The organism is Streptomyces sp. NPDC048352 (assembly GCF_040651895.1).
Lineage (GTDB): Bacteria > Actinomycetota > Actinomycetes > Streptomycetales > Streptomycetaceae > Streptomyces.
Window position 1 is genome coordinate 1 of sequence record NZ_JBEZKZ010000032.1, and the last position, 57671, is coordinate 57671.

Annotated in this window: 43 protein-coding genes, 1 tRNA gene and 1 pseudogene (1 of these 45 running past the window's edge); 36 read left to right on the top strand and 9 right to left on the bottom strand. The window is 73.2% G+C overall.

The window, feature by feature from the left end:
* Positions 1–123 precede the first annotated feature (123 nt).
* Positions 124–2079 carry an acetate--CoA ligase gene (acs, locus tag AB0D45_RS18310; RefSeq protein WP_362460043.1) on the bottom strand — a complete coding sequence of 652 codons (1956 nt, stop codon included), beginning with the start codon at positions 2077–2079 and terminating at the stop codon, positions 124–126.
* Between the two features lie 253 nt (positions 2080–2332).
* Positions 2333–4750, bottom strand: coding sequence for a SulP family inorganic anion transporter (locus AB0D45_RS18315; RefSeq protein WP_362460046.1), 2418 nt, complete (start codon positions 4748–4750; stop codon positions 2333–2335).
* Positions 4751–4984: 234 nt separating this feature from the next.
* On the opposite strand from AB0D45_RS18315, the gene AB0D45_RS18320 reads away from it, so the two are divergent.
* Positions 4985–6298 carry a hypothetical protein gene (locus tag AB0D45_RS18320; protein WP_362460049.1) on the top strand — a complete coding sequence of 438 codons (1314 nt, stop codon included), beginning with the start codon at positions 4985–4987 and terminating at the stop codon, positions 6296–6298.
* Here AB0D45_RS18320 and AB0D45_RS18325 read toward each other — a convergent pair.
* Positions 6255–7268, bottom strand: coding sequence for an ATP-binding protein (locus AB0D45_RS18325; protein ID WP_362460052.1), 1014 nt, complete (start codon positions 7266–7268; stop codon positions 6255–6257). The genes AB0D45_RS18320 and AB0D45_RS18325 overlap by 44 nt on opposite strands.
* A gap of 109 nt (positions 7269–7377) precedes the next feature.
* On the opposite strand from AB0D45_RS18325, the gene AB0D45_RS18330 reads away from it, so the two are divergent.
* On the top strand, positions 7378–8220 hold the full coding sequence (locus tag AB0D45_RS18330; protein ID WP_362460055.1) for an oxidoreductase: 843 nt from the start codon (positions 7378–7380) through the stop codon (positions 8218–8220).
* 513 nt (positions 8221–8733) lie between these two features.
* On the opposite strand, the gene AB0D45_RS18335 is transcribed toward AB0D45_RS18330, so the two are convergent.
* Positions 8734–9597 carry an HAD-IB family hydrolase gene (locus AB0D45_RS18335; protein WP_362460058.1) on the bottom strand — a complete coding sequence of 288 codons (864 nt, stop codon included), beginning with the start codon at positions 9595–9597 and terminating at the stop codon, positions 8734–8736.
* A gap of 508 nt (positions 9598–10105) precedes the next feature.
* Between AB0D45_RS18335 and ssd the strand changes: the two genes are divergently transcribed.
* The 7 genes from ssd (at position 10106) to AB0D45_RS18370 (ending at position 15234) form a co-directional block, all read left to right on the top strand.
* Complete coding sequence (gene ssd, locus AB0D45_RS18340; protein ID WP_362460169.1) at positions 10106–11251, top strand: septum site-determining protein Ssd; 1146 nt, start codon at positions 10106–10108, stop codon at positions 11249–11251.
* Positions 11248–12396, top strand: coding sequence for a TadA family conjugal transfer-associated ATPase (locus AB0D45_RS18345; RefSeq protein ID WP_361602328.1), 1149 nt, complete (start codon positions 11248–11250; stop codon positions 12394–12396). The genes ssd and AB0D45_RS18345 overlap by 4 nt, the downstream gene beginning before the upstream one ends.
* Positions 12393–13277 carry a hypothetical protein gene (locus AB0D45_RS18350; protein WP_362460061.1) on the top strand — a complete coding sequence of 295 codons (885 nt, stop codon included), beginning with the start codon at positions 12393–12395 and terminating at the stop codon, positions 13275–13277. The genes AB0D45_RS18345 and AB0D45_RS18350 overlap by 4 nt, the downstream gene beginning before the upstream one ends.
* Complete coding sequence (locus AB0D45_RS18355; protein ID WP_362460064.1) at positions 13277–14053, top strand: type II secretion system F family protein; 777 nt, start codon at positions 13277–13279, stop codon at positions 14051–14053. Before AB0D45_RS18350 ends, AB0D45_RS18355 begins: the two co-directional genes overlap by 1 nt.
* Positions 14054–14133: 80 nt before the next feature.
* On the top strand, positions 14134–14331 hold the full coding sequence (locus AB0D45_RS18360) for a DUF4244 domain-containing protein (RefSeq protein WP_361602319.1): 198 nt from the start codon (positions 14134–14136) through the stop codon (positions 14329–14331).
* Positions 14318–14707, top strand: coding sequence for a TadE family type IV pilus minor pilin (locus AB0D45_RS18365; RefSeq protein ID WP_362460067.1), 390 nt, complete (start codon positions 14318–14320; stop codon positions 14705–14707). The genes AB0D45_RS18360 and AB0D45_RS18365 overlap by 14 nt, the downstream gene beginning before the upstream one ends.
* Positions 14704–15234, top strand: coding sequence for an Rv3654c family TadE-like protein (locus tag AB0D45_RS18370; RefSeq protein ID WP_362460070.1), 531 nt, complete (start codon positions 14704–14706; stop codon positions 15232–15234). The genes AB0D45_RS18365 and AB0D45_RS18370 overlap by 4 nt, the downstream gene beginning before the upstream one ends.
* On the opposite strand, the pseudogene AB0D45_RS18375 reads toward AB0D45_RS18370, so the two are convergent.
* Positions 15206–17654 (bottom strand): annotated as a pseudogene (locus AB0D45_RS18375) (DEAD/DEAH box helicase). The gene AB0D45_RS18370 and the pseudogene AB0D45_RS18375 overlap by 29 nt on opposite strands.
* Positions 17655–17736: 82 nt before the next feature.
* On the opposite strand from AB0D45_RS18375, the gene bldG reads away from it, so the two are divergent.
* The 18 genes from bldG to AB0D45_RS18465 all read left to right on the top strand — a co-directional run bounded on the left by bldG (position 17737) and on the right by AB0D45_RS18465 (position 42150).
* Complete coding sequence (bldG, locus tag AB0D45_RS18380; protein ID WP_361602310.1) at positions 17737–18078, top strand: anti-sigma factor antagonist BldG; 342 nt, start codon at positions 17737–17739, stop codon at positions 18076–18078.
* A gap of 103 nt (positions 18079–18181) precedes the next feature.
* Positions 18182–18622 (top strand): ATP-binding protein, encoded by a 441-nt coding sequence (locus AB0D45_RS18385; RefSeq protein WP_361602307.1) that lies wholly within the window; start codon positions 18182–18184, stop codon positions 18620–18622.
* A gap of 298 nt (positions 18623–18920) precedes the next feature.
* On the top strand, positions 18921–21323 hold the full coding sequence (locus AB0D45_RS18390; protein WP_362460074.1) for a sodium-translocating pyrophosphatase: 2403 nt from the start codon (positions 18921–18923) through the stop codon (positions 21321–21323).
* A 173-nt stretch (positions 21324–21496) separates the two neighbouring features.
* Positions 21497–22057, top strand: a complete 561-nt coding sequence (locus tag AB0D45_RS18395; RefSeq protein ID WP_361602301.1) for a small secreted protein — start codon at positions 21497–21499, stop codon at positions 22055–22057.
* 225 nt (positions 22058–22282) lie between these two features.
* Positions 22283–23797: a methyltransferase gene (locus AB0D45_RS18400; RefSeq protein WP_362460077.1), complete on the top strand. Its 1515-nt coding sequence runs from the start codon at positions 22283–22285 to the stop codon at positions 23795–23797.
* A 126-nt stretch (positions 23798–23923) separates the two neighbouring features.
* Positions 23924–24121 (top strand): hypothetical protein, encoded by a 198-nt coding sequence (locus AB0D45_RS18405; RefSeq protein ID WP_362460080.1) that lies wholly within the window; start codon positions 23924–23926, stop codon positions 24119–24121.
* Between the two features lie 266 nt (positions 24122–24387).
* Entirely contained in the window at positions 24388–27246 is a 2859-nt protein-coding gene (gene topA / locus AB0D45_RS18410) for a type I DNA topoisomerase (RefSeq protein WP_362460083.1), read from the top strand.
* Positions 27247–27516: 270 nt separating this feature from the next.
* Positions 27517–30690 carry a dTMP kinase gene (gene tmk / locus AB0D45_RS18415; protein WP_362460085.1) on the top strand — a complete coding sequence of 1058 codons (3174 nt, stop codon included), beginning with the start codon at positions 27517–27519 and terminating at the stop codon, positions 30688–30690.
* A 115-nt stretch (positions 30691–30805) separates the two neighbouring features.
* Positions 30806–32017 carry a DNA polymerase III subunit delta' gene (locus AB0D45_RS18420; protein ID WP_362460088.1) on the top strand — a complete coding sequence of 404 codons (1212 nt, stop codon included), beginning with the start codon at positions 30806–30808 and terminating at the stop codon, positions 32015–32017.
* Between the two features lie 282 nt (positions 32018–32299).
* Positions 32300–33832, top strand: a complete 1533-nt coding sequence (locus AB0D45_RS18425) for an alpha/beta hydrolase (RefSeq protein WP_362460091.1) — start codon at positions 32300–32302, stop codon at positions 33830–33832.
* A gap of 102 nt (positions 33833–33934) precedes the next feature.
* Positions 33935–34008: transfer RNA gene (locus tag AB0D45_RS18430), tRNA-Thr, on the top strand.
* A gap of 231 nt (positions 34009–34239) precedes the next feature.
* Positions 34240–36393 carry an MMPL family transporter gene (locus tag AB0D45_RS18435; RefSeq protein ID WP_362460094.1) on the top strand — a complete coding sequence of 718 codons (2154 nt, stop codon included), beginning with the start codon at positions 34240–34242 and terminating at the stop codon, positions 36391–36393.
* Positions 36394–36397: 4 nt separating this feature from the next.
* Positions 36398–37591: a sensor histidine kinase gene (locus AB0D45_RS18440; RefSeq protein WP_362460097.1), complete on the top strand. Its 1194-nt coding sequence runs from the start codon at positions 36398–36400 to the stop codon at positions 37589–37591.
* Positions 37581–38234: a response regulator transcription factor gene (locus AB0D45_RS18445; RefSeq protein WP_362460100.1), complete on the top strand. Its 654-nt coding sequence runs from the start codon at positions 37581–37583 to the stop codon at positions 38232–38234. Before AB0D45_RS18440 ends, AB0D45_RS18445 begins: the two co-directional genes overlap by 11 nt.
* Positions 38235–38362: 128 nt before the next feature.
* On the top strand, positions 38363–39592 hold the full coding sequence (locus AB0D45_RS18450) for a serine hydrolase domain-containing protein (protein WP_362460103.1): 1230 nt from the start codon (positions 38363–38365) through the stop codon (positions 39590–39592).
* Positions 39593–39692: 100 nt separating this feature from the next.
* Positions 39693–40217, top strand: coding sequence for a GNAT family N-acetyltransferase (locus AB0D45_RS18455; protein WP_362460106.1), 525 nt, complete (start codon positions 39693–39695; stop codon positions 40215–40217).
* A gap of 92 nt (positions 40218–40309) precedes the next feature.
* Entirely contained in the window at positions 40310–40831 is a 522-nt protein-coding gene (locus AB0D45_RS18460) for a SigE family RNA polymerase sigma factor (protein WP_361600777.1), read from the top strand.
* Positions 40832–40902: 71 nt separating this feature from the next.
* Positions 40903–42150 carry a hypothetical protein gene (locus tag AB0D45_RS18465; protein ID WP_362460109.1) on the top strand — a complete coding sequence of 416 codons (1248 nt, stop codon included), beginning with the start codon at positions 40903–40905 and terminating at the stop codon, positions 42148–42150.
* Between the two features lie 15 nt (positions 42151–42165).
* On the opposite strand, the gene AB0D45_RS18470 is transcribed toward AB0D45_RS18465, so the two are convergent.
* The gene (locus AB0D45_RS18470; RefSeq protein WP_362460112.1) at positions 42166–43881 is read right to left on the bottom strand and encodes a bifunctional 3'-5' exonuclease/DNA polymerase; all 1716 of its coding nucleotides are present in this window, start codon (positions 43879–43881) and stop codon (positions 42166–42168) included.
* A 930-nt stretch (positions 43882–44811) separates the two neighbouring features.
* On the opposite strand from AB0D45_RS18470, the gene AB0D45_RS18475 reads away from it, so the two are divergent.
* The 3 genes from AB0D45_RS18475 to AB0D45_RS18485 all read left to right on the top strand — a co-directional run bounded on the left by AB0D45_RS18475 (position 44812) and on the right by AB0D45_RS18485 (position 49112).
* Complete coding sequence (locus AB0D45_RS18475; RefSeq protein ID WP_362460115.1) at positions 44812–45990, top strand: DUF2786 domain-containing protein; 1179 nt, start codon at positions 44812–44814, stop codon at positions 45988–45990.
* Positions 45991–46701: 711 nt separating this feature from the next.
* Positions 46702–48738 (top strand): FUSC family protein, encoded by a 2037-nt coding sequence (locus tag AB0D45_RS18480; protein WP_362460118.1) that lies wholly within the window; start codon positions 46702–46704, stop codon positions 48736–48738.
* Between the two features lie 128 nt (positions 48739–48866).
* Positions 48867–49112 carry a DUF397 domain-containing protein gene (locus AB0D45_RS18485; RefSeq protein WP_361600792.1) on the top strand — a complete coding sequence of 82 codons (246 nt, stop codon included), beginning with the start codon at positions 48867–48869 and terminating at the stop codon, positions 49110–49112.
* A gap of 184 nt (positions 49113–49296) precedes the next feature.
* Here the strand turns inward: AB0D45_RS18485 and AB0D45_RS18490 are convergent, their stop codons facing one another.
* Positions 49297–49785 carry an ATP-binding protein gene (locus tag AB0D45_RS18490; RefSeq protein ID WP_362460121.1) on the bottom strand — a complete coding sequence of 163 codons (489 nt, stop codon included), beginning with the start codon at positions 49783–49785 and terminating at the stop codon, positions 49297–49299.
* 362 nt (positions 49786–50147) lie between these two features.
* On the opposite strand from AB0D45_RS18490, the gene AB0D45_RS18495 reads away from it, so the two are divergent.
* From AB0D45_RS18495 to AB0D45_RS18515, 5 genes are all read left to right on the top strand, one after another.
* The gene (locus AB0D45_RS18495; protein ID WP_361600797.1) at positions 50148–51026 is read left to right on the top strand and encodes a helix-turn-helix transcriptional regulator; all 879 of its coding nucleotides are present in this window, start codon (positions 50148–50150) and stop codon (positions 51024–51026) included.
* Between the two features lie 92 nt (positions 51027–51118).
* Entirely contained in the window at positions 51119–52576 is a 1458-nt protein-coding gene (locus tag AB0D45_RS18500) for an aldehyde dehydrogenase family protein (RefSeq protein ID WP_362460123.1), read from the top strand.
* A gap of 131 nt (positions 52577–52707) precedes the next feature.
* A complete protein-coding gene (locus AB0D45_RS18505) occupies positions 52708–53220 on the top strand; it encodes a DinB family protein (RefSeq protein ID WP_362460125.1) in 513 nt (170 codons plus the stop codon).
* Between the two features lie 97 nt (positions 53221–53317).
* Entirely contained in the window at positions 53318–54076 is a 759-nt protein-coding gene (locus tag AB0D45_RS18510) for a MerR family transcriptional regulator (RefSeq protein ID WP_362460127.1), read from the top strand.
* Positions 54077–54209: 133 nt separating this feature from the next.
* Entirely contained in the window at positions 54210–54932 is a 723-nt protein-coding gene (locus AB0D45_RS18515) for a VTT domain-containing protein (RefSeq protein WP_361600809.1), read from the top strand.
* 78 nt (positions 54933–55010) lie between these two features.
* On the opposite strand, the gene AB0D45_RS18520 is transcribed toward AB0D45_RS18515, so the two are convergent.
* Both AB0D45_RS18520 and AB0D45_RS18525 read right to left on the bottom strand, forming a co-directional pair.
* Positions 55011–56654 (bottom strand): threonine/serine exporter family protein, encoded by a 1644-nt coding sequence (locus AB0D45_RS18520; RefSeq protein ID WP_362460130.1) that lies wholly within the window; start codon positions 56652–56654, stop codon positions 55011–55013.
* 189 nt (positions 56655–56843) lie between these two features.
* Positions 56844–57338 carry an inorganic diphosphatase gene (locus AB0D45_RS18525; protein WP_361600844.1) on the bottom strand — a complete coding sequence of 165 codons (495 nt, stop codon included), beginning with the start codon at positions 57336–57338 and terminating at the stop codon, positions 56844–56846.
* A 165-nt stretch (positions 57339–57503) separates the two neighbouring features.
* Between AB0D45_RS18525 and dacB the strand changes: the two genes are divergently transcribed.
* On the top strand, positions 57504–57671 hold the 5' end (the start) of the coding sequence (dacB, locus tag AB0D45_RS18530; protein WP_362460132.1) for a D-alanyl-D-alanine carboxypeptidase/D-alanyl-D-alanine-endopeptidase. Its footprint extends 1284 nt past the window's final position; the window shows 168 of its 1452 coding nt (coding positions 1–168); the start codon lies at positions 57504–57506; its stop codon lies beyond the right edge, outside the window.

Sequence of the window (57671 nt, forward strand, 5' to 3'; positions counted from 1 at the left end):
TTTATTTTATTTGTGGCGGGGGGCGGCGCCGTGTCGTGCGTCTATCTCTTCCACTCCGGGGGGGGGGGGCGCGCGGGGGCCCCCGGCCCCCCCCCCCCCCCCTCAGGCCGGGGCCTGCCGGTCTCAGTCCTCGTCGGAGCTGGCGGGCAGCTTCGTCTGGATCAGGTCCATGACCGAGGAATCGGCCAGCGTGGTGACGTCACCCACCGCACGGTTCTCCGCCACGTCGCGCAGCAGACGGCGCATGATCTTGCCCGAGCGGGTCTTCGGCAGCTCCGCCACCGGCAGGATCCGCTTGGGCTTCGCGATCGGGCCGAGTGTGGCCCCCACGTGGTTGCGCAGCTCCGCGACCAGGCCCTCCGTCTCCGACGCGCTGCCGCGCAGGATCACGAAGGCGACGATCGCCTGGCCCGTGGTCTCGTCGGCCGCGCCGACCACGGCCGCCTCCGCGACGGAGGGGTGCGAGACGAGGGCCGACTCGACCTCGGTCGTGGAGATGTTGTGGCCGGAGACCAGCATGACGTCGTCGACCCGGCCGAGCAGCCAGATGTCACCGTCGTCGTCCTTCTTGGCGCCGTCGCCGGCGAAGTACTTGCCCTCGAAGCGCGACCAGTAGGTGTCGATGAACCGCTGGTCGTCACCCCAGATGGTGCGCAGCATCGACGGCCACGGCTCGGTGAGGACCAGGTAGCCGCCCCCGCCGTTCGGAACCTCGTTCGCCTCGTCGTCGACGACGGTGGCCGAGATGCCGGGCAGCGCGCGCTGCGCCGAGCCGGGCTTGGTCGCGGTGACACCCGGCAGCGGGGAGATCATCATGGCGCCGGTTTCGGTCTGCCACCAGGTGTCCACGATCGGGCAGCGGTCGCCGCCGATGTGCTTGCGGTACCAGATCCAGGCCTCGGGGTTGATCGGCTCGCCGACCGAGCCCAGCACGCGCAGGCTCGACAGGTCGAACTTCGCGGGGATGTCGTCGCCCCACTTCATGAACGTACGGATCGCCGTGGGCGCGGTGTAGAGGATGGTGACGCCGTACTTCTGCACGACCTCCCAGAACCGGCCCTGGTGCGGGGTGTCCGGCGTGCCCTCGTACATCACCTGGGTGGCGCCGTTGGCGAGCGGCCCGTAGACGATGTAGGAGTGCCCGGTCACCCAGCCGATGTCGGCGGTGCACCAGTAGACGTCGGTCTCCGGCTTCAGGTCGAAGACGGCGTGGTGCGTGTACGCGGCCTGCGTGAGGTAGCCGCCCGAGGTGTGCAGGATGCCCTTCGGCTTACCCGTGGTGCCCGAGGTGTAGAGGATGAAGAGCGGGTGCTCGGCGTCGAAGGCCTGCGGGGTGTGCTCCGTGGACTGGCGGCCGACCAGCTCGTGCCACCAGACGTCCCGGCCCTCGGTGAAGGCGGTGTCCTGGCCGGTGCGGCGCACCACGAGGACGTGCTCGACCTGCGGGCACTTGGCGACGGCCTCGTCGATGGCCGGCTTGAGCGCGCTCGGCTTGCCGCGGCGGTAGCCGCCGTCGGCGGTGATCACCAGCTTGGCGTCCGCGTCCTGGATGCGGGAGGCCACGGCGTCGGCGGAGAAGCCGCCGAAGACCACCGAGTGCGCGGCGCCGACACGGGCGCACGCGAGCATCGCGACGACCGCCTCGGGGATCATCGGCAGGTAGACGGCGACCCGGTCGCCCGCCCGCACACCGAGCTCGGTGAGGGCGTTGGCGGCCTGGGAGACCTCGTCCTTGAGCTGGGCGTAGGTGATCGAGCGGCTGTCGCCGGGCTCGCCCTCGAAGTGGAGGGCGACGCGGTCGCCGTTGCCCGCCTCCACGTGCCGGTCCACGCAGTTGTACGCGACGTTCAGCTTGCCGTCGGCGAACCACTTCGCGAAGGGCGGGTTGCTCCAGTCGAGCGTCTGGGTGGGCTCGGTGTCCCAGCTCAGCCGGCGTGCCTGCTCGGCCCAGAAGCCCAGCCGGTCCGCGTCGGCCCGTGCGTACGCCGCCTCGGTCACGTTGGCGGCGGCCGCCAGATCGGCGGGCGGTGCGAACCGCCGCTCCTCCTTGAGCAGATTGGCCAGGCTCTCAGTGCTCACGACATCTCCCTTTCCCAGAGTTTGCGTTGTCCCCGGGCATAGCTGTGTCTCCGGGCATAGCTCATCAGCCGGATGCCCAGGTGACAAGGGGTAGCCGGAAATTGGTTTAGACCTATATCACGACTGGGGGGACACGGCGTACAGCCACGGCGTACGGCCACGGCGTACGAAGGCCCCTTCCCGCCGCAGCGTGCGGGAAGGGGCCAACAGCTTGCACGGATACGGGAGGGTATCGGTTCGAGCGGGTTGTGGATCAAGCACTCTGGCCGACGCTGTCGAAAACCCGACAGTCGAAGAAGTCCTCTCCCTCGGACAGCAGGTAGGCCTGCGCCTCACCCACGTGGAAGTACATCCCGTGCAGTTCCAGCGTGCCCGCGGCGAGCCGCCGGGCCACCGACTCGTGGGCCCTCAGGTGCTCCAGCTGCTGCACCACATTGGTCAGGCAGAGCTGTTCCACGGCGTCCGCGGGCAGCCGCCCGGCGATCCGGGCCCAGGCGTGGTGCCGGCTGCTCATCCGCTCCAGGCTGGGCAGGCCGTGCCGCAGCCAGCGCGTCAGCGGGGTCACCGGCGCCTCGGGGTGCGAGTTCAGGAGGGCCTGCATGGCCCCGCAGCCCGAGTGCCCGCACACCGTGATGCTGTCGACCTGGAGCACGTCCACGGCGTACTCGATGGCCGCTGCGACCGAGTCGTCGGTGGCCTCGGCGCCGGGGAGCGGGACGAGGTTGCCCACGTTGCGGACGGTGAACAGGTCGCCCGGGCCACTGGCCGTGATCATGCTGGTGACGAGGCGGGAGTCCGCGCAGGTCAGGAAGAGCTGTGAGGGCCGCTGCCCCTCCCGGGCCAGCCGCGCCAGCTCGTCGCGCACGTGCGGTGCGGTGTCCCGCTGGAAGGCGGTGATGCCGCTGGCGAGTTGCCCGGCGCCGCGCCGGCGGGGCGCCGCCGCGCTGCCGGGGGCTCCGGCCGCGCTGGGAATCGTAGGGGCGACCACGCCATCGGGGCCGGACGGGCCGCCGTGGCCCCCCGACAGGGTGCCGGCGCGAGCCGCACGATGGTCACAGTGGTTCTGCCAGGGCGTCCACGGGCGGCAGCAGTGGTGCGCCCCCGCTTCCGTACGCGCTTCCCCGTCCGCTTCTCCGTCCGCTTCCGGACCGGTGCCTGCGAGCGCCCGGCTGCCGCGGCCGGTCAGTTCCAGCGATCCGCCGTGTGCCAGGTGCGAGTCCTGCCAGTCGTGGAGGGTCTCGTAGGCGGCGTGGTCCATGAACGAGCCGTCCAGCTCGACCACCGCGTGCCCGCCGTGCGGCACCTGGTTGAGCACCCGGCTCAGCCGGGGGACCGCCAGGAACGTCAACTGCCCGCGCGCCACCACCCGATGGACGCCGTCCTGCTCGGTCACCGTGATCCGGGTCCGGGCCAGCCGGTGCAGGGCCGTCGCCACCGCGACCGCGATCCCGACGGCCACGCCCTCCAGCACCCCGCCCAGCACCACGGCCGCGATGGTCGTCGCGTAGACCAGCAGCTCACGGTGACGGTTGACCGTGCGCAGGTGCGTGATGTTGACCATCTGCACACCGACGTACATCACCAGGGCGGCCAGCGCCGCGAGCGGGATGAGGTCGAGGACGGGCACGAGCAGCCCGGCCGCGAGCACCACCCACAGGCCGTGGAACATGGCCGATTTCCGGCTGACCGCACCCGACTTGACGTTCGCCACGCTGCGCACGGCCACACCGGTGATCGGCAGCCCGCCCAGCAGCCCGGAGACGATGTTCGCCGCGCCCTGGCCGCGCAGCTCGCGGTCGAGGTCGGCGCGGGGCGGGCGGTTGTCCGTACCGCGCTCGGAGGCGATCAGCTTGTCGGTGGCGACCGAGGACAGCAGGGACTCCACGCTGCCGACCAGTGTGATGGTCAGGACGGCGGCGATCAGCCCCAGGACCGGCCCTTCGGGAACTTCGGGCAGCGCGTGGCTGCGCCACGACGGCAGGTCCACCCGGGGCAGGGCGAGCCCGGCCAGCGCCGCGAAGGCGGTGGCGGAGGCGACGGCCGCCAGCGCGGCGGGCACCTTGCGCAGGGCGCGCCCCACCCGCCCGGGCAGCCTGTTCCAGACCAGCAGCACGCACAGCGTCAGCGCGCTCACCCCGAGCGCGGCCGGATGCGGGTCGGCCAACTGGGCGGGCAGGCCCAGGACGTTGGCCACGGCGGAGCTCTGCGGGCTGCCGCCGAGCACGATGTGCAGCTGGGCCAGGGCGATGGTCACGCCGATGCCCGCGAGCATCCCGTGCACGATCGCGGGACTGACCATCAGCGCGGACCGGGCGGTGCGCAGGAGGGCGAGCCCGAGCTGGCAGAGACCCGCGAGCACGGTGATGGCGCATGTGGTGCGCCACCCGTAGCGCTGGATCAACTCGGCGGTCACCACGGTCAGTCCGGCGGCGGGCCCGCTCACCTGGAGGGGCGCTCCGCCGAACCGGCCGGCCACGATCCCGCCCGCGGCCGCGGCCACCAGCCCGGCCTGGAGCGGGGCGCCGGTGGCCAGCGCGATGCCGAGGGAGAGGGGCAGGGCGATCAGGAAGACGGCGACGGACGCGGACAGGTCCGCGGGGAGGTCCTTGAGGGCGGCCGGGGCTGGGCCCGGGGCCGGGGGCGGCGTTGTGGCTGGGGCTGTGGCTGTCATGGGTTCCCGTCTCCTCTGAGGAGGGATGAAGCGGCGGGAGTCTCAACACTCGGTAAATGGACGGTAATGGAGAGTAAAGAGCCGTGGGGGGTAATACGGGCAAATGGCCTAGGAATTAGCGCTCAGGAGTGAATAAGCATTTTGTCTGGCTTGTCATACCTTCCTTTAAGCAGCCCACGTGGGACGTTGCCTCGCGGAAGTCCTGCGACGGAACTGCGAGGAAGGGGTGGGCGGATGATCGCCGCCACGAAGAAGATCGCCGGCGGCCTGGTCGCCACGGCCCTTGTCCTGGGCGCCGCCGGGTGCAGCGGTTCCGGGCCCGCCGAGCCCGGCGGCGCCGCCGGCCCCGGCGCCAGGAAGGGCGCCCCGGGCCCGGCCGCTCCCGGCAGTGTCAACCGCCCCATCGGCGACGGCTCGACCGCCTACACCGGTTCGCAGCCGAACGTCCAGGTACCGAAGAAGCTGAAGCCCGGTGAGAAGCCGCCGCAGTTCGTGGTGTTCTCCTGGGACGGAGCGGGCGAGGACAGCCAGAGGCTGTTCTCGCACTTCCGCGAGGTGGGCAAGCAGTACAACGCCCGGATGACCTACTTCCTCAGCGGCGTGTACCTGCTGCCGGAGGAGAAGCGTTCCCTCTACACGGCGCCGCAGCACTCCTCCGGCCTCTCCGACATCGGGTTCGGCGACCTCCAGGGCATCAAGGACACCGCCACCCAGGTCCGCGCGGCCTGGCTGGAGGGCAACGAGATCGGCACCCACTTCAACGGCCACTTCTGCGGCCCCGACGGCGGTGTCGGCACCTGGTCCGTGGCGGAGTGGAAGAGCGAGATCAGCCAGGCCAAGTCGTTCGTCAAGAACTGGAAGACGAACGCGGGCCTGAAGGACATGGCCCCGCTCCCCTTCGACTACGACAAGGAGCTCATCGGCGCCCGCACCCCCTGCCTCGAAGGCCAGAAGAACTTCATGCTCGCCGCCAAGGACATGGGCTTCCGCTACGACTCGAGCGGCATCAGCAAGCAGATCTGGCCCAAGAAGACGGACGGGCTCTGGGACCTGCCGCTGCAGCTCGTACCCATGCCCGGCCGCGCCTTCGACACGCTGAGCATGGACTACAACTACATGGTCAACCAGTCCGGTACGACCACCCAGGGCGATCCCTCGCAGCACCGCTACTGGGGCGACCAGATGCGCGAGGGCCTGCGGCAGGCCTTCGACCGGGCCTACCAGGGCAACCGCGCACCGCTGATCATCGGCAACCACTTCGAGTCGTGGAACGGCGGCACCTACATGCGGGCCGTCGAGGAGTCCATCAAGGATATGTGCACCAAGCCGGAGGTGCGCTGCGTGCCGTTCCGCGAGCTGGCCGACTGGCTGGACGCCCAGGACCCGAAGACGCTGGAGTGGATGCGCACCCTCGACGTCGGCGAGGCGCCGAAGGAGGGCTGGGCGAAGTTCCTCACCGCGGGGCCGCCGGCGGCTCCGGCCGCCCCGCAGGGTGCCGGCCGGGTCAAGCCGGCTGAGGAGCGGGCCGCGGCGCAGGACGAGGGCTGACCAGGGCCTCGTGGAGGACGAAGCCGGGGTCGATCTGGTCCGCCAGGTCGATCCCGGTCTTGGCGTTCCCCCAGCTCTCCGCGTTGCGCAGGTGGAAATGCACCATCTGCTCGGTGTACCTGCCCCAGTCGCGGGCCGCGTAGGAGTCCTCCGCGGCGTCCTGGAGCGCCTGCAGCGCGAGCCGGTTGCTCGCCTCCAGCAGTTCGAAGCCGGCCGGACGGCCCCGTTCCATCGCCCGCACCCAGTCGGAGTGCCCGAAGGTGACCAGCAGGTCGTCGCCCACCTCGTCCTGGAGGAACTCGATGTCCTCGGGACCCTGCACCTTGTTGCCGACCACCCTCAGCGCCACCCCGAAGTCCCGGGCGTACTCCTTGTACTGGCGGTAGACCGAGACGCCCTTGCGGGTCGGCTCGGCGACCAGGAAGGTCACGTCGAAGCGGGTGAACATGCCCGACGCGAAGGAGTCCGACCCGGCCGTCATGTCGACGACGACGTACTCGTCGGGCCCGTCCACCAGGTGGTTGAGGCAGAGCTCGACCGCGCCGACCTTCGAGTGGTAGCAGGCCACCCCCAGATCGGACTCGGTGAAGGGGCCCGTCGCCATCAGCCGTACGGACGTCCCGTCGTCCAGGGGCAGCGTGCGCGCGCAGGCCGCGTAGACCGGGTTGTCCTCGGTGATGCGCAGCAGACGGGAGCCGGCGCCGGGCGGCGTGGTCTTGATCATGCTGTCGGCCGAGGCGATGCGCGGGTTGGAGCCGCGCAGGTACTCCTTGATCAGGGGCAGGTGGGCGCCCAGCGCGGGGAGCGCGGCGGCCTCCTCGTCGGTCAGCCCGAGGGCGGCGCCCAAGTGCTGGTTGATGTCGGCGTCCACGGCGACGACGGGGGCTTCGTTGGCTGCGAGGTGGCGGATGAAGAGGGAGGACAGCGTGGTCTTGCCGCTGCCGCCCTTTCCCACGAAAGCGATCTTCATGTTCACCAAGGGTAGTGGGTCGACAGCGGGGAGTGGCCGAGGTGAGTGAAGAAGACCACTCCAAGGAGGGGTCGGTGCCATGGGTGCACAGTGCGTAGGCTCCCTACTTATGAGTAGCGCTTCTGACCCGCTGGCGGCCCTCGGATCCCTGCCCGGGGTCGCCGAATCGGTGGATTCCGTACGCAAGGCCGTGGACCGCGTCTACGGGCACCGGGTGATGCGCCGGCGCAGCGGGGAGATCACCTCGGAGGCCGCCCTGCGCGGCGCCCGGGGCAGTGCGGCGCTGTCGGGCGCCGACTGGGCCCTGGAGGAGGTGCGCCGCCGGACCGACTTCGGGGCGGAGGACGAGGCGCGCACCGTGGGTGCCGCGCTGCGTCTGACGGCGGAGGCGGGCCAGCTGCTGAGCATCTGGCGCCAGTCGCCGCTGCGGGTGCTCGCGCGCCTGCACCTCGTGGCGTGCGGCTCGGCCGGGCCCGGCGGGGCCGGCGAGGGGGTGGGCGACGTGGTCGGCCGCCCGCGGCTGGCCGGTGAACAGGTGGACGAGCCCCTGGTGAGCCTTCCGCTGCCGAGCGCCGAGGAGGTCGCGGGCCGGCTGGACGGGCTGTCGCGGCTGATCATCGCGGGCGGGTCCGCCCCGGCGCTGATCACGGCCGCGGTGGTGCACGGAGAGCTGCTGGCCCTGCGGCCCTTCGCCTCTTACAACGGGCTGGTCGCGCGGGCGGCCGAACGGATCGTACTGATCAACAGCGGGCTTGACCCGAAGGCGATCTGCCCGGCGGAGGTCGGCCATGCGGAGCAGGGGGCCGAGGCCTATCTGAAGGCCTTCGAGGGCTACGTCTCGGGGACGGCGGAGGGGATGGCGGCGTGGATCGCGCACTGCGGACGCTCGATCGAACTCGGCGTGCGCGAGTCGACGGCGGTCTGTGAGGCGCTCCAGCGCGGCGCGGCCTGAGCCGTTCGGCCGTTCTTCGGCCGTCCGGTCATCGGCCGTTCGGCTGTTCCGCCATCGGCCGTCGGCCGTTCCTGCCGGGCGCAGGGTTGCGGCGACACCGTACTGCTGTGGTGTCGCCGCTGGCATTCACGCCCAGTTACCAAGCGTCCTCGATGGTTGCCCATCAGGCCGGGAACTTTGCCCGTGGCCTGGTGCGGCTGGCCCGTAATCGACGGGTCGACGTCGCGTGGGTGCTCGGCGTTCCTGCTTCGGTCCGTGGGCCTTACTGCGTATTAAAGATGATCCTCTCGGATGTTCTTTGGTCTCGCGGGCCGTGACTCCTTTGTACTCCGCTTCGGTGCCGAGCGAAACCCCTGGCCGGAGTTCTTTACTTTCCGGGGCGAGACGGGGCGAACCGGACACCCCGTTTGCCGGTGAAAGGGGGCGGCGGCAGGCCTATCGGGGTGATCGGCCGGGCCTCTCGTGCCGCCTGGGCCTCTCGGGGTGCCGCCTGGGCCTCTGGGGGGCGGCCGGTCAGGCGGAGGCCGCACCCGCGCGGCGGCGGCTCGCGTACCAGACCAGCCCGGCGGTGGCCGCCGCCGCACCGACCGCGGCCGCGGCGACGAGCGCGGGCCGGGCGGGCATCGACAGCCCGGGCAGGCGCTGCTTCAGCCGTACGGGCCTGTTGAACACCAGGACCGGCCACTCCCTCGCGACCGCCTCGCGCCTCAGCGCGCGGTCGGGGTTGACCGCGTGCGGGTACCCGACGGCCTCCAGCATCGGTACGTCGGTGATCGAGTCGCTGTACGCGTAGCACCGCGCGAGGTCGTACCCCTCGGACTCGGCGAGTTCGCGCACGGCTTCCGCTTTCGTGGGGCCGTAGGCGTAGTAGTCGATCTCTCCGGTGAAGCAGCCGTCCTCGCCGACCACCATGCGGGTGGCGACGACGCGGTCCGCGCCGAGCATCTCACCGATAGGCTCCACGACTTCGGCCCCCGAGGTGGACACGATCACCACGTCGCGGCCGGCCGTGTGGTGGGCCTCGATCAGGGACGCAGCCTCGTCGTAGATGATCGGGTCGATGAGGTCGTGCAGTGCTTCGGCGACGATCTCCCGCACCTGCTGGACGTTCCACCCCTTGCAGAGGGCGGAGAGGTACTCCCGCATCCGCTCCATCTGGTCGTGGTCGGCGCCGCCGGCCAGGAAGATGAACTGGGTGTACGCCGTCCGCAGCACGGCCCGGCGGTTGATCAGGCCGCCCCGGTAGAAGGACTTGCTGAACGTCAGAGCGCTCGACTTCGCAATGACCGTCTTGTCCAGGTCGAAGAAGGCGGCGGTCCGAGGCAAGGAGTGCGGCAAGGGCTGATTTTCCACGACCCGAGCATATGCGCCCACCATTCGGCGTAAGGTGTGGCGCGTGGGTTTGCCTGAGAAGGCTCTCGGGTACACCATGGAAGTCACGGATCGTTCGCGACCGTGCTAACCCGGTCTGGCTCCTCCCCCCCCGAGTCGGACCGTGGGGACGACCCCCGCTCTCCCCCCCGGCGGGGGTCGTCGCATGTCCGGACGCGGTTCGCGTCCCGTTCTCCCGGTCTTCGGCGACCATCTCCCAGCCCTTCCTCGTTGAGGGGCCCGCGTGGCGCAGGCCTTCACCTCCTCGAACTCGTGACGCTCCGTAGTTGTTCCGGAGCGCTCCGGAACTCACCTGATGGTGTGGCGGAGTTATTCACAAGTGGCTCCTTGTCCACAGTTTTCGAGCAAGATCCACTTCTTTTTCGCGATCCCTCCACCGTGATTCCAGCCGCGAAGTCCGCGGCCCGTGGATTTGCAGTGAGAAGGGGCGGAGATCGTGGCTGGATCGAAGTCGTGTGAAGCGCCGGCACCCGTGGTGGCCGGTGGGGGAGGGCTGCCCGCCCGTGGCGGCGGGGCCGTGCCCGGTGGCGGGCGGCCGCTGATCATCACGGAGGACCCGCTGCTGCTCGACGACCTGCTGCGGCTGTGCGCCGCCGCGGGCGCCGAGCCGTACGTGCACCATGCGGTGCCGGAGCAATCCGGAGCCGGCGGCGGCCATGGCGGCAGGGGTGAGGGCGGTGCCGGGGCCACCGCGGGTGTCGGCTGGGATTCGGCCCCGCTCGTGCTGGTCGGGGACGACGCGGCCCGCCGGGTGCGCGGGGCGCCGCGCCGGGACGGCGTGCTCCTCGTCGGACGCGACCTCGACGACCCCTTCGTGTGGCAGCGGGCGGTGGAGATCGGCGCCCAGGAGGTGCTGCGCCTCCCCGACGCCGAGGCCCTGATCGTCGACCGCATCGCCGATGTGGTGGAGGGTGCCGGGCGGCCCGCGCTCGCCGTCGGGGTGATCGGCGGCAGCGGTGGGGCCGGGGCGTCCACCCTCGCCTGCGCCCTCGCGCTGGGGGCGGCGAAGGCCGGCGAGCGCACCATCCTCATCGACGCCGACCCGCTCGGCGGCGGCATGGACGTACTGCTCGGCGGCGAGAGCGCCGAGGGGCTGCGCTGGCCGGACTTCGCCGCCTCGCGCGGCCGGGTCGGGGCCGGGGCACTGGAGGAGTCCCTGCCCGAGCTGCACGCGCTGCGGGTGCTGAGCTGGGACCGCGGGGAGCGGGTGTTCGTGCCGCCCGCCGCGATGCGGTCGGTCGTGGCCGCCGCCCGCAGGCGGGGCGGGGTGGTGGTGGTCGACCTTCCCCGGCGCGTGGACGAGGCCGTGGCGGAGGTGCTGGCCCAGCTGGACCTGGTGCTGCTGGTGGTGCCCGGGGAGCTGCGCTCGGTGGCCGCGGCGGGGCGCGTGGCGGCCGGGGTGCGGATGGTGGCCCGGGACGTGCGCGTGGTCGTACGGGGCCGCTGTCCCGACGGGCTCGACGCCGAAGGCGTGGCGGGGCTGCTCGGGGCGCCGCTGGCCGGCGAGGTGCCGGTCGAGGTGGGGCTTCCGGGGCGGGTGGCCGAGGGGGAACCGCCGGGCGCGCGGGGCACGCTGGCCCGCTTCTGCGACGGCTTCTGGCAGCGGGCGCTCGGCGCCGCCCAGGGGGTGCCGGCATGAGCGCCGTACTCCTGGACGCGGTGCGCCAGCATCTGGCCGAGAGCGGGGACGAACCGACGCCCGCCCGGGTGGCGGCCGCCCTGAGGGCACAGGGGCGGCTCCTCGGGGACGCCGAAGTGCTGGGCGTGGCCGCCGAGCTGCGGTCCGAACTGGTGGGCGCCGGGCCGCTGGAGCCGTTGCTCGCCGACCCCGAGGTCACCGATGTGCTGGTGGCCGCCCCGGACCGGGTGTGGGTGGACCGGGGCGGCGGGCTGGAGCTGACGGCGGTGACCTTCACCGACGCCGGGGCCGTGCGCAGGCTGGCCCAGCGGCTGGCCGCCGTCGCGGGGCGGCGGCTGGACGACGCCCGGCCCTGGGTGGACGCCCGGATGCCGGACGGCACCCGGCTGCACGCCGTGCTGCCCCCCGTCGCGGTCGGGTCGGCCTGCCTTTCGCTGCGGGTGGTGCGGCCGAAGGCGTTCACGCTGGACGAGCTGGTCGCCGCCGGGACGCTCCCGCCGGGCGGCCAGCGGCTCCTGCGGGCGATGGTCGAGGCCCGGCTGTCCTTCCTCGTCTCGGGCGGGACGGGTACGGGCAAGACCACCCTGCTCAGCGCCCTGCTCGGGCTGGTCGGGCCGGGTGAGCGGATCGTGCTGGCCGAGGATTCCGCCGAGCTGCGCCCCGACCATCCGCACGTGGTGCGGCTGGAGACCCGGCCCGCGAACCAGGAGGGGGCCGGGCTGGTCACCCTCGCGGACCTGGTCCGCCAGGCGCTGCGGATGCGGCCCGACCGGCTGGTGGTCGGGGAGGTGCGCGGCCCGGAGGTGGCCGACCTCCTCGCCGCCCTCAACACCGGGCACGAGGGCGGCTGCGGCACGGTGCACGCCAACGCCGCCGGGCACGTTCCCGCCCGGCTGGAGGCGCTCGGGACGGCCGCGGGGCTCGACCGGGCCGCCCTGCACAGCCAGCTGGCGGCCGCGCTGACGCTGGTGGTCCACCTGGTGAGGGACCGGGCCGGGCGGCGCCGGGTGGCCGAGGTGCACGTGCTGGAGCGGGATACGGCCGGGCTGGTCGTGACCGTGCCGGCGCTGCGCTGGGGAAGCCGCGGCTTCGTGCGGGAGGCGGGCTGGGCACGGCTCGCCCCACTGCTGGGAGGTGCGCGGTGAACGCCGGGCCGCTCGGGTCGGTGCCGGTGTTCGCCGGGGTGCTGTGCGCCGGGGCGGCGGCCTGGGGACTGGCCGGGGGAGAGCGGCTGTCCCGGCGGTCCCGGCTGGTGCTGGCCGGGGGAGGACCGCTGGTGCCCGGCGGGCCGGTGCCCGGGCAGCGGCTGGCGGCCGCCCTGCGGGTACGGGCCGCGCGGTGGCGGGAGTGGGCCGGCCTGGCGGCCGGGCTGGTGGTCGGCGTACTGGGCGGGTCGGTGATCCCGCTGCTGCTGGGCGCTGCTTCGGTGCCGCTGCTGCGGCGCTGGCTGCGGGCCAGGGAGGAGGAGCGGGCGCGCGCCGCCCGGGCGGCGGGCGTCGTGGCGCTGTGCGGGGCGGTGGTGGGCGAGTTGCGCGCCGGTGCCCAGCCCGGGCAGGCGCTGACCGTGGCGATGCGCCGTACGGCGGCCGGTCCCGGCGGTCCGGGTGCGGCGGAGGCGGGCGTACTGGCTGCCGCCGCCTTCGGCGGTGACGTGGCCGCAGCCCTGCACCAGGCGGCCCGGGAGCCGGGTGCACGCGGGCTGGCCGGTATGGCGGCCTGCTGGCGGGTCTCGGTGGACGGGGGAGCGGGCCTGGCGGCCGGACTCGACCGGCTCGAAGGGGCCCTGCGGGCCGAGCGGGACCGCGAGGAGTCGCTGCGGGCCCAGCTCGCGGGGGCCAGGTCCACGACGGTGGTGCTCGCGCTGCTGCCGCTGGTGGGGCTGCTGATGGGCACCGGGCTGGGAGCGGATCCGCTGCGGGTGCTCCTGCACTCCCCCGTCGGGTGGGGCTGCCTGCTGGCGGGCGGGGTGCTGGAGGCGCTGGGCCTGATGTGGTGCCGGCGGATCGTGCGGACGGGGGAGCGGTGATGGGCGGCTCCGCGGTCCACAGGCTGGGGATGGCGGTGTGCCTGGCCGTCCTGGTGTGGTTGCCGGTCTCGCTCGTGGCGGCGCAGCTGCGGCGGCGGTCGGCCCGGCGCAGGGTCGCGGTGCTCTTCCGGGGCGGGCCGGGGCGGCGCGGGCCGCTGTGGGGCCCTGCGGTCCGGGCGGCGGTGCCCGTCTGGGCGGGGCCGGCGGGGGCGCTGCTGGCCGGCTGGGTCCTGGTCGGCGGGGTGCCGGGGCTCATGGCCGGGTGCGCGGCGGCCTTCGGGGTGCGGTGGGTGCTCGCGCGGGCCCGCCGGCCCGACGGGGCGGACCTGCGGGAGGCGGAGCGGCAGTTGCCGTTCGCCGCGGATCTGCTGGCGGCCTGCCTGACGGCCGGTGCGGGTCCGGTGGAGGCCGCCGAGGTGGTGGGCGAGTCGCTGGGCGGCCCCGTGGGCGAGCGGCTGGCCCTCGCGGGTGCGGAGCTCCGCCTGGGCGGCGAACCCGGCGCCGCGTGGGGGAGGTTGGCCGAGATACCGGGAGCCCGGGGGCTGGCGGAGTGCCTGGAGCGTGCCGCGCGGACCGGGGCGCCGGCCGCGGAGCCGGTCTCCCGCCTGGCGGCGGCCCTGCGGGCGGACCGCTCCCGGCAGGCGGGTGCCCGGGCGCAGCGGGCGGCGGTGCTCGTCACCGCCCCGGTGGGGCTGTGTTTCCTCCCCGCGTTCCTCGCGGTCGGGGTGGCGCCGGTGGTGATCGGAATGGCCTCCGGGCTGCTCGCGGGCCGGTGAAGGGCCGCGCCGGGCCCGGTCGGTGTATCGAAATCAAAAACTGAAATCAGATCAAGAACGTAATCCCACAGGAGGTTGTCATGAGGATCATCCTGAACCGTGTACGGGCGGTACTGAAGGGGCGTGGGGGAGACGCGGGAATGTCGACTTCGGAATACGCCATGGGCACGATCGCGGCGTGTGCGTTCGCGGCGGTCCTGTACAAGGTGGTGACGAGCGACGTGGTTTCGACGGCGCTCCAGTCGACCATCGGGAAGGCGCTCGATGCGCCCTTCTGACCGAAAGCGGCCGGGATTCGGGGACCGATTCGGGGACCGCGGGTATGTGACGGCCGAAGCCGCCGTGATCATTCCGGCCCTGGTGCTGTTCGCGGCGCTTCTGGTGTGGGCGCTGATGGCGGCGGCGGCACAGATCCGGTGCGTGGACGCCGCCCGGGCCGGGGCCCGTGCGGCGGCCCGGTCCGAGCCCGCCGAGGCGGCGCTCGCGGCGGCCCGGGCGGCCGCCCCGGCGGGGGCGGAGGTGGAGCTGGAGCGGTCCGGCGACCTGTGGCGGGTCCGGGTGGCGGCTCCGGCGCCGGGGCCGGCCGGGCTGCCGGTGCGGCTCGGGGCGCAGGCGGTGGCCCTGGCGGAGGACAGCGTGGGGCCGCCGCCATGAGCCGGGGCTGCGGCCGGGACCGGCACGCGGATGCGGTGCGACCGCCTCGCCGATGCGGTGGGGCGCGGGATCGGGGGGCCGCGACGGTGTGGGCCACCGTGGTGGCCGCGGTGCTGGTGGCGGTGTTCGGGGGTGTGCTGCTGCTCGGTCAGGCCGTGGTGGCCCGCCACCGGGCGGGCGCGGCAGCCGATCTCGGAGCCCTGGCGGCGGCCGTGAGCTGGGCGGACGGACCCGAGGCGGCCTGTGCGGCGGCCCGGCGGGTGGCTGCCGCCCAGGGGGCGGTACTGGCCGCCTGCCGGGTCGGCGGAGAGGTGGCCGAGGTCCGGGCGGGCGTCCGGGCCGGCCCCTTCACCGCCGAGGTCACCGCCCGAGCGGGGCCACCGCTGGAGGCCGCTCCCCGGGCGGGGCCTGCGGTGGGGGTTGCTGCCCGGGCGGGGTCTTCGTCGGGTGTCGGGGCCTCGGTGGGGGCCGTGGTCGCCGCCCCCGCCTCCGGGCCGGTCAGGGGGCGGTGGAGAGGAGGCGGGTGAGCAGGCGCACGGCGCCGCGCTTGTGGAGGGGGTCGTTGCCGTTGCCGCATTTGGGGGACTGGATGCAGGAGGGGCAGCCCGCCTCGCACTCGCAGGCGGCAATGGCGTCCCGGGTGGCGGTCAGCCAGGCCCTCGCCGTCTGGAAGGCCCGCTCCGCGAAGCCGGCGCCGCCCGGGTGGCCGTCGTACACGAAGACCGTGGGCAGCAGGGTGTCCGGATGCAGCGGGACGGACACCCCGCCGATGTCCCAGCGGTCGCAGGTGGCGAACAGCGGGAGCAGGCCGATGGAGGCGTGCTCGGCGGCGTGCAGGGCGCCGCCGAGGATCTCCGGGCTGATCCGGGCCTCGTCCAGCTGGTCCTCGGTCACCGTCCACCACACCGCCCGGGTGCGCAGCGTGCGCGGCGGCAGGTCGAGCTTGGCCTCGCCGAGGACCTCGCCGGTGATGAGCTTGCGGCGCAGGTAGGACACGACCTGGTTGGTGACCTCGACCGAGCCGAAGCAGAGCCGGGCCTCGCCCCACGGGACCTCGGTCTCCGTCTCCAGGATGGCGATGGAGGTGGTGTCGCGGGCGGTGGTGGAGAACGGCGGGTCGGCCTCCTCCACCAGGGCGACGGAATCCTCCAGGTCCAGGTGTTTCACCAGGTAGGTGCGGCCCTGGTGGAGGTGGACGGCGCCGTCGTGGACGGCCGTGTGGGAGGCGGACTCGTCCACGGTGCCCAGCAGCCGGCCGGTCGAGGCCTCCACGATCTGCACGGGACGGCCCCCGCCGCCGCGGATGTCGGTCAGGTCCGAGGCCCGCTCCCGGCGTGTCCAGTGCCAGGCCGTGGCGCGGCGCCGCAGCAGTTTCGCCGCTTCCAGCTGGGGCACGAGCTCGCGTGCGGACGGCCCGAAGAGGTCCAGGTCGGCTTCGGTCAGGGGCAGCTCGGCGGCGGCCGCGCAGAGGTGCGGGGCCAGGACGTACGGGTTGTCGGGGTCCAGCACGGTGGCCTCCACCGGCCGCCGGAACAGGGCCTCGGGGTGGTGGACCAGGTAGGTGTCCAGCGGGTCGTCGCGGGCGATCAGCACCGCCAGGGCGCCCTGGCCCGAGCGTCCGGCGCGCCCGGCCTGCTGCCACAGCGAGGCCCGGGTACCGGGGTAGCCGGTGATCAGCACGGCGTCCAGGCCCGCCACGTCCACGCCCAGCTCCAGGGCGGTGGTCGCGGCCAGCCCCAGCAGCTCCCCTGAGTGCAGGGCCCTCTCCAGGGCCCGCCGCTCCTCGGGCAGGTAGCCGCCCCGGTAGGCGGCGACCCGCCGGGGCAGGGACCGGTCCACCGCCGCCAGGCGCTCCTGGGCGATCACGGAGATCAGTTCGGCCCCGCGCCGCGACCGGACGAAGGCCACGGTCCGCACGCCCTGCACGACCAGGTCGGTCAGCAGGTCGGCGGTCTCGGCGGTGGCGGTCCGGCGCACGGGGGCGCCCTTCTCGCCCTTGAGGTCGGTCAGCGGCGGCTCCCACAGGGCGAAGACCACCTCGCCGCGCGGCGAGGCGTCGTCGGTGATCTCGGTGACCGGCACCCCGGTCAGCCGGGACGCGGCGGCCGCCGGGTCACTGGCGGTGGCGGAGGCCAGCAGGAAGACCGGTTCGGAGCCGTAGCGGGCGCACAGGCGCCGCAGCCGCCGCAGGACCTGGGCGACGTGCGAGCCGAACACCCCGCGGTAGGTGTGGCACTCGTCGATGACGACGTAGCGCAGCGCCTTCAGGAAGGAGGACCAGCGGGGGTGGGAGGGCAGGATCCCCCGGTGCAGCATGTCGGGGTTGGTCAGCACGTAGTTGGCGTACTGGCGCACCCACTCGCGTTCCTCGACGGGCGTGTCCCCGTCGTACACGGCCGGGCGTACGGCGTTCTTCAGGGGCGCGGCCAGCGCCCGGACGGCCCGCCGCTGGTCGGCGGCCAGAGCTTTGGTCGGAGCCAGGTAGAGGGCGGTCGCACCCCGGCCGTTGGGTGCCTCGGCGCCGTCCGCGAGGGCGGACAGCACGGGCGCCAGGTAGGCCAGGGACTTCCCGGAGGCGGTTCCGGTGGCGACGACGACGGACTCGCCGTCCAGGGCGTGCTCGGCGGCCGCCGCCTGGTGTTCCCACGGATGGTCGATCCCGGCGTCACGGATCGCGGCTACGACATCCGTTCGGATGCGGTGCGGCCAGACCGCATGACGACCCGCCCTTGGGGGCAAGTGCTCCGTATGGGTGATGCGCGCAGCCCGGGAAGGCCCCCGTGACAGGCGGTCCAGGACCGTGCCGGGAGTGGGTCGGGGATCCGCGGGTTCCGTGGGCGGACCGGGGCGGTGGGTGTTGGCCATATGGAACCGAGTGTGTCACTGGCGTGCGGGACAATGGTCCCAAGGCGTCGTGCGCGCCTGCCGGTAAGTGATTGAATGCCATCGCGGCAGCCGATCCCCTCCCCTACCTTCGGGTGGGGAGGCCCCTGGGGGGCGCCGCTCGATAGCAAGGTGCTGGAGGATCCGTGGACCTGTCCCTGTCGACTCGCACTGTCGGCGACCGCACGGTCGTAGAGGTCGGTGGCGAGATTGATGTGTATACCGCGCCCAAGCTGCGCGAGCAGTTGGTGGAGTTGGTGAACGACGGCAGCTACCACCTGGTTGTCGACATGGAGCGAGTGGACTTTCTCGACTCCACCGGTCTCGGTGTGCTCGTGGGAGGCCTCAAGCGCGTGCGCGCGCACGAGGGCTCGCTGCGTCTGGTCTGCAACCAGGAGCGCATCCTGAAGATCTTCCGGATCACCGGTCTGACCAAGGTGTTCCCGATCCACACCACGGTGGAGGACGCCGTCCAGGCCACCGACTGACGTACGGCTCCGGTCACCGAGGAGCCGACGAGGAGCGGGGGTACCGGACCACGGTTGGTCCGGGCCCCTGTCAAGGCACGCCCGTAGTCCGAGGGGGACGCACATGGCCACCGTTGAACTGCGCTTCAGCGCCCAGCCCGAACACGTCCGGACGGCCCGCCTCGTCGCGGCCGCCGTGGCGCGCCGGGCCGGGGTGGAGGAAGCCGTCCTCGACGAGGTCCGCCTCGCCGTGGGCGAGGCCTGTTCGCGTGCCGTCGGACTGCACCGCAGCAACGGCCTCACCGCGCCCGTCCGGGTCGTGCTGACCGAGGAGGAGAAGCTGTTCTCCATCGAGGTCGGTGACGAGGTGCCCGGGCCGGCCGGCGGTTCCGCCGAGTCGGTGCCGGGTATCGCCGCCGTCCTGGACCCGGATGGGGGCGAGGAGGACGAGATGGGTCTCGCCGTGATCAGCGGGCTCGTCGACGACGTCTCCGTGACCAGTGGGGAATCGGGCGGAACGATCCGGATGAGCTGGCCCGTCGCCGCGGCCCCCGAGGTCTCGTAGCGGCCGTCCCGCCTTCCGTAGCGCCCGTCCAGCCGTATCTTCCGATCTTCATTCATTATTCGGATCTTTGTCGAGGCCCTGCTGAGCAGGGCCTTTTTCATTTTCCCGGGAAATCTTCTGAGTCGCTGAGCGGCCGTCAATGGTTTTGCCCCATTACTTCTTTCGGGGGTAATGGAGTGACGTGATCTATTGCTGAGGAGCAAGAGCGCGCCAATTCCGTTTCACGCGCACTGTTTTGATCAGGTCCCGCTCCCTACAATCCGTCCACATCTTGAGCTCATCACGTCAAGGAGGACGAATGACGGGGCTCTTCACCCCTTTCGCTCCGGATCACGCCCGTGATCTGGCAGCCGCAGTACTCACCGATGACAACCGCCTCATCGTGTTCGTCATCGCGGGCGTCGCCCTGGCGGCGCTCGTCGTCGCGCAGATCCTGGTCCGCCAGGTCCTCGCCGCGGACGAGGGCACCGACAGCATGAAGAAGATCGCCGCCGCCGTGCAGGAAGGCGCCAACGCCTACCTCGGCCGCCAGTTGCGCACCCTCGGCGTCTTCGCCGTCGTGGTCTTCTTCCTGCTCTTCCTGCTGCCCGCCGACGACTGGTCGCAGCGGGCGGGCCGCTCCGCGTTCTTCCTCGTCGGCGCGATCTTCTCCGCCGTCACCGGCTACATCGGCATGCGCCTCGCGGTCCGCGCCAACGTCCGCGTCGCCGCGGCCGCCCGCGAGGCCACCCCGGCCGCGGGTGAACCCGCCAAGGACCTGACCGACGTGGCCCACAAGGCCATGAAGATCGCCTTCCGCACCGGTGGCGTGGTCGGCATGTTCACGGTCGGCCTGGGCCTGCTCGGCGCTTCCTGCGTCGTCCTGGTCTATGCCGCCGACGCCCCCAAGGTCCTGGAGGGCTTCGGTCTCGGCGCCGCCCTGATCGCGATGTTCATGCGCGTGGGCGGCGGCATCTTCACCAAGGCCGCCGACGTCGGCGCCGACCTGGTCGGCAAGGTCGAGCAGGGCATTCCGGAGGACGATCCGCGCAATGCCGCGACCATCGCCGACAACGTGGGCGACAACGTCGGCGACTGCGCGGGGATGGCGGCGGACCTCTTCGAGTCCTACGCCGTCACGCTCGTGGCCGCGCTCATCCTCGGCAAGGCCGCCTTCGGCGACCTGGGTCTGGCCTTCCCGCTCATCGTGCCCGCCATCGGCGTCATCACGGCGATGATCGGCATCTTCGCGGTGGCCCCGCGCCGCGCCGACCGCAGCGGGATGACCGCGATCAACCGCGGCTTCTTCATCTCGGCCGTGATCTCCCTCGCGCTCGTCGCGGTCGCCGTCTACGCGTACCTCCCGGCCACCTACAAGGAGCTGGTCGGCGTCGAGGACGCCGCCATCGCCAACCACAGCGGGGACCCGCGCGTCCTGGCGGTGGTCGCCGTCGCCATCGGCATCGTGCTCGCGGCCCTCATCCAGCAGCTGACCGGGTACTTCACCGAGACCAACCGCCGTCCTGTCCGGGACATCGGCAAGTCCTCGCTGACCGGTCCCGCCACCGTGGTCCTCGCGGGCATCTCCGTCGGCCTGGAGTCCGCCGTGTACACGGCGCTCCTCATCGGCCTCGGCGTCTACGGGGCCTTCCTGCTCGGCGGCACCTCGATCATGCTGGCGCTCTTCGCGGTGGCCCTGGCCGGCACCGGCCTGCTCACCACGGTCGGCGTCATCGTCGCGATGGACACCTTCGGTCCGGTCTCCGACAACGCCCAGGGCATCGCCGAGATGTCCGGTGACGTCGAGGGCGCCGGCGCCCAGGTCCTGACCGACCTGGACGCGGTCGGCAACACCACCAAGGCCATCACCAAGGGCATCGCCATCGCCACCGCCGTCCTGGCCGCGGCCGCGCTCTTCGGCTCGTACAACGACGCCATCACCAACGCGGTCAAGGAGGTCGGCGCCAAGGCCGGGGAGATGAACCTCAGCCTCGACATCGCCCAGCCCAACAACCTCGTCGGCCTGCTCCTCGGCGCGGCCGTGGTGTTCCTGTTCTCCGGCCTGGCCATCAACGCCGTCTCCCGCTCCGCGGGCGCCGTGGTCTACGAGGTGCGCCGCCAGTTCCGCGAGCACCCCGGGATCATGGACTACTCGGAGAAGCCCGAGTACGGGCGCGTCGTGGACATCTGCACCAAGGACGCGCTGCGCGAGCTCGCCACGCCCGGCCTGCTCGCCGTGCTCACGCCGATCGCGGTCGGCTTCTCCCTCGGCGTCGGCGCGCTCGGCTCCTTCCTGGCGGGCGCCATCGGCACCGGCACCCTGATGGCGGTCTTCCTCGCCAACTCCGGTGGCGCGTGGGACAACGCCAAGAAGCTCGTCGAGGACGGCCACCACGGCGGCAAGGGCAGCGAGGCCCACGCCGCGGTCGTCATCGGCGACACCGTCGGTGACCCGTTCAAGGACACCGCCGGACCGGCCATCAACCCGCTCCTGAAGGTCATGAACCTGGTGGCCCTGCTGATCGCCCCGGCCGTCGTGCAGTTCAGCTACGGCGCGGACACCAGTGCGCCCGTACGGGCCGTCGTCGCGGTGCTCGCCCTCATGGTGATCATCGGCGCGGTGTACGTCTCCAAGCGCCGCGGCATCGCCGTCGGCGAGGACGGCGGGAGCCAGACGGCCGAGCGGGCGGCCCAGCCGGCCGATCCGGCGGTGGTCTCCTGACCCTCCGGGGCACCTGAGCCCCGGCCCCGCGGACCCCGTGGGCCGACCGGCTCGAAGATACGCCCGAACGGCGGACAGGCGGCGCGGACTGACGCGCCGTCTGTCCGCCTTTGTGCGTGCCCTGATGGTGGGCGTGTATCTTCCGGCCGAGAGCCTTCGAAGGGACCAATCCGGTGAACAAGAAGCTTGCGGCCGCGGTGTCCGGCGGTGCGGTACTGATGCTCGTCCTGTCCGGCTGCGGCGGTGAGGACGACGGCGACAAGAAGGCCGACGCCTGGGCCAAGAAGGTCTGCGACAAGTGGGAGCCCGAACTCACCAAGATCAAGACGACCAATGACGAGCTGAAGCGGGTGGCCAGCCAGAGCAGCAAGCCCGAGGAGGTCCAGCAGACCGACTCGGCGGCCTTCCAGACCCTCTCGGAGGCCTACAAGTCCATGGGCGGCGCCCTGAGCCAGGCCGGTGAACCGCCCGTCAAGGACGGCAAGCCCGCGGCGGATTCCGTGGTCAAGAGCTACGGCGAGATCTCCAAGAGCTACACCGAGCTCAAGACGAAGATCGACGCGCTCGACCCGAAGGACCAGAGCAAGTTCGCGGAGGGGCTCCAAGGGGTCGCCGGCGGACTCACCGAGGTCGCGGCCAACGAGACGGCGGCCAAGGAGAAGCTCAACTCCACCGGCCTGAAGGTGATCTACAGCCAGAAGGGCTGCCAGGTCACGGCACCCGGCAAGAGCTGACCTCGGCATTCCTCCCGTCGGCGCCCGGCGTGCCCGGTGCCGCCCTCGGGCGGCCGCGGGCGGCACCGGGCCGGCGGGCGGCGTCCGGCCCGAACCCGCGCGCGCCGCTGCCGAGACGGCGGACGGCGCTCCGGGATCCCGATCCGGCCGCCCGTCGGGCGTCCGAACGCGTACCGCGCGCCGGGGTTCGTACGGATCGACGGTGCCAGCGGCCACAATGGTCGGGTGAGTACCACCAGCCTTCCCAAGCCCGACCACGCCGCCGAGCTCCGCGAGGCCCTGCTCGCCGCGGGTTTCACCGCCGACGGACTGCTCGACCTGCTCGGGGCCCCCGCGTACGCCGCGCTGGCCCGCAGCGAGACGGTCCCCGCCCTGCGCGCCACCCGCGGGGCGGGCGCCGAAGCCCTCGCGAGCCTGACCCGGCTGTTCCTGCTCCAGCAGCCCGAGCCCTACGTGCACGCCGCTGCCGCGCTGCCCGTCGAGGCCGCCCTCGCCGACGGCTGGCTGCGCCGGGAGGGCGACGAGGTGCACGCCACCGTCGACGTCCGCCCGTACGGCGGGCCCGACGGCGAGGACTGGTTCATCGTCTCGGACCTCGGCTGCGCCGTCGGCGGCGCCGGCGGGATCGGCAGCCGCGAGGAGGGCGTGGTGCTCGGCGTCGGAGGCGCCTCCACCACCCTGGCCGGGATCACCGTGCCCCTCCCCGTCGGCTCGGCCCTCGACCTCGGGACCGGATCCGGCATCCAGGCGCTGCACGCCGCCCAGCACGCCACCCGCGTCACGGCGACGGACGTCAACCCGCGCGCCCTGGAATTCACCCGTCTGACGCTGGCGCTGTCCGGGGCACCGGAGGCCGAACTGCTCGCCGGCTCGCTGTTCGAGCCCGTCGGCGACGCCACGTACGACCTGATCGTGTCGAACCCGCCCTTCGTGATCTCCCCCGGTGCGCGGCTCACGTACCGGGACGGCGGCATGGGCGGCGACGACCTGTGCCGGACCCTGGTCCAGGAGGCGGGAGCCCACCTCAACCCGGGCGGCTACGCGCAGTTCCTCGGCAACTGGCAGCACGTGGAGGGGGAGGACTGGCGCGACCGGGTCCGCTCCTGGGTGCCGCGCGGCTGCGACGCGTGGATCGTGCAGCGTGACGTGCAGGACGTGACGCAGTACGCGGAGCTGTGGCTGCGGGACGCGGGCGACCACCGCACCGACCCCGCCGAGTACGCGCGGCGGTACGAGGACTGGCTGGACGAGTTCGAGGCCCGCAAGACCAAGGCCGTCGGCTTCGGCTGGATCACGCTGCGCCGCACGGACGCGGCCGAGCCGTCGGTCGTCGCCGAGGAGTGGCCGCACTCGGTGGAGCAGCCGCTCGGGGAGACGGTGCTCGCGCACTTCGCCCGCCAGGACTACCTGCGCGACCACGACGACGCGGCCCTGCTGGCGGGGTACTTCCGGCTGACCGCGGAGGTGGTCCAGGAGCAGGTCGGCGCGCCGGGCGCGGAGGACCCCGAGCACGTGGTGCTCCGGCAGAACCGGGGCATGCGCCGCGCCACCAAGGTGGACACGGTCGGCGCCGGCTTCGCCGGAGTGTGCGACGGCTCACTCAGCGCCGGCCGGATCCTCGACGCGATCGCGCAGCTGATGGAGGAGGACCCGGTCGTCCTGCGGGACCGGACCCCGGAGGCGATCCGGATGCTGGTCGAGCAGGGGTTCCTGGAGCCCGTGCAGGGGCCGGCCCGCTAGCCGGCGCGCCGTCGGCACCGTGATGTAACCCGGGGTTCGCCTGCCGTACCCCCTCGGGTGGCAGGCTCCTCGGCAGCGGGGGATCCGGGGGGATCCCCGAGCGGCCCGGGGGAAGTGGGGAACGGCATGGAACGCGGTCCGGCGATCTTCGCAGGGGCCGTGTTCCTGCTGTTCGGAGCCGCTCTGCTGGTCTGGACGGGGGCGCGCGCCCGGCGCGGCGCGCCGGTGGCCGAGGGCGTGCGCCCCGTCGTGGCCGTACCGCTGGCCGTAACGGCCGGTGCGGCCTCGCTGGCCCTCGGAGTCTGGTGCCTCCAGCGGTTCTGAAGCGGGAACCGGGGATGATCTCCATCCGGTGTGAAACCCGACGTCGCGCGGGGTGCGGAGGCGGGGCCAGACGGCCCCCGGGCCACCCTGCCCGGTGACCGCGAAGGTCCCGGCGCGGCATCCGGGCGGCAGAAATGGCACTTGTCGGGTTACCGTTCGAGTGGCCGTTGCGGGCTTGTGCCGTTTGACACGGGGGCGGGTTGTACCGTCACACTCCGCAGCGTCGCCGTACAGCGACCGAGTGCCGACCGGAGAGAAGAGCCAAGTTGTCCCCGACTAGCGAGACCGCAAAGGGCGGCCGCCGACTCGTCATCGTCGAGTCCCCTGCCAAGGCGAAGACGATCAAGGGCTACCTCGGCCCGGGATACGTCGTCGAGGCGAGCGTCGGGCACATCCGCGACCTCCCCAACGGCGCGGCCGAGGTCCCCGACAAGTACACGGGTGAGGTGCGCCGCCTCGGCGTGGACGTCGAGCACGACTTCCAGCCGATCTACGTCGTCAATGCGGACAAGAAGGCGCAGGTCAGGAAGCTCAAGGACCTGCTCGCCGAGTCCGACGAACTCTTCCTCGCCACCGATGAGGACCGCGAGGGCGAAGCCATCGCGTGGCACCTGCAGGAAGTCCTCAAGCCCAAGGTCCCCGTCCACCGGATGGTCTTCCACGAGATCACCAAGGACGCGATCCGCGACGCCGTCGCCAACCCGCGCGAGCTGAACCAGCGCATGGTCGACGCCCAGGAGACCCGCCGCATCCTCGACCGCCTCTACGGCTACGAGGTCTCGCCGGTCCTGTGGAAGAAGGTCATGCCGCGGCTGTCGGCCGGCCGCGTCCAGTCCGTGGCCACCCGCCTCGTCGTCGAGCGTGAGCGCGAGCGCATCGCCTTCCGGTCCGCCGAGTACTGGGACCTGACCGGAACCTTCGGTACCGGTCGCGCCGGTGACGCCTCCGACCCGTCGAACCTGGTCGCCCGCCTGAACGCGGTGGACGGCAAGCGCATCGCCCAGGGCCGCGACTTCGGCGCGAACGGGCAGCTCAAGAGCGAGGTGCTGCACCTCGACGAGGCGAACGCCCGGGCGCTCGGCGCCGCGCTGGCCGAGACCTCGTTCGCCGTCCGCTCGGTCGAGTCCAAGCCGTACCGCCGCTCCCCGTACGCCCCGTTCCGCACGACGACGCTCCAGCAGGAGGCCTCGCGCAAGCTGGGCTTCGGTGCGAAGGCGACGATGCAGGTGGCGCAGAAGCTGTACGAGAACGGCTTCATCACCTACATGCGTACCGACTCCACCACGCTCTCCGACACCGCGGTGTCGGCGGCGCGGGCGCAGGTCACCCAGCTCTACGGGGCCGACTACCTGCCGGAGAAGCCGCGCGTCTACGCCGGCAAGGTCAAGAACGCGCAGGAGGCGCACGAGGCGATCCGGCCCTCGGGTGATCGTTTCCGCACCCCTGCCGAGACGGGTCTGACCGGCGACCAGTTCCGCCTGTACGAGCTCATCTGGAAGCGGACCGTCGCCTCCCAGATGAAGGACGCGACCGGTAACTCCGTGACCGTCAAGATCGGTGGCCGGGCGAGCGACGGCCGCGACGCCGAGTTCTCGGCCTCCGGCAAGACGATCACCTTCCACGGCTTCATGAAGGCGTACGTCGAGGGCGCGGACGACCCGAACGCCGAGCTCGACGACCGCGAGAAGCGCCTGCCGCAGGTCGCCGAGGGCGACGCGCTGACGGCCGAGGAGATCACCGCGGACGGCCACGCGACCAAGCCGCCGGCCCGCTACACCGAGGCCTCGCTGGTCAAGGAGCTGGAGGAGCGGGAGATCGGCCGCCCGTCGACGTACGCGTCGATCATCGGCACGATCCTCGACCGCGGTTACGTCTTCAAGAAGGGCACGGCGCTCGTGCCGTCCTTCCTGTCGTTCGCCGTGGTGAACCTGCTGGAGACGCACTTCGGGCGGCTCGTCGACTACGACTTCACCGCCAAGATGGAGGACGACCTCGACCGCATCGCGCGGGGCGAGGCCCAGTCCGTGCCGTGGCTGAAGCGGTTCTACTTCGGCTCGGAGGAGGCCACGGAGGTCGTACCGGCCGACGGCGACCACCTCGGCGGCCTGAAGGAGCTGGTCACGGACCTCGGCGCGATCGACGCCCGGGAGATCTCCTCCTTCCCGGTCGGCGACGGCATCGTGCTGCGCGTCGGCCGCTACGGGCCGTACGTGGAGCGGGGCGAGAAGGACGCGGAGGGCCACCAGCGCGCCGACGTACCGGACGACCTGGCTCCGGACGAGCTGACGGTGGAGTACGCGCAGGAGCTGTTCGCGAAGCCGAGCGGCGAGTTCGAGCTGGGCGCCGACCCGGTCAGCGGCAACCAGATCGTCGCCAAGGATGGCCGCTACGGGCCGTACGTGACGGAGATCCTGCCCGAGGGCACGCCGAAGACGGGCAAGAACGCGGTGAAGCCGCGGACGGCGTCCCTGTTCAAGTCGATGTCCCTGGACACGGTCACCCTGGACGACGCCCTCAAGCTGATGTCGCTGCCGCGCGTGGTGGGCACCGACGCCGAAGGCGTGGAGATCACGGCCCAGAACGGCCGCTACGGCCCGTACCTGAAGAAGGGCACGGACTCGCGGTCCCTGGAGACCGAGGACCAGCTGTTCTCGATCACCCTGGACGAAGCCCTGGCGATCTACGCGCAGCCGAAGCAGCGGGGCCGGGCCGCGGCCAAGCCCCCGCTGAAGGAGCTGGGCACGGACCCGGTGAGCGAGAAGCCGGTGGTGGTGAAGGACGGCCGCTTCGGGCCGTACGTGACGGACGGCGAGACGAACGCGACGCTGCGGCGGGACGACGACGTCGAGACGATCACGCCGGAGCGGGGATACGAGCTGCTCGCGGAGAAGCGGGCCAAGGCCCCGGCGAAGAAGACCGCGAAGAAGGCGGCCGCGAAGAAGGCGCCGGCGAAGAAGGCGACGGCGACGAAGACCGCTGCCGCCAAGAAGGCGACGGCGACGGCGACCAAGACTGCTGCCGCGAAGACGGCGGCGGCGAAGAAGACGGCCGTGAAGAAGACGGCCGTGAAGAAGACGACCGCGGCGGCGAAGAAGTCCGCGGCGGCCGCCCCGGCGGACGAGTAGTCCCCTGCCGGACCCGGCACGAGGGCCCCGCGCGAACCGCGCGGGGCCCTCGCCGCGTCCGGCCTCGCGGGGTCCGGTCTCGTCGGGGTTCGGGGGCCGGAGCCCGGACCGCGCGCAGAGGCCCGCGCCGGGCCGGGGGCCGGAGCGCGTTCCTCCGTCCCGGTGCGCCCAACGGTCCTCCGGCCCGCCCCCGGAAGGTGGGTGGCGGGTCACACCCGGCGTCGTCCACAGCCCCCCGCAACCGCCAGGCACAGCGGATAGGCTGGGCGGATGACGCGAGCCGAGCAGCCGACGGTCGTGACCGCCTCCGAGAACCCCTCCTACGACGAAGCCCTAGCCGCGGACTCCCGCGAGCGAGCGGTGCGCGCCCTGCTGCGCACGCCCGGGCTGCGTCGGCTGTGGAGCGCCCAGCTGGTGAGCGGCATCGGCGACGCCCTGGCCCTGCTGGTCCTGGTGCTGCTGACCCTCCAGGCGGCCGTGACGGCCGGTACCGAGAGCCTCTTCGGCGGCGGTTACCGGGGCGCGGCCTTCGCCGTCGCCGCCGTCTTCGCGGTGCGGATCCTCGCCACCGTCCTGTTCGGCGCGGTCCTGCTCGGCCCGTTGGCCCAGCTCACCGCTCCCGGCGGGAAGCTGGAGCGCCGCTGGACGATGGTCGGGGCCGACGGCCTGCGGATCGGGCTGTTCGTCGTCGCCCCGCTGTGGCTCGACTGGATCCCGGCCCACGCCACGACCGTGCTGCTCGCCACCGTCTTCGTCTCCGGTGCCGCCGAGCGGGTGTGGACGCTGGCCAAGGAGAGCGCCGCGCCCGCGCTGCTGCCGGCCCCGCCGCCGGAGGGGGCGACCGTACGGCCCCTCCCGGACCACCTCGACGCCCTGCGCCGCCTCACGCTGCGCACCGCCTTCGCGGCGCTGCCCGTGGCGGCCGCGGCGCTGCTCGCCGCGACCCTCGTCGGGCGGGCGCTGGGCCTCGGCGTCGACTGGTTCGCCGCGAACCAGGCGGCGCTGGGCTCGTACGTCGCCGCCGGCCTGTTCGCCGCGTCCGTCTCGCTGCTGGTGCCGCTGGTGCTGCCGGCGGTCAAGACCCCGAGGCCGCGTTCCCCGCTCGAGGGCCTGCGGGCCCCGAGGGCGGGCGACCGGCCCGAGAAGGGCCGCACGGGGGCGATCCCGCTGCTCGTGCTGGCCTGCGCCGCCGTCGCGGGAGCGGTCGCCTGCGCCGCCTCCGTTTCCGTACTGCACGCCTTCGACCTGGGCGGCGGGCCGTCCGCGTACGCCCTGCTGGTGCTCGCCCTCGTCGGCGGGACCGGCCTCGGGATCCGCGCCGCCCAGGCCGGCAGGGTGCTGCCCGGGCTGTCGCGGCGCCGGCTGCTGGCCCTGGTGATAGCGGTGGCCGGGCTCGCGCTGCTGCTGGCCGGGCTGGTCCGGGACACGGCGACCGTGCTGTTCCTGGCGCTGCTCGCTGGCACCGCCGCGGGCGTGGCGGCCAACACCGGCCACACCCTGCTCGACCAGGAGACCGAGGAGTTCCGCCGGGCCCGGGTCACCGAGCACCTCCAGGCCGTGGTCCGGGTGGCCGTCGCCCTCGGAGCCGTCGCCGCCCCGCTGCTGGCCGCGGCGATCGGCCCGCACCGGCTGGGCGGCGGCCAGGTCGTCGTGCCGCTGGGCGGCGCCGCGTACGTCCTGACGCTGGTCGGCGTGCTGCTGCTGCCCGTCGCGGTGGTGGTCCTGGTCAAGGCCGACGACCGCGGCGGCGTACCGCTGCGCCGCGACCTGCGCGAGGCGCTGCGGGGCGGGGAGCCCGTGCAGGCCCCTTCCGCGACCGGGTTCTTCATCGCCCTGGAAGGCGGCGACGGAGCCGGCAAGTCCACCCAGGTGGAGGCGCTCGCCGACTGGATACGGGGCAAGGGCCACGAGGTGGTCGTCACCCGGGAGCCCGGTGCCACCCCGGTCGGCAAGCGGCTCCGCTCGATCCTGCTCGACATCTCCTCCGCCGGTCTGTCGAACCGCGCCGAGGCCCTGCTGTACGCCGCCGACCGCGCGGAGCACGTGGACACGGTGGTCCGGCCCGCCCTGGACCGCGGTGCGGTGGTCATCTCCGACCGCTACATCGACTCCTCGGTGGCCTACCAGGGCGCCGGCCGCGACCTGTCCCCGACCGAGATCGCCCGGATCTCCCGCTGGGCCACCGACGGGCTCGTCCCGAACCTGACCGTGCTGCTCGACGTGTCGCCGGAGACCGCGCGGGAGCGGTTCACGGAGGCGCCCGACCGGCTGGAGTCCGAGCCGGCCGAGTTCCACCAGCGGGTGCGGGCCGGCTTCCTGACGCTCGCCGCGGCCGACCCCGGGCGCTACCTCGTGGTCGACGCGGGCCAGGAGCCCGGCTCCGTGACCACCGTCGTACGGCACCGCCTGGACCGGATGCTCCCGCTCTCCGAGGCCGAGGTCGCCGCGCAGATCGAGGCCCGGCGGCTCGCGGAGGAGGAGGCCCGGCGCAAGGCCGAGGAAGAGGCCGCGCGCAAGGCCGAGGAAGCCCGGCTGAAGGCCGAGGAGGAGGCCCGCCTGGCGCGGGAGGCCGAGGAGGCCCGGCGCGCCGCCGAGGCCGAAGCCGCCCGCAGGGCCGAGGAGGAGCGGCTCAGGGCCGAGGAGGAAGCCCGCGCCCGGGCCGAGGCCGAGCGGCTGCGGGCGGAGGCCGAGCAGAAGGCGCGCGCCGCCGAGCGGGAGCGGATCCGGCTCCAGGAGGCGGAGGAGGCCCGGCTGCGGGCCGAGGCGGAGGAGCGGCGGCTGGAGAAGCAGCGGCGTGCGGAGGAGGCCCTGCTGCGGGCGGAGGAGGCGCGCCGGCTCGCGGAGGCGTCGGCCGCGGCGGCGGCCGCCAGGGCTGCGGCGGAGCCTGCCGCGGCGGCCGGGCAGGCGGCTCCCGCTGCTCCTTCGCCGAAGGTGGAGATGCGCAAGGAGCCGCTCCCGGACGATGCCGTCACCGTCGAGACCCCCGTGGTCCGGCGGGTCGTACAGCCGGACGACGTGACCCAGACCGTCCCGGTGCCGAAGGTCGACCCCCGCGCCGCACGCCCCATGGACGAGACGGCGGTGCTGCCGTCCGTACGGCCCGAGGGCCCGGCTCAGGACACGGACCGGCAGGCTCCGGCCGGGCGGACCCGTTCGGCCGAGCGGCCGACGGCACCGCACTCGCAGGAGGCCCCGGCCGACCGGGTTCCGCCGGGCATCTTCCGGGACGCCGGGAACGACGTGACCCGCGAACTGCCCGTCGTCGGGGACGACGGCCGGCAGCGCCGGGCCGCGTCCGACTGGGCCGAGGCGACCCCGATGGACGACCTGCCGACCCTGGCGGACGAGCTGCTCGGCCCGCACCGGGACGACGAGGACGGTCACGACGGCCAGGACGGTCACGACGGCCCGGGCGGTCGTGGCAGGCCGCGCCGCCGCCGCTGATCCGGTCCCGGCGGTCCCGAGCGGGAGGGCCCGGGATCGCGGGCGGGGAATGTCAGTGGCGGACGCCACAATGTGAGCAGGCAGTATCCACGGAGAGTGAAAGGCGGTGGGCGGCATGCCCGTGTGGGAAGACCTCGTCGGCCAGGAGCGCGTTCAGGCGCAGCTGGCCGCCGCAGCCCGCGATGCCGACGGCCTGGTCACCGCCATCGAGCAGGGCACCCCGCCGCCGCCCGCTTCCAAGATGACCCACGCCTGGCTCTTCACCGGCCCGCCGGGCTCCGGCCGGGCCACGGCCGCCCGCGCGTTCGCGGCGGCCCTCCAGTGCGTCAGCCCGGACCGCGCCCTCGGCGGCGAGCCGGGCTGCGGCTTCTGCGACGGCTGCCACACCACCCTGGCCGGCACCCACGCCGACGTGGAGATCGTGCGCACCGACCTGCTGTCCATCGGTGTGAAGGAAACCCGCGAGCTGGTCCGCCGGGCCCAGTTGTCACCCGCGGTGGGGCGCTGGCAGGTCATCGTGCTGGAGGATGCCGACCGGCTCACCGAAGGCGCCGGGAACGTACTCCTCAAGGCCGTGGAGGAGCCCGCTCCGCGGACGGTGTGGCTGCTGTGCGCGCCCTCCCTGGAGGACGTGCTGCCCACCATCCGGTCCCGCTGCCGGCACCTGACCCTGACCACCCCGTCCGTGGCGGCGGTGGCCGAGGTGCTGGTGCGGCGCGACGGCGTGGAACCGGCCGCGGCCGCGGCCGCGGCCCGAGCCACCCAGGGCCACATCGACCGCGCCCGCCGGCTCGCCACCGACGAGGCCGCCCGGACCCGCCGCGCCGCCGTCCTGAGGCTGCCGCTGCGGGTGGACGACGTCGGCGGCTGCCTCAAGGCCGCGCAGGAGCTGGTCGACGCCGCCGCCGAGGACGCCAAGCAGGTGGCGGAAGAGGTCGACACGAAGGAGACCGAGGACCTGAGGGCCGCGCTCGGCGCCGGAGCGGGAGCGGGCAGCCGTCTGCCGCGGGGTACCGCCGGGGCGATGAAGGAGCTCGAGGACCGCCAGAAGCGCCGCCGCACCAGGACCCAGCGCGACACCCTCGACCTCGCCCTCACCGACCTCACGGGCTTCTACCGGGACGTGCTGGCCCTCCAGCTCGGCTCCGCGGTGGCCATCGCCAACGAGGACATACGGGCGGACCTGGACCGGATCGCCCGGGCCTCGGGCCCCGAGCGCACGCTGCGGCGCATCGAGGCGATCATCGCCTGCCGTGACGCCCTCGACCGGAACGTGGCGCCGCTGCTGGCGGTGGAGGCCATGACGATGGCGCTGCGCGCGGGCTGACCGGCCCCTGGCCGGCCCCTGACCGGCCCCTGACCGGCGCACGGCCCGGTCCGGGCTCGGTTCCGCCCCGCCTTCGGCCCGGTCCGGGCTCGGTTCACGGCCCGTCCACGGCTCTTTCCCCAAGCCGGTCCGCCACCAACCGGTTCACCCGTACGAGCGGTCCAGGGCCGACCGCTGCGAGGGCCGCTCGGGGCGCGGCGCCCGGCTCCCGCCCGGTCGGCGGACGGCCGGGCGGATCCCGCACACCCGACGGGGGCCCTCGGCAGCACGTAGGCTCGCCGCATGGACACCAGGAGCCTGCTGCGCACCACCGGGACCGCGATCGCAGCCGCCGGGCTGCTGGTCTCCGGGTGCACCTCCGGGGAGCCGCAGGCGGCCCCCTCGGCGCCGTCCACCGCCGTCCCGGAGGCGCTGCGCCCGTACTACAGCCAGAAGCTGACCTGGCGTGACTGCGGTGTCCCCGGCTTCCAGTGCTCCACCCTGAAGGCGCCGCTGGACTACGCGGACCCCGGCTCCGGCCAGGACGTCGAGCTCGCGGTGGCCCGCCGCCCGGCCACCGGCCCGGGGAAGCGGCTGGGCTCCCTCCTGGTCAACCCCGGCGGCCCCGGCGGTTCCGGCATCGGCTACCTCCAGGCGTACGCGGGCATCGGCTACCCGGCGCCCGTGCGCGCCCAGTACGACATGGTCTCCTTCGACCCGCGCGGGGTGGCCCGCAGCAGCCCCGTCGAGTGCCTGACCGGGCCGGGGATGGACCGCTTCACCCAGGTGGACCAGACGCCGGACGACCAGGCGGAGCGCGCCCGGCTGGTGGCCGCGTTCAAGGAGTTCGCGGCGGGCTGCGAGACGCGCTCGAAGCGGGTCCTGCCGCACGTCGCCACGGTGGACGCCGCCCGGGACATGGACATGCTCCGCGGGGTGCTGGGCGACGAGAAGCTCAACTACGTCGGAGCCTCGTACGGCACCTTCCTCGGCGCCACGTACGCGGAACTCTTCCCGGCCCGTGTGGGCAGGCTGGTCCTGGACGGCGCGATGGACCCCTCCCGGTCGGCCCTGGAGCTGAACCGCGACCAGACGGCGGGCTTCGAGACCGCCTTCCGCTCCTTCGCCAAGGACTGCGCGAAGCAGGCGGGCTGCCCGCTGGGCCAGGGCGGCCCCGACGCGGTGGCGCAGCGCCTGAAGGAGTTCTTCCGCAAGGTCGACGCCCAGCCCGTCCCCTCGGGCGACCCGGCCCGTCCGCTGGGCGAGTCCCTCGCGACGACGGGGGTGATCGCGGCGCTGTACGACGAGAGCGCCTGGCCGCAGCTGCGGGAGGCCCTCACCGACGCGATGAACGGCGACGGGGCCGGCCTGCTGGCCCTCGCCGACAGCTACTACGAGCGCGAGGCGGACGGCACGTACGCGAACCTCATGTTCGCCAACGCCGCCGTGAACTGCCTCGACCAGCCGCCGGCTTTCAGCGGTCCCGAGGCGGTGGACGCCGCGCTGCCCTCCTTCGAGAAAGCCTCCCCGGTCTTCGGCACCGGCCTGGCCTGGGCCTCGCTGAATTGTGCCTACTGGCCGGTGAAGGCCACCGGCCAGGCGAAGCCGCTGAAGGCGGCGGGCGCGGCCCCGATCGTGGTGGTCGGCACGACACGGGACCCGGCGACCCCGTACAAGTGGGCCCAGGCCCTGGCCGGCCAGCTGGACTCGGGCACCCTCCTCACGTACGACGGGGACGGCCACACGGCGTACGGCCGCGGCAGCGACTGCGTCGACACCGCGATCAACCGCTACCTCCTGCAGGGCGTGCCCCCTGCGGACGGCAAGCGCTGCTGACCTCCGCCCGCCCCGGTTCGGGGCACCCGGTTTAACCCTGTAGACTTGGCGCCGCTGCTGATGAGAGCTTCCTTCCAGGGAAATTCTTGTCTCCCCAGCGGTGCCGCCTTAGCTCAGTTGGCCAGAGCAACGCACTCGTAATGCGTAGGTCTCGGGTTCGAATCCCGAAGGCGGCTCTGTAGAAGCCCCAGGACTCACTCGCCGTGACCTGGGGCTTTTGCTATTTGTGCTATTTGGTGGATGTTGCGACGGGGCACGGCTCCGCCGTCCTCGCTCGTGGAGCCGCGTGCGCGGGAGACGCGGTCGGCTGGGCGGGGTGGGCTCGCTGGGGGTCCATCGACCGGTGGACAACGAGTTCAGTCGGTCGAGGCTGTCGGGCGCCGGGGCTGCTTGGCCAGCATGGATGCATGACCAATCTCCCTGTATGCATGGCCCGTTGGAGCGCCGCACATCCGTGGCGCGCCATCGTCGGATGGTTCCTTTTCGTCGCTCTCTGCCTGGGCGCGGGGACCGCCGTCGGCGGCAACCCGGCGACGAGTGCGGATTTCCGGATAGGTGAGGCCGGCCGGGCGGAGGCGATGGCAGCCGAAGGCGGGCTCCAGCAGCGGCCGCTGGAGCGGGTGCTGATCACCTCTCGTGGGGGTGGGAGCCCGCCCGGGGCCGCGGCGCGGGAGGTGGCCGAGCGGATGCGGGCGCTGCCCGAGGTGCTGGCTGTCGCCGATCCGGTGACAGCGGCCGACGGTTCCGCGGTCCGGGTCGACGTGACCATGAAGGGGCCGGAGCTCGAGGGCAAGAGGCACGTGGACCCGCTGCTCGCGGCGACCGCCGAGGTGCAGTCCGCGCATCCGGAGCTGCGCGTGGAGGAGGTCGGCAGTCCTTCCATCGGCAAGGGGGTGGAGGAGCTGCGCGGGGACGACCTGGCCCGCACCGAGGTCATCGCACTCCCGGTCACGCTGGTCACACTGCTGCTGGTCTTCAGCTCCGTGGTGATGGCCCTGGTGCCGCTGCTGCTGGCGCTCTCCTCGATCATCGGGGCCGTCGGCCTGTCGATGCTCGCCTCGCACGTCTTCCCTGACGCCGGGGTCGGCACCAATGTGATCCTGCTGATCGGGCTCGCGGTGGGCGTGGACTACACGCTCTTCTACCTCAAGCGGGAGCGGGAGGAGCGGGCGAAGGCGGGTGGCCGTCTCGACTCGCGGGCGATCGTAGAGCTGGCTGCGGCCACCTCCGGCCGGGTCGTGGTGCTCTCGGGGCTGGCCGTCGCGGTCTCCAGCGCCACCCTGTACCTGGCGGACGACGTCATCTTCTCCTCCATCGCCACCGGCGCGATCGTCGTGACCCTGGTCGCGGTGGCCAGTTCGCTGACCGTGCTGCCCGCGCTGCTGGCCAAGCTCGGCGAGCGGGCCGAGCGCCGGGCCGTACGCAAGGGCGCCCGGACCCGGCGGCGGAGCGGCGGCAGCCGCGCCTGGGGCGGGAGGCTCACCGCCGCCGTGCTGCGGCCCGTCAGCCGCCGGCCCGGCGTCACCCTGGCCGTGTCCGTCCTCGCGATGCTCGCCCTGTCCGCCCCGCTGCTCGGCCTGAAGCTCACCGACATGGGCCGCGAGACGCACTCCCGCGCCATACCCGCCATGCAGACGTACGACCGGCTGAACGCGGCCTTCCCCGAGCTCAAGGCCATGAACCAGGTCGTCGTACGGGCCGGGGCGGAGCAGGCGGGCGAGGTGGGCGCGGCCCTGGACGAGCTGGCGCGACGGGCAGGAGGGCAGGCGGGTGTACGGACCTCCCAGGACGGCCGGACCAGCCTCCTGGAGCTGGCGGTCCCGCACTACGTGAGCACCGAGGAGGCGCAGGGCTCGCTGCGGCGACTGCGCAGCGAGCTGGTGCCCGCCACCGTCGGCAAGGTGGCCGGCGCCCGGATCGCCGTGACCGGTGACGTGGCCCGCTACGCCGACTATCCCGAGCACCAGAAGCGGAAGCTGCCGCTGATCATCGGGGCGCTGCTGCTGGTGACCTTCGCCATGACGGTGTGGGCGTTCCGCTCGGTGGTCCTGGGGCTGGTGGGCGTGGTGCTCAACCTGCTCTCGGCCGGAGCCTCGCTCGGTGTGCTGGTGCTCGCCTTCCAGGGGACCTGGGCGGAGGGGATGCTCGACTTCACCTCCACGGCGTCGATCGGATCCCGGGTGCCGTTGTTCCTCTTCGGGCTGTCGATGGACTACCAGGTGTTCGTCATCAGCCGGATCAGGGAGGGGGCATTGGCCGGGGTGCCCACCCGCAAGGCGGTGCTGGACGGGATCGGCAGCTCGGCGGGCGTGGTGACCAGCGCGGCCGTGGTGATGGTGACGGTGTTCGCCAGCTTCACCGCGCTGCACCTGATCGAGATGAAGCAGATCGGCTTCAGCCTGGCGGTGGCGGTCCTCCTCGACGCCTTCGTCATCCGGATCCTGGTGCTGCCGTCCCTGATGCTGCTGCTCGGCGCGTGGAACTGGTGGCCTTCGCGCGGCATGCGCGCTGCTCAGCGGACGGTGTCCCCCGAGCTCCCGTCACTCGAAAAAGTAGGCTGACATGATGAGCCAACGCCCAGCCACATCAGCAAAGTTGTGGATTGCCGACCTCCATCTGGGCCACAGCGTGATGTGGTTCGTCCTCGGACTGGCTCCTTCGGCCGTCGCCGTGGTGGATGAGGCCGGTCCGGCGAAGTGGGCGTCGCTTGCGGTGCTGGCGGTGCTGGCCGGCGGGCACGCGGTGGTCCGGCTCTTCCCCGGGAATCCGGTCCTGCGGCCCGAGCGGTACCTGTGGGTGCTGGCGGCAGGGCTGGGCGCGATGGGCTGGCTGCCGGGCGGCGGAGCGGCACTGTTCATCGTCTCCCTCCCGCAATTCTGGATCTTCACGGCGACCGCCCGGGCCGCGATCGTCCTCAGTGGGGCGGCGGCCGCGGCGACGGTGGTCGGCAGTTCGGTGCGCAGCGCCGACGTACTCACCGGCAACGGGGCCTTCACGCTCATCGGATACGCGACGGGAGTGCTGGTCGGCATGCTGGTCCACCGGCTGATGGAGGACGCGGAAGCTCGGGCGCTGAGGCTGAGCGAGGAGCTGGAGGACACCCGGCAGCGACTCGCCGAGGCCCACCGCAGGGAGGGCGCCACCGCCGAGCGGGAACGGCTCGCCCGGGAGATCCACGACACGCTGGCCCAGGGCTTCGCCTCGATCATCGTCCTGGCGGAGGCGGCCCGTGCGGGCGTCCGCACCGAACCGGAGCGGGCGGCTCAGCAGTTGCTGTCCATCGAGCGGACCGCCCGGGAGAACTTCGCCGAGGCGCGGGTTCTCGTAGGGTCCGCGCCGCAGAGCGGCCTCACCCCGGGGTCGGTGGCCGCGACCCTGCGCCGGACCCTGGACCGGTTCACTCAGGACACCGGGCTCACGGTCGAGGCGGAACTGCCGGAGATCGCATGCGACCAGCAGACCCGGATCGCGTTGCTGCGCTGTACGCAGGAGTCGCTGGCCAACGTACGCAAGCACGCCGGAGCCACGACGGTGGGCGTGGTCCTGGCCGGGCTGCCCGATGCTGTCGAGCTGGAGATCACGGATGACGGCCGGGGCTTCGTGGTCGACGACTCCCGGGGTTTCGGGCTCGACGGCATGCGCAAACGGATGGCCGAGCTCGGCGGAGCGCTCACGGTCACCAGCTCGCTCGGGGACGGGACCCGCGTCCTCGCCACGATCCCCCACGGCAACAACGGACAGGTGCGACATGACGGTTGAGGACGGGAAGATCCGCGTGGTGGTCGTGGACGACCACACGGTGATGCGTGCCGGAGTGGTCGCGCTGCTGGCCCCGGAGCCTGCCATCGACATCGTGGGCGAGGCCGGCAACGGCCGGGAGGCCGTCGAGCTCGTCACCGCCCTCGCCCCCGACGTGGCGCTGGTGGACCTGCGGATGCCGGTACTCGACGGGGTCGCCGCGACCGAGCAGATCGTCGCCGGCCCCTCCGGGACACGGGTGCTGATCCTCACCACCTATGACACGGACGCGGAGATCGAGCGGGCGGTGGAGGCGGGGGCCGTCGGGTACCTCCTGAAGGACACGACCCGCGAGCAGCTCGTCGACGCCATCCGTGCCGCGCACCGGGGGGAGACGGTGCTCGCCCCCCGGGTCGCGGAGCGCCTCGTCGCCCGCATACGCCGCCCGGCTCCCGTGGCCCTGACCTCCCGGGAGCTGGACGTGCTGAACGCGGTGGCGGACGGGCTGTCCAATGCGGACATCGGCCGGCGGCTGGTGATCGCGGAGGCGACGGTGAAGACCCACCTGCTGCGGGTCTTCGCCAAGCTGGACGTCAGCGACCGTACCCACGCGGTGGTCACGGCCATCGAGAGCGGGCTGCTCCGGCGCCCCGGCCGGGGATAGCGGGGCCTGCCGGCGGGGCGGTGGTGCGGGCCCGGGTTCGGGTCGCCGCACGCGCGGGAGCGGGTCTAGTTTGGGAGGGACACGGCAGTGGGTCGGGGGCCTGGGCGGCGCATGGCAGGAGGCCGGGCATGACGACACGGTGGCGCAGTGCGGCGGTCGTGACGGCCGCGGTCGGACTGGTGATGGTCCCCGTCGGTGTCGGGGCGGGGTACGCGTGGGAGACGGCGGCGCCCGCGACCGTTCAGGCGGCGCCAGCGGTCACTCCGCCGCCTCCGGCGGCCGACGACTTCCCGCAGCTCACGCCGGCGGTGGCGGCGCAGCTGGACGGGGCCGTCCAGAAGGTGCTGAAGGAGGCGCGGGTGCCGGGCGTGGTCGTCGCGCTGTCCGCCCCCGGCAAGGGCGAGTACGTGCGGTCCTTCGGCGTGGCCGACAAGGCGACCGGCGCGCCGATGCGCGCCGACATGAACCAGCGGATCGGCAGCGTCACGAAGACCTTCACGGTGACGGCCGTACTGCAGCTGGTCGACGCCGGCAAGGTGGGGCTGGACGACCCCATCGGGAAGTACGTCGCCGGGGTGCCGAACGGCGACCGGATCACCTTGCGCGAACTGGCCGGGATGCGCAGCGGGCTGTTCAACTACTCCGAGGACGAAGGTTTCTTCAAGGCGCTGACGTCCGATCCGCGGCGCCCCTTCACCCCGCAGGAGCTGCTCGGATACGCCTTCAAGCATCCGGTGCAGTTCGAGCCGAACGCCAAGTTCGACTACTGCAACACCAACCTGATCCTGCTGGGGCTGGTGGTGGAGAAGGTGAGCGGGACCCCGCTGAACCGCTACATCAACGAGCAGGTGGTCAAACCCGCCGGGCTGCGGCACACGTTCTTCCCGACCGGTGCGGAGTTCCCGGCCCCGCACGCGCAGGGCTACACCGACCAGACGGCCTCCGGGAAGACGGAGAACGCCACCGACTGGAACCCCTCCTGGGGCTGGGCGGCCGGTGCGATGGTCTCGGACCTCCCCGACCTGCGGAGCTGGGCGAAGACCCTGGCCACCGGGACCCTGCTGACCCCCGCCACCCAGGCCCAGCGGCTGAAGGTGGTGCCGGCGCTGCCCGGTACGGGTTACGGCCTGGGCCTGTTCAACGTCCAGGGCTGGATCGGGCACAACGGATCGCTGCCGGGCTACCAGGATCTGGTGGTCTACCTCCCGCAGTCGCAGGCGACCCTGGTGGTCATGCTGAACACGGACATCGGCTACGAGGGCTCCGAGCCCAGCACCCTGTTCGGTGAGGCGATCACGAAGATCGTCACCTCGCAGCACGTGTTCTCGCTGCCCGCCCAGCCCGTGACCGGGCACTGAACCGAGCACGTCCCGGCCTGCCGGGACGACCGCACCTGCACCGGCTCCTGTTCCCCGCGCACAATGGACCACGTCGCGCGAGTGGATCAAGGAGAGACGCATGTTCGGTCAGTCGGAAACCCAGGACGGCATCGGCAACGGCATCGGCAGCACGGTCACGGACGAGGGCTCCGGCGTCGTGCTCCGCGTGGCGGGGGAGGCGGACCTGGACACGGCCGCGGACCTGTTCCGCGGCTACCTCGACTTCTACGAGGTGGACGTCAAGGACGCGGACGGCCCGCGGCAGTTCCTCGCCGAGCGCATCGCCAGGGGGGAGTCGCTGGTGCTGCTCGCCGACGCGCCCGGCGTCGCGGGCACGGTCGGTTTCGCACAGGTCTACCAGGCGTTCTCCTCCCTCACCCTGAGCACGGCGTGGATCCTCAACGACCTGTACGTCGCCCCCGCCGGCCGCCGTACCGGCGCCGGCCGGGCACTGCTGCGCGAGGTGCTGCGCCGGGCGCGGGAGGCCGGAGTGGCGGGGGTGCAGCTGGAGACCGCGTACGACAACCACGTCGCGCAGGGGCTGTACGAGTCCGAGGGCTTCGTGCGCGAGGAGTTCCACGTGTACTTCCACGACCTCGCCTGAGGAGACCTCCGCCCTGCCCCCCGAAATCACGGGTGAAACATTTCCCGGGGGCCGTCGCGTCGATGGGGTGAGACGGACGCGAGGGGGAGTGCATGCGGCAGGGTCGCAGAGACGGGTTCCGCGAGTTCGCGGCAGGCCGGTCGGGGCATCTGTACCGGTCGGCCTGCCTGCTGGCGAGCGGGGACACCCACCTCGCCGAGGACCTCGTACAGGAGACCCTGGGGCGGATGTACCTGCTCTGGGGTCGGATCGCGCGCATCGACAATCCGGCCGCGTACGCGCAGACGGTGCTGGTACGGGTCTTCCTGACGCACCAGCGCCGCAGGTCGGCGGGGGAGCGCCCGGTCGGGGAGTTCCCCGATGCCGGGGGCGTGCAGCCGGCGGCGGGCGGCGCTGATCCGGCGCTGCGGCTGACGCTGCTGGAGGCCCTGGGGCGGCTGGCGCCCAAGGACCGGGCCGTGCTGGTGCTGCGGTACTGGGAGGACCGCAGCGTCGAGGAGACCGCCGAGGCGATGAAGGTCAGCTCGGCGGCCGTACGGACCCGCGCGTCCCGGGCGCTGTCCCGGCTGCGGGGGCAACTGGGCGGCAGCCTTGCCGAGTTCGCGGGCCACTGAGGCGGCGGCGCCGCCGTTCGCGTCCGCCCCGTCCCCTCTCTCCGCCAACCAAGTGGAAGGTCTGGTTCCCCATGCCCTTTGAAGACGAGCTAGGCGAAGCCCTCCGGAGCGCGGGTGCCGCTTTCACACCGGACCCGCAGGCCCTGCTGGAGGCGGGGGAGCGGCGCGGACGCCGGCTGGTGGCCCGCCGCCGGGCCGCCGTGGCCGGCGGCTCCGTGCTGGCCCTGGCCCTGGTCGGCACGGCCGGAGCCTGGACCGGCGGTCTGATCGGCGGCGACGGCACGGGCAACGTCGCGGCGGCGCCCGACCTGCCCGGCCGGGGGCCGGCCAGACCGGGCGGTGGCGCCGACCCGCAGGCGCGGGCGGGCACGGGGGCGGTCACGGCCGGGCAGATGGCCGCCATCCTGAGGTCGCTCGTCCCGGTCGGCCAGGTGACGGACATCGAGAGCCGGGGCACCGATGACCAGGCCCCCAGCGCGCGGGGGCTGGTGGACGACGGGAAGGGCAAGGGGCGCGTCGGCGTCCTGCTCACCCGCATCGACCCGGCCGGCGCGATGGCCCGCGAGATGACCACCTGCCCCGACCGCAAGAACGTGGCGTACGACTCCTGCAAGGAAGAGGTACTGCCCGATGGTTCCCGGCTGCTGCTGATCCAGTCCTACGACTACGACGACGCCCGCAAGTCGGTGAAGGACTGGCGGGCGACCCTCGCCACCCCGCAGGGCTTCCTCATCGACGCCTCCGAGGCCAATGCGACGCAGGGCAAGGGGGTTCCCGTCACCCGCCCCGAACCACCGTTGACCATGGCGCAGATGAAGGCCCTGGTGGTCTCGGACAAGTGGCGCCCGGCCCTGGACGACCTGCCGCCCGCCCCTTCGGAGCACACGGGCCGCACATCGCCCGAGCTCGACGCCGAGAACCAGCTGGAGCACCTGCTGCGCGAGTTCGAGATCCCGGTCGCCGACAAGGGCGGCGACGGCGGCTACGGCTGGGTGGTCCTCGACGACGGCCAGGGCCGCTCCCTGATCGAGCTCCGCGTCCAGCGGCCCGCCGACAGCAGCGGCTTCCCGGCCGACGCCGCCGCGCAGCCCGGCGGGATCCGGCTGAAGGCGTCGCAGGGCCCCGCCGGCCAGGGCGCGCCGGGCGTGGTCCGCTGGTCGGTGGACGCCCTGCGCCCCGACGGGGTGCGCCTGACGGTCTCGGCGTTCAACGCCCCGAAGCAGTCGGGTCCGGCGAGCCGTACGGCGCCCGTGCTCACGGTGGAGCAGCTGAAGAAGGTCGCGTTGAACCCGCTCTGGGACGACGTGTGGGAGCGCTGACGGAGCCGGCGGAGGTCACTTGGCGTCGGCGTAGCACTCCACGACCGCGGTGGTGAACGGGAAGCGGACCGGGGTGTCCCCGAAGGTGATGCGGCCGGCCAGGTCGCCGGCGGCGCGGATCGCCTCGGCGACGGCCTGCGCCTCCTCGGCGGGGCAGTGCACGATCACCTCGTCGTGCTGGAAGAACACCAGCTCGGCGCGCATCCCCGCGGTGGCCTGGCGCAGCGCCGCGAGCATGACCAGGGCCCAGTCGGCCGCGCTGCCCTGTACGACGAAATTACGGGTGAACCGGCCGCGGGCCCGGGTGTTGGTCGAGGCGTGGCCCGGGGTCCAGCCCGCGTCCTCGGCGTCCGCGCGCTCCTGCGGGATCCCGGCCTCGTCGGCCTCTGCGGCGCCGGCCGGCGGCGGGCAGGTGCGGCCCAGCCAGGTGCGTACGAGCCGCCCCTCCTCGCCCGCCCGGGCCGCGTCGTCGACGTACGCCACGGCGCGGGGGAAGCGGCGGCGCAGCGCGGCCAGGTTCTTCAGGCCGTCGCCGGAGGTCTGGCCGTAGACGGCGCCGAGGACGGCGATCTTGGCCTTGTCCCGGTCGCCGGAGAAGCCCTGGCGGGAGATGGCCGTGTAGAGGTCCTCGGGGCGTCCGGCCACCTCCATGAAGGCCGGGTCGCGGGAGATCGCGGCGAGGACGCGGGGCTCCATCTGGTCGGCGTCGGCGACGACCAGCCGCCAGCCGGGGTCGGCGACGACCGCCCGGCGGATCACCTTCGGGATCTGCAGGGCGCCTCCGCCGTTGGTGACCCAGCGGCCGGTGAGGGTGCCGCCGGGGATGAACTCGGGGCGGAAACGGCCTTCGCGGACCCAGTCCGCGAGCCAGGACCAGCCGTGGGCGGTGTAGATCCGGTACAGCTTCTTGTACTCGAGGAGCGGCGCGACGGCGGGGTGGTCGACCTCCTGGATCGCCCAGCGGCGGGTCGACCTGAGCCTGATCCCGGCCTCGGCGAAGGCCTTGATGACGTCGGCGGGCAGTTCGGGGCGCACGCGGCGGCCGAACGCGGCGGAGATCCGGTCGGTGAGCTCGGCCAGGCGGCGGGGCTCGCCCCCGCCCGCGTAGCGCTCGCCGAGCAGCTCGGTCAGCAGGGCGCGGTGCACGTCGGCCCGCCAGGGCAGGCCCGCCCGGTGCATCTCGGCGGCGACGAGGAACGCGGCCGACTCGGAGGCGGTGAGCAGGCGCATCCGGTCGGGGTGGGCGGTGGCGGCGGTCCGGCGCGCCTGGTCGGCGTGGACGGCGAGCAGGGCGTCGAGGGGGAGCGGGGCGGCCGGCTGGGGGTCGAAGAAGTCGAAGAGGGAGTCCTGCGCGGCGGCGCGGGCGGGCTCGGCGGCGCGCTGCGGGGGGTCCGGCGGGACGGGGGCGTCATTGAGCCGGGCCCAGGCGGCGGCGGCCGAGCGGGGCTCGCCGGAGCGGCCCTCGTGGGCGAGGAGCAGCTGCTCGGCGTCCTCGATGTCGTAGCACCGTTCGACGCGGGTGCCGGCGGCGAGGAGGCGGGGGTAGACGGCCGCGGTGGACCGCCAGATCCAGCGGGTGCCGGCGGGGGCGGAGCGGATCGCCTCGGCGGGGGTGGCGGTGGTGGTGCGGGGGCCGCGGGGCGCGGGGGCTCCGGGGAGGACGGGGGTGGCGTGCCACTGGCCGTCGGCGGTTTCGGCGAGGGCCCAGGGGGTGGTGGGGTGGTCGCTCACGAGTGCGAGTGTCCCACCGGGGTCTGACAGTGGGCGGGGCGGGCGCGCCGGTCCCGTGCCGGGGGCGGGCGGGGCCGCGGTTGCGGGGTGCGTGCCCGTTCCCACCCCCCGCCCGTTTTCCGGGGCTGCGGCCCGGGCCGCTGTGGGGCTGCGCCCCGGGGCCGCGTTGGCTGCGCCCGGGCCGGGTGGGGTTGCGCCCCGAGCCGTGTGGGGTCGTGCTCGGGCGCCGTGGGTGCCGGTGCCGGTGCCGGGCGGGGTGGCCGCTGCGCGGTGCGGGCCCCTCCCCACCCTTCGCCCGTTCCCCGGGGCTCCGCCCCGGCCCCCCGGGGCTGTGCCCCGTTCCCCCGGGGCTGTGCCCCGTTCCCCTCGGGGCTGCGCCCCCGTTCCCCTCGGGGCTGGGCCCCGGACCCCGGGCTGTGCCCGCTCCCTGGGGGCTGTGCCCCGGCCCCCCGGGGGCTGTGCCCCGGCCCCCCGGGGGCTGTGCCCCCGCCCCCCGGGCTGTGCCCCCATCGCCGTGGGGCTGCGCCCTCACCTCCCGTAGGGCTGCGCCGGGGGCCCTGGTGGTGGGCCCAGGCCACCGGGGCTGCCCCCGCCTCCCGGGGTTGTGCCCCCGCCTCCCGTGGGGTTGCGGCCGGGGCCCCGGTGGTGCGTCCCGGCCCCCATGTAGGGCTGCGCCCCCGTTCCGGTGGGGCTGGGCCCTCACCTTCCTGGGCTGCGCCCCGGCCGCCCGTGGGGCTGCGGCCGGGGCCCCGGGGGTGCGCGCCGGCTTCTTGGGCTGTGCCCTGGCTGCCCTGGGCTGTGCCCCCCTGGTCTTCCTCGGGTGGGTTCCGGCCCGCTTGGGGCTGTGCCCCGGGGCCCGGGGGGCACTCCGGTTCCTGGGGCTTCGTACGCGCCGGGAGGGGCGTTTGGCCGGCGTGTAAAGCTGAAGGGGTGAGTCAGTGTGCCGAGATCGTCGACCGGGCCTTCGCGGCCGCCCTTTACGCCCAGGACGACGCCGGGCTCGACACCGGGGCCTCCGTGCTCGCCGCCGACGGCGGGCAGTGGGGCGGAGTCGGCCGGGAGTTGCTCGCGCGCGGGGAGGCGTACGTACGACAGGCCTGGGAGCGCGGCTGGCAGCCGGCCGACGTGCTGCGGCTGGTGCGGCGGGACCTCGACCCCGTGCACCTGCGCATCGCCGAGGACGTGATCGCCGCCGAGGCGCGCCGGTACGCGCGGCTGCCGGAGCGGTGGGGTGCGCCCGAGGTGTGGTGGACGGCGGACGAGGAGTACGCCGACGGCCTCGCGCGCCGCGAGAGGTCCGACCGGTTCACCCTCGCCACGGCCGTCCTGGAGGTGTTCCGGCTGCTGATCCGGCTGCCGTCCATCGAGCCGGTGGGCCCGCTGCCCGGTGACCCGGCCGACGCCCTCGCGGAGCACGCCCACATCGAGCCGCGCATGCTGGGGCGGATCCGGGCGCTGCTGGCGAAGGCCGAGGCGACGACGTACCCGGAAGAGGCGGAGGCGCTCAGCGCGAAGGCGCAGGAGCTGATGGCCCGGCACACGGTGGACGAGGCGCTGCTGGCGGTGCGCGGCGGCGGCCCGGCGCAGGTGCCCGGCGCGTGCCGGATCGGGGTCGAGCCGCCGTACGAGGAGGCCAAGGCGGTGCTGCTGGACGCGGTGGCGACCGCGAACCGTTGCCGAGCGGTGTGGAACAGCGGCTTCGAGTTCTCGACGGTGGTCGGCTTCGAGAGCGACCTGGAGGCGGTGGAGCTGCTGTACACCTCGCTGCTCGTGCAGGGCACGGCGGCGATGACCCGGGCCGAGGCCGCCCAGCGGGCGGGCGGCCGAAAGCGGACCAAGACCTTCCGGCAGTCTTTCCTGCTCGCCTACGCCAGCCGGCTCGGGCGGCGGCTCGCCGAGACCGCCGAGCACACGGCCACCGAGGCGCCGGACAACCTGCCCGCCCTGGTGGCCCGGGACGTGGCGGTCGGCGCGCGGGCCGACGAGATGTTCCCCCGGACCACGACCACGCGGCTGCGCGGGGCCACCGACCACGCGGGCTGGGAGGACGGCACGGCGGCCGCCGACGCCGCCCACGTGGGCGGCGGCCGGAAGACCGCCCTGCCGTAGCCGCCGAAGCGGCGCCCGATTGCGGTCGGCACGCCGCCGTCCGGCGGGCGGGTGACCGCCCTCCCGCCGGTGGCGGGCGGTCGCCCGGTGGACAGGCGACCGCCTTCCCGTCGGCGGTGGGCTGGCGTGCCGTTGCCGGGGGAGCCTTCTCGCCGTTGGCGGATCGCCGTCCGGTGGGCGTGACCGTGCGCCGGTGGCCTCCGGGCCGTGCAGCCGTGGCGGTCGGACCGCCCTCCGGTGGGTGTCCTCCCGTCGGCGGCCGATTGCCGTCCCGTGCGTGGGTGACGGCCTTGCCGCCATCCCTGCGTCGGCGGGCTGCCGTCCAGTGGACGGGGGGGGGACTGTGGCGTGACTGTGGTTCGGCGGCTGCCGTGGAGAGCGGACGCCCTCCGGTGGGCCAGGGGCCGCCCTCCCGCCGGTGACCGCCGCCCTCCCGCCGGTGACCGCCGCCCTCCCGCCGGGGGCGGCCTGGCGTCCGCCCTTCTCGCCGTTGGCGGGCTGCCGTCTCGTAGGCGGTGATCGTGCTGGCGTGGTGACGGGACCGCCCACCGGCGGGCGGGTGGCCGCTCTGGTGCCCTTGGCGGGGTTGGGGGTGGTCGCCTGGGCCCGCCCCCTCCGCGGCTGCCCCCGGCGGCAGGCGTAGGCCCCCGTGGCCGTTCTGGGCGAAGGCGGCGAAGGCGGAGGAATGGGGCAGCCGTTACGCTCGGTCCCATGGGCTGGCTCCGCGCGCTGAAGGACACCGCGCGGGCGGGCGTGGCGGTCGAGCGGGCACGGTTGGAGCCGCTCGTCGCCTTACGGGCCGCCGTGGGGCTGGCGATCGTCATCGGCGCCGGGCTGGCGTTCCTGGGCCCCGGGGCCGCCGCCAGTTCCGCCTTCGGGGCGTTCATGGCCGCCATCGCCACCTTCCAGCAGAGCTGGCGCCCGCGCCCCGCCCTCGCCCTCGCCTCCGGGCTGACCCTGGCCGTCTCGACCTTCACCGGGTACCTGGTCGGCTCCTCCCACACCGGGCTCTTCCTGCTCCTCCTCGCCGCCTGGGCCTTCGCGGCCGGGCTGCTGTGGGCGGCCGGGCCCACCGCCGGGATCATCGCCTCCGGCAACGTGGCGATCATGCTGGTCACCGTCACCCTGCCGACCTCCGTTCCGCAGGCCGCCGGGCACGCCGCCGTGATCGCCGCCGGCGGGGTGGTGCAGGCGCTGCTGATCGTGCTGTTCCCCGTCCGCCGCTGGGGCGCCCAGCGCGACGCCCTGGCCGACGCCCTCGCCGCCGAGGCGGACTACGCCCGCCGGCTGCGGCACGACCCCCTCTGCCCCTTCGACCCGGCGCCCCTGATGAAGGCCCGCGCCGCCGCCGCCGTCACCGTCCGGCAGGCCCGGCGGCGGCCCGCCGAGCTGCACGGGGCGCGGGGGCTCGCGGAGCGGATCCGGCCCGTGCTGGCCTCGCTCGCCGACCCGGCCGTCGGGGCCCCCGCCGAAGGCCCGGCGCGCGAACGGGTGCGGGAGCTGCTGGACGCCGCCGGGGCGGTGCTCGACGCCGCCGCGCACGCGATCCGCCACGGGGACCCCCTGCGCCTGCCCGGGCCGGCGGCGGCCGCGCTGAAGGCCCCCGACCTGCCGGAGGTGTTCACCGGCGCGCCGCTGCGGGCCGCGCGCAGGCTCGCCGCCCTGCTGGACGACGTACGGGAGACGGCCGAGCCGCGCTCCGGGCGCACCGCCGACCCCGCCGAGGCCATGCTGCGGCCCGCCCTGGTGCCGCTGGTGCTGAAGGACGTACGGGCCGAGCTGCGCCCCGGATCGCCCGTGCTGCGGCACGCCGTGCGGGTCACGGCGGCGGCCTGCGCGGGCTACCTCGTCGGGCACGCGCTGCCGTTCGGGCACGCGTACTGGGCGCCGATGGCCTCGGTAATGGTGATGCGGCCCGACTTCACGCAGACCTGGTCCCGGGCCGTCGCCCGCTTCGCCGGGACCCTGGTCGGGGTGGGCGTGGCCACCGCGATCGTGCAGCTGGCGCAGCCGGGGATGTACCTGTCGGGCCTGCTGGCGGTGGTCAGTGCGGGGCTGATGTACGTCCTGATGCGCACCGGGTACGCCGTCGCGCAGCTCTTCGTCTCCGCGTACGTGGTCTTCCTGCTCGGCATGGGCGGCGTGCGCTGGGACCAGACCGTGCCCGACCGGATCGCCCTCACCCTCGTCGGCGGGGTCGTGGCGATGCTCGCCTACGCGGTCTACCCCGCCTGGGAGACCCCGCGGCTGCGCACCCGCCTCGCCGACTGGCTCGCCGCCGACGGGCGGTACGCGGCCGCCGTGCTCGGGCAGTACGCCGACCCGGCCGGGGCGCGGCGCGCCGACGTGCGGGAGGCCCTGCTGGCGGCCCGGGACGCGCGGATCGCCTGGCAGGAGGCGCTCGTACGGGCGGAGGGGGAGCCGGTGCGCCACCGGGGACTGTCCCGGGCGGCGGCCGAGGGCGCGGGGGACGCGCTCGCGGCGCTGGGCCGCAACGCCATGCTGCTGGAGGCCCACCTCCCCGACCCGTCCCACGCCCCGGTGCCCTGGGCGGCGGAGCTGGCGCGGGCGGTGCGCGAGGCGACGCGGGCGGGCGCGGGGGCGGTGCGGGAGCGGCGGGTCCCGCGGTGGGACGGGGTCCGGGAGCTGCTGGCCGATGCGGAGGCGCCCGGGCCCGGGGTCCTGCGCGGGGCGGCGGAGCAGCTGCTGGGCTCGCTGGAGGAGGTGTCGGAGGCGCTGCGGCCCTGAACCGGCCCAATCGGTGATCAACAGTGAGGGGCGGAGCACCGCGCGTGCACGTGCATCTGCCCATGCATGCGGTGGGGAACACAGCTATGATCCGGTGCAGTTGACATCTGCACTATCGGGGGCTTCCTGTGGACCACGCGTACAACGGGATGGCAGCTGCAGAACTCACTTCCTTGTACGAGCTGAACTGGCAGAAGAGCAGACACAGCAACTCGCAGGGTTCCTGTGTGGAGTTCGCCAGGCTGCCCGGGGGCGATGTCGCCATGCGCAATTCGCGCTTCCCGGACGGACCGGCGCTCGTGTACACGCCGGCCGAGATCGAGGCACTGCTGCTGGGCGTGAAGGACGGCGAGTTCGACCACCTGATCGCCTGATCACCGGATCACCCTGTCCCACCTGACGACCCGCCGCCGGGCCGCCGACCGACGCGAGAACGGCAGACGGCCGACGCGGATCCCCTGAGGAACAGCGCCGATCGAGCCATGCACGTGCACTGGCCGGGACCGGTCGGGTGACCGGTCCCGGCCAGTGGGCCGAGCGGATGCGGATGCGGAGCGGTCAGGCCGGCAGCAGGAAGAGCGCCCAGACCACCTTGCCGGTCAGCCGACCCGCGAGCGGGTGCCAGCCCCAGCTGTCGCTGTAGGAGTCCACGAGGAACAGCCCCCGCCCCGACTCCAGGTCGCAGTTCTCGTCCGTGCGCTCCGGCGCGAAGGAGCCGCCCGGCCGTTCCTCGCTCGGGTCCCGCACCGCGCACACCAGACGCGTGCTCCACCGCATCAGGTGCAGCCGTACCGCCGCCTCCGGCTCGGCCCCGCAGGGGCGCGCCTCGTCCGGCAGGGCGTGGCGCAGGGCATTGGTGACGAGTTCGGAGACGACGAGGGAGACGTCGTCGAAGCGTTCGTCCAGACCCCACTGCGACAGGGTGGACCGGGTGAAGGAGCGGGCGCCGCGCACCGCTTCGAAGCGGGCGGGCAAGGCGCAGGAGGCGGACCCGGAGACGGCCGAGGGGTCGACCGGGGGCAGCCCCTGCCGTAACGGCTCGAGCATGGTCGATCCATTCGTCCCCATGCGAGGCACTCCCGGGATTCGCGGACGAAGCGGGCGGCTCCGTCCAAAGAGAACTGCGGGGTGGGTCCCGCGCCGGCGCGAAGAGCACGCAGGTGCGCGGCACCATCGTTCCGAATGCCGAAGCCGGATGCAAGGGCAGATGCACGTGCACGCGCCGGACCTGTCCGCTCCCGTGACGGTTCTTGCTCATTTCTTCCTACGCATACTTACGGACTTCTTTTCCGGGACGCCGGATTCCGTTACAGAACGAGTACGGGCCGATGCGTTTTGGTGGCAGACTGCGGCACCGGGGTGCGGGGGCCCCGAGGCACGCACGCGCACACCACGCGCACACCTTTGCGATGGGGAGGGCAGTACTAGTGACCGCAGAAGCCAGCGGTTCTGTGGTGCGCCGCATCCTCCTGGGCTCACAGCTCAGGCGACTCCGAGAATCCCGCGGCATCACCCGTGAGGCGGCCGGCTACTCGATCCGCGCATCCGAATCGAAGATCAGCCGCTTGGAGTTGGGAAGGGTGAGCTTCAAGGCCAGGGACGTGGAGGACCTCCTCACGCTCTACGGGGTCACCGACGGCGCCGAGCGGGAGTCCCTGCTCGGCCTGGTCCGCGAGGCCAACGCGGCCGGCTGGTGGCACAGCTACGGCGACGTGCTGCCCGGGTGGTTCCAGACGTACATCGGGCTGGAGGGCGCCGCCTCCCTCATCCGCATCTACGAAGTGCAGTTCGTGCACGGCCTGTTGCAGACGGAGGCGTACGCGCAGGCCGTCGTGCGCCGCGGCATGCCGGGTGCCGGCGCCGCCGAGATCGACCGCCGCGTCGCGCTGAGGCTGGAGCGCCAGAAGGTGCTGGTCTCCGAGAACGCCCCGGTCTTCCACGCGGTCCTCGACGAGGCCGCGCTGCGCCGTCCGTACGGCGACCGGGACGTGATGCGCGGCCAGCTCGAACACCTCATCGAGATCAGCCAGCGCCCCAACGTGCGGCTCCAGGTGATGCCCTTCTCCTTCGGCGGCCACGCGGGCGAGAGCGGAGCCTTCACCCTGCTGCGCTTCCCCGAGTCCGACCTCCAGGACATCGTCTATCTGGAACAGCTGACCAGCGCGCTCTACCTGGACAAAGAAGAGGAAGTGGCGCAGTACGCACGGGCGATGGAGCGGCTCCAGGCCGACTGCCCGGACCCCGGGCAGACCCGGGACCTTCTGCGCGGTCTGCTCCAACTGTCTTGATCCGCACGTACTATGACGTCTGATCAGTGCATGAAGATGACCGATCGGTCTCCGGTGCAGCGCACGGGTGCGCGCTCGCAGTAAGGGATGGCATGTCCATATTCACCGACCTGGCTCACCAGTACATCGACGGCGAATGGCTGGCCGGCACCGGTTCGTGGGACATCATCGACGTCAACCCCTACAACGGGGAGAAGCTCGCGGCCATCACCGTGGCCACCGTCGAGCAGGTCGACCAGGCCTACCGCGCGGCCGAGCGGGCCCAGCGGGACTGGGCGGCCACCGGCCCCCACGCGAGACGCACCGTCCTGGAGCGCGCCCTGCGCATCACGGAGGAGCGCCGCAAGGAGATCGTCGAGGCGATGATCGACGAGCTCGGCGGGACCCGTCCCAAGGCCGAGTACGAGGTCCACCTCGCGATGGAGTTCCTGCGCGAGGCGGTGCAGCTGGCCGTCCGCCCCGAGGGCCGCATCCTCCCCTCGCCGGTCGAGGGCAAGGAGAACCGGGTCCAGCGCCTCCCGGTCGGCGTGGTGGCCGTCATCAGCCCCTTCAACTTCCCCTTCCTGGTCACCCTGAAGTCGGTCGCCCCGGCCCTGGCCCTGGGCAACGCGGTCGTGATCAAGCCGAACCAGAACGCCCCGGTGGCCGGCGGCGGGATCATCGCCAAGATCTTCGAGGACGCGGGCCTGCCGGCCGGACTGCTGAACGTGCTGGTCACGGACATCGCCGAGATAGGCGACGCGATCCTGACCCACCCCGTCCCCAAGGTCATCTCCTTCGCCGGCTCCGACCGCACCGGCCGCCACGTCGGCTCGGTCGCCGCCCGCCACTTCAAGCGCACCGTCCTCGAACTGAGCGGCAACAGCGCCCTGGTCGTCCTCGACGACGCCGACGTCGACTACGCGGTGGACGCGGCCGTCTTCAGCCGCTTCGTCTTCCAGGGTCAGGTCTGCATGGCGGCCAACCGGATCCTCGTCGACGCGGTCCTCGCCGAGGAGTTCACCGAGAAGTTCACCGCCCGCGTGCGGGCCCTGAAGACCGGCGATCCCCGCGAGGCCGACACCCACATCGGCCCCCTCATCAACTCCTTCCAGGCCGACGCCCTGACCGCGCTCGTGGACCGCGCCGTGGAATCCGGGGCGCGGGTGCTCGTACGGGGGTCTACGCGCGGCAACCTGGTGGAGCCGACCGTCCTCGCCGGGCTCCCGGAGGACTCCCCGCTGCTGCGCCAGGAAATCTTCGGCCCCGTCGCCCTGCTGGTGGTCTTCGACGGCGAGGAGGAGGCCGTACGCCTGGCCAACGCCACCCCGTACGGGCTGAGCGGCGCCGTGCACACCCGCGACGTGGAGCGCGGGGTCCGCTTCGCGCGGCGCATCGAGACGGGCATGATCCACGTCAACGACTCCACCATCGGCGACGAGCCGCTCGCGGCCTTCGGCGGCGAGAAGGCCTCGGGGCTCGGACGGCTGGGCGGCGAGGCGACGGTGGAGGCCTTCACCACCCAGAAGTGGATCTCGGTCCAGCACGGCCGCACGCAGTTCCCGTTCTAGGCGGGACGCGCGGGGGTACGAGGGGATCCGTCCCGGGCGGCGATTGAGGACAGAGGCTGACCGCAAGCCGCCGTAACGTGTTTCTCGTCAGCAGCAGACGGCACGCAGCACACGGACAAAGGCGGTTGGTCATGGCTCAGCTTTCCGAAGAGGTCCCGGGCGACGAGCGCGGCACGCTCCTCACCTTCGTCGAGGCCCAGCGCCGGGCGATCCGGGAGGCCCTGGAGGGGGTGACCGAGGAGCAGGCGGCGAGCCGGCCGAGCGCCAGCGAGCTGTCCCTGTCCGGGCTGCTCAAGCACGTGGCCGAGATGGAGCTCGGCTGGCTGCGGATGGCGCAGCGGCGGGAGAACGAGATCATGCGCGACCGCCGGGACTACGCCGACGGCTTCCGGCTGCTCGGCGACGAGACCGTCCCCGGCCTGCTGGCCTTCTGGGACGGGGTCCGGGAGGAGACGGAGGCCTTCATCGCGGCCGTCCCCAGCCTGGACGACAGCTTCCCGCTGCCCCCCGCGCCCTGGTTCCCCGAGAACGGCAAGGTCTCGATGCGCTGGATGCTGCTGCACCTGGTGGAGGAGATCGCCCGGCACGCGGGCCACGCCGACATCATCCGGGAGTCCCTGGACGGCACCAAGGCGATGGGCTGACCCCCCGCCGCTGCCCCTCTTCGGGAAGAGGACTTGCACCTCACGCGGCGTGAGGAACCACAGTGGAGGGCGTACCCAACCAGAGGAGCGGAAAGCGATGGGCTACTCCGTGGGCCAGGTCGCCGGTTTCGCCGGAGTGACGGTGCGCACCCTGCACCACTACGACGAGATCGGCCTGCTCTCCCCGAGCGGCCGCAGCGGCGCGGGACACCGGCGTTACGACGACGCCGACCTGGACCGGCTGCAGCAGATCCTGTTCTACCGGGAGCTCGGCTTCCCGCTCGACGAGGTCGCGGTCCTGCTGGACGATCCGACATCGGACCCGAGGGAGCACCTGCGCTGGCAGCACGCCCTCCTGTCCGAGCGGATCGCCCGGCTCCAGCAGATGGCCAAGGCCGTTGAGCACGCCATGGAGGCGAAGAAGATGGGCATCAACCTCACGCCCGAGGAGCGGTTCGAGGTCTTCGGGGACAAGGACCCCGAGCAGTACGCCGAGGAGGCCGAGCAGCGCTGGGGCGGCACGGAGGCCTACGCCGAGTCGCAGCGCCGGGCCGCCACGTACACCAAGGACGACTGGAAGCGGATCCAGGACGAGGTCGCCGACTGGGGCGCCCGCTACGCGGCCCTGGTGGCGGACGGCGCACCGGCCGAGGGCGAGGCGGCCATGGACCTGGCCGAGGAGCACCGCCTGCACATCGGGAAGTGGTACTACGACTGCCCGTACGAGATGCACACCTGCCTGGGTGACATGTACGTCGCGGACGAGCGCTTCAAGGCGTACTACGACTCGATGGGGGCCGGCGTCGCCGAGCACCTGCGGGACGCGATCACGGCGAACGCGGTGCGCAAGGCGTAACCGCTCCTTTCCCGATACCGCCCCCTCCGGTCCCTGGAACCCGGTGGGGGCGGTGTGCGTTCATAATTGAGACCGCCTGCCTCGTCGCGTCCCCCACCGCAGACGTCCCCCTGATCCAGGAGAGCCCGGAAACGTGGAACCCCTCTACACGCTTGCCCTCGGCCCCGAGTGGCTGTCCCCGGAGTACCTGATCGGGCAATTCGGCCTGATCGGCATCCTGGTCATCGTCTTCGCGGAATCGGGCTTCTTCGCGTTCCTGCCCGGCGACTCCCTGCTGTTCACCGGCGGTCTGTTCGTCGCCAGCGGCGACATCACCCAGCCGCTGTGGCTGGTCTGCACGATGATCGCGGCGTCCGCGATCCTCGGCGACCAGGTGGGATACCTGCTCGGCAAGTTCTTCGGCCCGAAGCTGTTCAACCGGCCGAACAGCAAGGTGTTCAAGCGGGAGAACCTGGACGCGGCGCACGACTTCATGGAGAAGCACGGCCCCAAGGCGATCGTGCTGGCCCGTTTCGTGCCGCTGATCCGCACGTTCGCGCCGATGGTGGCGGGCGCCGGCGCGATGAGGTACCGGACCTTCCTGACCTTCAACATCATCGGCGGCGTCCTCTGGGGTGCGGGTGTCACCTGCCTCGGCTACCAGCTGGGCCAGTTCGAGGTCATCAAGAAGAACGTCGAGGCGATCTTCATCGGCATCGTGCTGATCTCCGTGATCCCGGTGGTCTTCGAGGTGCTGAAGTCCCGCAGGACCAAGAAGACCGACGCGGCCGAGGCCCCCGCGCAGCAGCCCGGGTACCCGCAGCAGGACCAGCAGCCGCCGGCCCCCGGCCAGCGCGGCCGCCACGCCAAGCGCTGACGGCCCCGCCAGAGCCCCTTGCGCCCCGGAGACGGCCCGTCTCCGGGGCGTACGCGTACCCGGGCGCCGGGGGGCGCCTCAGAAGCCGCGGGTGCGCTTCGCCGCGGCCCGCTTGGCCGCGCTGCCCGCGCCGGGGATCCGCATGAAGAGCCGGGAGGTCTCCGAGCCGAGGTTCACCCCGACCGCGATCGCGAGGGCGATGGCGGCGGCGTTGGTGAGCGAGGCGAGCCCCGCGTCCAGCCGGTTCTCGGCGATCGAGAGCAGCCCGTAGTACGTGGCCGAGCCCGGCAGCAGCGGCCCGATGGCCGCCGTCACGTACGGCAGGGCGGAGGCGAACCGGTAGCGGGAGAAGAGCTGCCCGAACAGGCCCACCAGCCCGGCCGCGATGGCCGTGGACGGCACCGGCGGCAGCTCCGCGGCCCGCAGCGCGCCGAAGGTGACCCAGGCGACCCCGCCGTTGAGGGTCACGATCCACACGGTGGAGCGCTCCTGCTGGAGCAGGATCGCGAAGGTGAACACCAGGACCATCGAGGCGAAGATCTGGAGCACCGGCCGGTGCGGGATCTGGAGCACCTCGTCCGGGTTCGGCGAGGCGCCGAACTGGAGGCCCACGTAGATCACGACCAGTACGCCGACCACGATCCCGATGAACAGGTACATCACCTCCAGCAGGCGGGCGGAGGCGGTGATGTAGAAGCCGGTCAGGCCGTCCTGGACGGCCGCGACCAGGGCCCGTCCGGGCAGCAGCGCGAACAGGCCGCCGGTGATCACGGCGGAGGCGCGGACGTCGAACTCGGCGATCTTCAGGGCCACGCCGATCGCCGCCGGGGGCATCGCCGCGACGACGAACTGGTAGAACTCCGGCAGCCCGCGGCCGGCGAAGTACCAGGCCAGGCGGTCGCCGAGGACGGCGCCGAGGGCGGCGCAGAAGAAGACGGTCACCCCGCCGCCGACGAGGGTGGAGGCGGCCCCGGCGAGCAGTCCGGCGGCGGCGGTGAGCACCCAGGTGGGGTACGGGTGGCGGTTGCGGCGGATCACGGCGAGGCGGCGGTAGGCCTCCTCGAGGGAGACCTCGACGTCGGGCGTGCTGATGTCGGCCACCAGCCGGAAGACGGCGGCGAGGCGGGTGTAGTCGGTGCCGCGGCGGCGCACCGTGCGGTTCGCGGAGACGGGGTCCCCCACCAGGGAGGGCTGGTGGGTGATCGACAGCAGGGTGAAGGTGACGGTGGGCTCGCAGCGGTCGAGCCCGTAGGAGCGGGCCACCGCGAACATCGCGGCCTCCACGTCCTCGGCCCCCTCGCCGCCCGCGAGCAGCAGCTCGCCGATGCGCAGGGTGAGGTCGAGCACGCGGCCCACGGCGGGGCCGGACTCGCTCTGCTTCTGGACCGGCTCGGGCACGGGGCGGACGTCCACCGGCATGCGCAGCATGGTGCGCATCCGGTCCTGCCAGGGGGAGGAGACGGGGAAGCCGGGGGCCGGGAGGGGGGTGTGGGCGGGCGGGGAGTGGCTGGCGCTGTAGGTGGCCGGGGTGGCGAAGGCGGAGCCCTCGGGCTCGGCGGGGAACGCGTCGGGGCCCATGCCGTCGGGGACGGCGAACTCGGAGGTCGGCTGGTCGTCGTCCGGAACCTCGGGTTCCATCCCGGGCGGGGCGGTGAACGCGCTGCGCGCCTCGTCGGACTTCGGCTTCCGGTCCTCGGGACCGGGCCCTTCGGCCTGCGCCACGCATCCTCCCACCCTTGATCACCTGGCGGTATCAGTATGCGGAATCGTTTCGTCCGTGGCGAAAGAAGGCCGGACCCGCGGCACGTGCGCTCCCGGTGGGGCCGGACGGGTCGCGGGGCCGGGAACGCCGCAGCGGGCGGCGCCCCCGGTGTGGGGGTGCCGCCCGCTGCGGACGGGCGTCGCGGAGCCTCAGTGGTGGCCGCCCTGCGCCTCCAGGCGCTTGTACGAGGCCTCGATCTCGGCCTCGGCCTCGGTGCGGCCGACCCAGTTCGCGCCCTCGACGGACTTGCCCGGCTCCAGGTCCTTGTAGACCTCGAAGAAGTGCTGGATCTCCAGGCGGTCGAACTCGGAGATGTGGTGGATGTCGCGCAGGTGCTCGACACGCGGGTCGGACGCCGGCACGCACAGCAGCTTGTCGTCGCCGCCCGCCTCGTCCGTCATGCGGAACATGCCGATCGCGCGGCACTTGATCAGGCAGCCCGGGAAGGTCGGCTCGTCCAGGATGACCAGCGCGTCCAGCGGGTCGCCGTCCTCGCCGAGGGTGTTCTCGACGAAGCCGTAGTCCGTCGGGTAGCTGGTCGAGGTGAAGAGGCGACGGTCCAGACGGATCCGGCCGGTCTCGTGGTCCACCTCGTACTTGTTCCGCGAACCCTTGGGGATCTCGATGGTGACGTCGAACTCCACGTCCTGCTCCTCCATGATCAGCTCCGGCCTCGTGCCGAAGCTTGACTGCTTCGAGTGATAGCGCGTCCGGCCCAGCCCTCCCCCGGCTACCGCTGGGTGGTACCCCCAGCCGGGTGGGGTGCCATGCTCGCGGCAAGACGCAGTGGTTAAGTGTCCCTCACGCATATGTGTGATCGCGAAAGGGGCTGGTCCGAGGTGCCATTGGTCAAGACGTGGCAGCTCATCGCGGGGTCGGCCGTCGCCGGCCTCGCCCTCTCGGCGGTGACGGTGGCCGCCGCCGGTCCATGGGACTCCGGCCAGCGTAAGGCCGAGCGGGACAGGGCCGCCTCCTGG

What these genes read in the sequence shown, in the direction of transcription:
- AB0D45_RS18405 (WP_362460080.1), top strand. Translation starts at nt 23,924, where the DNA reads ATGGAACGCGGTCCGGCGATCTTCGCAGGGGCCGTGTTCCTGCTGTTC.
- AB0D45_RS18420 (WP_362460088.1), top strand. Translation starts at nt 30,806, where the DNA reads ATGCCCGTGTGGGAAGACCTCGTCGGCCAGGAGCGCGTTCAGGCGCAG.
- AB0D45_RS18335 (WP_362460058.1), bottom strand. Translation starts at nt 9,597, where the DNA reads ATGGTGGGCGCATATGCTCGGGTCGTGGAAAATCAGCCCTTGCCGCAC.
- AB0D45_RS18360 (WP_361602319.1), top strand. Translation starts at nt 14,134, where the DNA reads ATGAGGATCATCCTGAACCGTGTACGGGCGGTACTGAAGGGGCGTGGG.
- AB0D45_RS18330 (WP_362460055.1), top strand. Translation starts at nt 7,378, where the DNA reads ATGAGTAGCGCTTCTGACCCGCTGGCGGCCCTCGGATCCCTGCCCGGG.
- AB0D45_RS18460 (WP_361600777.1), top strand. Translation starts at nt 40,310, where the DNA reads ATGCGGCAGGGTCGCAGAGACGGGTTCCGCGAGTTCGCGGCAGGCCGG.
- AB0D45_RS18445 (WP_362460100.1), top strand. Translation starts at nt 37,581, where the DNA reads ATGACGGTTGAGGACGGGAAGATCCGCGTGGTGGTCGTGGACGACCAC.
- AB0D45_RS18345 (WP_361602328.1), top strand. Translation starts at nt 11,248, where the DNA reads ATGAGCGCCGTACTCCTGGACGCGGTGCGCCAGCATCTGGCCGAGAGC.
- AB0D45_RS18450 (WP_362460103.1), top strand. Translation starts at nt 38,363, where the DNA reads ATGACGACACGGTGGCGCAGTGCGGCGGTCGTGACGGCCGCGGTCGGA.
- AB0D45_RS18510 (WP_362460127.1), top strand. Translation starts at nt 53,318, where the DNA reads ATGGGCTACTCCGTGGGCCAGGTCGCCGGTTTCGCCGGAGTGACGGTG.
- AB0D45_RS18355 (WP_362460064.1), top strand. Translation starts at nt 13,277, where the DNA reads ATGGGCGGCTCCGCGGTCCACAGGCTGGGGATGGCGGTGTGCCTGGCC.
- AB0D45_RS18505 (WP_362460125.1), top strand. Translation starts at nt 52,708, where the DNA reads ATGGCTCAGCTTTCCGAAGAGGTCCCGGGCGACGAGCGCGGCACGCTC.
- AB0D45_RS18385 (WP_361602307.1), top strand. Translation starts at nt 18,182, where the DNA reads ATGGCCACCGTTGAACTGCGCTTCAGCGCCCAGCCCGAACACGTCCGG.
- AB0D45_RS18465 (WP_362460109.1), top strand. Translation starts at nt 40,903, where the DNA reads ATGCCCTTTGAAGACGAGCTAGGCGAAGCCCTCCGGAGCGCGGGTGCC.
- AB0D45_RS18315 (WP_362460046.1), bottom strand. Translation starts at nt 4,750, where the DNA reads ATGACAGCCACAGCCCCAGCCACAACGCCGCCCCCGGCCCCGGGCCCA.
- AB0D45_RS18490 (WP_362460121.1), bottom strand. Translation starts at nt 49,785, where the DNA reads ATGCTCGAGCCGTTACGGCAGGGGCTGCCCCCGGTCGACCCCTCGGCC.
- AB0D45_RS18365 (WP_362460067.1), top strand. Translation starts at nt 14,318, where the DNA reads ATGCGCCCTTCTGACCGAAAGCGGCCGGGATTCGGGGACCGATTCGGG.
- AB0D45_RS18370 (WP_362460070.1), top strand. Translation starts at nt 14,704, where the DNA reads ATGAGCCGGGGCTGCGGCCGGGACCGGCACGCGGATGCGGTGCGACCG.
- AB0D45_RS18455 (WP_362460106.1), top strand. Translation starts at nt 39,693, where the DNA reads ATGTTCGGTCAGTCGGAAACCCAGGACGGCATCGGCAACGGCATCGGC.
- AB0D45_RS18425 (WP_362460091.1), top strand. Translation starts at nt 32,300, where the DNA reads ATGGACACCAGGAGCCTGCTGCGCACCACCGGGACCGCGATCGCAGCC.
- AB0D45_RS18480 (WP_362460118.1), top strand. Translation starts at nt 46,702, where the DNA reads ATGGGCTGGCTCCGCGCGCTGAAGGACACCGCGCGGGCGGGCGTGGCG.
- AB0D45_RS18500 (WP_362460123.1), top strand. Translation starts at nt 51,119, where the DNA reads ATGTCCATATTCACCGACCTGGCTCACCAGTACATCGACGGCGAATGG.
- AB0D45_RS18390 (WP_362460074.1), top strand. Translation starts at nt 18,921, where the DNA reads ATGACGGGGCTCTTCACCCCTTTCGCTCCGGATCACGCCCGTGATCTG.
- AB0D45_RS18320 (WP_362460049.1), top strand. Translation starts at nt 4,985, where the DNA reads ATGATCGCCGCCACGAAGAAGATCGCCGGCGGCCTGGTCGCCACGGCC.
- AB0D45_RS18495 (WP_361600797.1), top strand. Translation starts at nt 50,148, where the DNA reads ATGGGGAGGGCAGTACTAGTGACCGCAGAAGCCAGCGGTTCTGTGGTG.
- AB0D45_RS18435 (WP_362460094.1), top strand. Translation starts at nt 34,240, where the DNA reads ATGACCAATCTCCCTGTATGCATGGCCCGTTGGAGCGCCGCACATCCG.
- AB0D45_RS18325 (WP_362460052.1), bottom strand. Translation starts at nt 7,268, where the DNA reads ATGAAGATCGCTTTCGTGGGAAAGGGCGGCAGCGGCAAGACCACGCTG.
- tmk (WP_362460085.1), top strand. Translation starts at nt 27,517, where the DNA reads ATGACGCGAGCCGAGCAGCCGACGGTCGTGACCGCCTCCGAGAACCCC.
- AB0D45_RS18440 (WP_362460097.1), top strand. Translation starts at nt 36,398, where the DNA reads ATGAGCCAACGCCCAGCCACATCAGCAAAGTTGTGGATTGCCGACCTC.